This is a genomic window from Ascidiimonas meishanensis, from assembly GCF_037782385.1.
In the GTDB taxonomy this organism is placed as follows: domain Bacteria; phylum Bacteroidota; class Bacteroidia; order Flavobacteriales; family Flavobacteriaceae; genus Ascidiimonas; species Ascidiimonas meishanensis.
In genome coordinates, this window is the sequence record NZ_JBBEXD010000017.1 from 1 (window position 1) to 57,671 (window position 57,671).

42 protein-coding genes, 1 tRNA gene and 3 pseudogenes (1 of these 46 running past the window's edge) are annotated in these 57,671 nt (G+C 32.8%); 32 read left to right on the plus strand and 14 right to left on the minus strand.

The features are described from left to right. Positions 1 to 69: 69 nt before the first annotated feature. A complete protein-coding gene (locus tag WBG07_RS18555) occupies positions 70 to 1,206 on the minus strand; it encodes a PQQ-dependent sugar dehydrogenase (RefSeq protein WP_340203526.1) in 1,137 nt (378 codons plus the stop codon). 255 nt (positions 1,207 to 1,461) lie between these two features. On the opposite strand from WBG07_RS18555, the gene WBG07_RS18560 reads away from it, so the two are divergent. Beyond that, positions 1,462 to 1,536, plus strand: a tRNA-Pro gene (locus WBG07_RS18560). Positions 1,537 to 1,764: 228 nt separating this feature from the next. Further along, positions 1,765 to 3,006 carry a site-specific integrase gene (locus WBG07_RS18565; RefSeq protein WP_340203527.1) on the plus strand — a complete coding sequence of 414 codons (1,242 nt, stop codon included), beginning with the start codon at positions 1,765 to 1,767 and terminating at the stop codon, positions 3,004 to 3,006. Between the two features lie 391 nt (positions 3,007 to 3,397). On the opposite strand, the gene WBG07_RS18570 is transcribed toward WBG07_RS18565, so the two are convergent. Further along, on the minus strand, positions 3,398 to 4,816 hold the full coding sequence (locus WBG07_RS18570; RefSeq protein WP_340203529.1) for a hypothetical protein: 1,419 nt from the start codon (positions 4,814 to 4,816) through the stop codon (positions 3,398 to 3,400). A 5-nt stretch (positions 4,817 to 4,821) separates the two neighbouring features. After that, positions 4,822 to 5,172 (minus strand): hypothetical protein, encoded by a 351-nt coding sequence (locus tag WBG07_RS18575; protein ID WP_340203531.1) that lies wholly within the window; start codon positions 5,170 to 5,172, stop codon positions 4,822 to 4,824. A gap of 126 nt (positions 5,173 to 5,298) precedes the next feature. Between WBG07_RS18575 and WBG07_RS19530 the strand changes: the two are divergent. Beyond that, positions 5,299 to 5,782 (plus strand): annotated as a pseudogene (locus tag WBG07_RS19530) (transposase); the annotation flags it as partial. Positions 5,783 to 5,966: 184 nt separating this feature from the next. On the opposite strand, the gene WBG07_RS18585 reads toward WBG07_RS19530, so the two are convergent. The 4 genes from WBG07_RS18585 to WBG07_RS18600 all read right to left on the minus strand — a co-directional run bounded on the left by WBG07_RS18585 (position 5,967) and on the right by WBG07_RS18600 (position 10,813). Then, positions 5,967 to 7,589, minus strand: a complete 1,623-nt coding sequence (locus tag WBG07_RS18585) for a glycosyltransferase family A protein (protein WP_340203534.1) — start codon at positions 7,587 to 7,589, stop codon at positions 5,967 to 5,969. Positions 7,590 to 8,241: 652 nt separating this feature from the next. Next, entirely contained in the window at positions 8,242 to 9,264 is a 1,023-nt protein-coding gene (locus WBG07_RS18590) for a hypothetical protein (protein ID WP_340203535.1), read from the minus strand. Positions 9,265 to 9,330: 66 nt separating this feature from the next. Beyond that, positions 9,331 to 9,714, minus strand: a complete 384-nt coding sequence (locus tag WBG07_RS18595; protein WP_340203536.1) for a tyrosine-type recombinase/integrase — start codon at positions 9,712 to 9,714, stop codon at positions 9,331 to 9,333. Positions 9,715 to 10,093: 379 nt separating this feature from the next. Next, positions 10,094 to 10,813 (minus strand): hypothetical protein, encoded by a 720-nt coding sequence (locus WBG07_RS18600; protein WP_340203538.1) that lies wholly within the window; start codon positions 10,811 to 10,813, stop codon positions 10,094 to 10,096. Positions 10,814 to 12,004: 1,191 nt separating this feature from the next. On the opposite strand from WBG07_RS18600, the gene WBG07_RS18605 reads away from it, so the two are divergent. The 3 genes from WBG07_RS18605 to WBG07_RS18615 are packed head-to-tail and all read left to right on the plus strand — an operon-like array spanning position 12,005 to position 14,864. Further along, positions 12,005 to 12,382 (plus strand): BfmA/BtgA family mobilization protein, encoded by a 378-nt coding sequence (locus tag WBG07_RS18605; protein WP_340203540.1) that lies wholly within the window; start codon positions 12,005 to 12,007, stop codon positions 12,380 to 12,382. A 5-nt stretch (positions 12,383 to 12,387) separates the two neighbouring features. Then, on the plus strand, positions 12,388 to 13,425 hold the full coding sequence (mobB, locus tag WBG07_RS18610; RefSeq protein ID WP_340203542.1) for a MobB family relaxase: 1,038 nt from the start codon (positions 12,388 to 12,390) through the stop codon (positions 13,423 to 13,425). Further along, the gene (locus WBG07_RS18615; RefSeq protein ID WP_340203544.1) at positions 13,422 to 14,864 is read left to right on the plus strand and encodes a type IV secretory system conjugative DNA transfer family protein; all 1,443 of its coding nucleotides are present in this window, start codon (positions 13,422 to 13,424) and stop codon (positions 14,862 to 14,864) included. The genes mobB and WBG07_RS18615 overlap by 4 nt, the downstream gene beginning before the upstream one ends. On the opposite strand, the gene WBG07_RS18620 is transcribed toward WBG07_RS18615, so the two are convergent. From WBG07_RS18620 to WBG07_RS18630, 3 genes are all read right to left on the minus strand, one after another. Then, positions 14,785 to 14,985 (minus strand): cysteine peptidase family C39 domain-containing protein, encoded by a 201-nt coding sequence (locus WBG07_RS18620; protein ID WP_340203598.1) that lies wholly within the window; start codon positions 14,983 to 14,985, stop codon positions 14,785 to 14,787. The genes WBG07_RS18615 and WBG07_RS18620 overlap by 80 nt on opposite strands. A gap of 121 nt (positions 14,986 to 15,106) precedes the next feature. Then, positions 15,107 to 16,627 (minus strand): thioredoxin-like domain-containing protein, encoded by a 1,521-nt coding sequence (locus WBG07_RS18625; protein WP_340203545.1) that lies wholly within the window; start codon positions 16,625 to 16,627, stop codon positions 15,107 to 15,109. A gap of 61 nt (positions 16,628 to 16,688) precedes the next feature. Beyond that, positions 16,689 to 16,922 (minus strand): hypothetical protein, encoded by a 234-nt coding sequence (locus tag WBG07_RS18630; protein WP_340203547.1) that lies wholly within the window; start codon positions 16,920 to 16,922, stop codon positions 16,689 to 16,691. Between the two features lie 595 nt (positions 16,923 to 17,517). Here WBG07_RS18630 and WBG07_RS18635 point away from each other — a divergent pair. The 13 genes from WBG07_RS18635 to WBG07_RS18695 all read left to right on the plus strand — a co-directional run bounded on the left by WBG07_RS18635 (position 17,518) and on the right by WBG07_RS18695 (position 34,494). Beyond that, positions 17,518 to 19,260, plus strand: coding sequence for a helix-turn-helix domain-containing protein (locus WBG07_RS18635; protein ID WP_340203549.1), 1,743 nt, complete (start codon positions 17,518 to 17,520; stop codon positions 19,258 to 19,260). A 117-nt stretch (positions 19,261 to 19,377) separates the two neighbouring features. After that, positions 19,378 to 19,548 carry a hypothetical protein gene (locus tag WBG07_RS18640; protein ID WP_340203550.1) on the plus strand — a complete coding sequence of 57 codons (171 nt, stop codon included), beginning with the start codon at positions 19,378 to 19,380 and terminating at the stop codon, positions 19,546 to 19,548. An 80-nt stretch (positions 19,549 to 19,628) separates the two neighbouring features. Continuing rightward, on the plus strand, positions 19,629 to 21,224 hold the full coding sequence (locus WBG07_RS18645) for a S8 family serine peptidase (RefSeq protein WP_340203551.1): 1,596 nt from the start codon (positions 19,629 to 19,631) through the stop codon (positions 21,222 to 21,224). Between the two features lie 229 nt (positions 21,225 to 21,453). After that, positions 21,454 to 22,278: an RteC domain-containing protein gene (locus tag WBG07_RS18650; RefSeq protein ID WP_340203553.1), complete on the plus strand. Its 825-nt coding sequence runs from the start codon at positions 21,454 to 21,456 to the stop codon at positions 22,276 to 22,278. Positions 22,279 to 22,604: 326 nt separating this feature from the next. After that, positions 22,605 to 22,883, plus strand: a complete 279-nt coding sequence (locus tag WBG07_RS18655) for a helix-turn-helix domain-containing protein (RefSeq protein ID WP_340203600.1) — start codon at positions 22,605 to 22,607, stop codon at positions 22,881 to 22,883. 108 nt (positions 22,884 to 22,991) lie between these two features. Continuing rightward, on the plus strand, positions 22,992 to 23,564 hold the full coding sequence (locus tag WBG07_RS18660) for a hypothetical protein (RefSeq protein WP_340203554.1): 573 nt from the start codon (positions 22,992 to 22,994) through the stop codon (positions 23,562 to 23,564). Then, positions 23,561 to 24,223 (plus strand): P-loop NTPase family protein, encoded by a 663-nt coding sequence (locus WBG07_RS18665; protein WP_340203556.1) that lies wholly within the window; start codon positions 23,561 to 23,563, stop codon positions 24,221 to 24,223. Before WBG07_RS18660 ends, WBG07_RS18665 begins: the two co-directional genes overlap by 4 nt. Positions 24,224 to 24,385: 162 nt before the next feature. Then, positions 24,386 to 26,476: an ATP-dependent nuclease gene (locus WBG07_RS18670; protein ID WP_340203557.1), complete on the plus strand. Its 2,091-nt coding sequence runs from the start codon at positions 24,386 to 24,388 to the stop codon at positions 26,474 to 26,476. After that, the gene (locus WBG07_RS18675; RefSeq protein WP_340203558.1) at positions 26,477 to 28,273 is read left to right on the plus strand and encodes a UvrD-helicase domain-containing protein; all 1,797 of its coding nucleotides are present in this window, start codon (positions 26,477 to 26,479) and stop codon (positions 28,271 to 28,273) included. A gap of 31 nt (positions 28,274 to 28,304) precedes the next feature. Next, positions 28,305 to 29,624, plus strand: a complete 1,320-nt coding sequence (locus WBG07_RS18680; RefSeq protein WP_340203560.1) for a hypothetical protein — start codon at positions 28,305 to 28,307, stop codon at positions 29,622 to 29,624. Further along, a complete protein-coding gene (locus tag WBG07_RS18685) occupies positions 29,597 to 30,277 on the plus strand; it encodes a condensin complex protein MksE (protein ID WP_340203562.1) in 681 nt (226 codons plus the stop codon). The genes WBG07_RS18680 and WBG07_RS18685 overlap by 28 nt, the downstream gene beginning before the upstream one ends. Further along, positions 30,267 to 33,563, plus strand: coding sequence for a hypothetical protein (locus WBG07_RS18690; protein WP_340203564.1), 3,297 nt, complete (start codon positions 30,267 to 30,269; stop codon positions 33,561 to 33,563). The genes WBG07_RS18685 and WBG07_RS18690 overlap by 11 nt, the downstream gene beginning before the upstream one ends. After that, positions 33,553 to 34,494 carry a hypothetical protein gene (locus WBG07_RS18695; protein ID WP_340203565.1) on the plus strand — a complete coding sequence of 314 codons (942 nt, stop codon included), beginning with the start codon at positions 33,553 to 33,555 and terminating at the stop codon, positions 34,492 to 34,494. Before WBG07_RS18690 ends, WBG07_RS18695 begins: the two co-directional genes overlap by 11 nt. Before the next feature lie 22 nt (positions 34,495 to 34,516). Here WBG07_RS18695 and WBG07_RS18700 read toward each other — a convergent pair whose 3' ends face one another. Beyond that, positions 34,517 to 35,185 (minus strand): N-acetylmuramoyl-L-alanine amidase family protein, encoded by a 669-nt coding sequence (locus tag WBG07_RS18700; RefSeq protein WP_340203566.1) that lies wholly within the window; start codon positions 35,183 to 35,185, stop codon positions 34,517 to 34,519. Positions 35,186 to 35,350: 165 nt separating this feature from the next. Between WBG07_RS18700 and WBG07_RS18705 the strand changes: the two genes are divergently transcribed. From WBG07_RS18705 to WBG07_RS18735, 7 genes and pseudogenes are all read left to right on the plus strand, one after another. Then, positions 35,351 to 35,638 carry a hypothetical protein gene (locus WBG07_RS18705; RefSeq protein WP_097047315.1) on the plus strand — a complete coding sequence of 96 codons (288 nt, stop codon included), beginning with the start codon at positions 35,351 to 35,353 and terminating at the stop codon, positions 35,636 to 35,638. 302 nt (positions 35,639 to 35,940) lie between these two features. Further along, the gene (locus tag WBG07_RS18710) at positions 35,941 to 38,343 is read left to right on the plus strand and encodes a TraG family conjugative transposon ATPase (protein WP_340203567.1); all 2,403 of its coding nucleotides are present in this window, start codon (positions 35,941 to 35,943) and stop codon (positions 38,341 to 38,343) included. A gap of 36 nt (positions 38,344 to 38,379) precedes the next feature. Beyond that, positions 38,380 to 38,960 (plus strand): annotated as a pseudogene (locus WBG07_RS18715) (conjugal transfer protein). 3 nt (positions 38,961 to 38,963) lie between these two features. Next, positions 38,964 to 39,803, plus strand: coding sequence for a hypothetical protein (locus WBG07_RS18720; RefSeq protein ID WP_340203568.1), 840 nt, complete (start codon positions 38,964 to 38,966; stop codon positions 39,801 to 39,803). Between the two features lie 4 nt (positions 39,804 to 39,807). After that, complete coding sequence (locus tag WBG07_RS18725) at positions 39,808 to 40,437, plus strand: conjugal transfer protein TraK (protein ID WP_340203570.1); 630 nt, start codon at positions 39,808 to 39,810, stop codon at positions 40,435 to 40,437. A gap of 37 nt (positions 40,438 to 40,474) precedes the next feature. Beyond that, positions 40,475 to 41,383, plus strand: coding sequence for a conjugative transposon protein TraM (traM, locus tag WBG07_RS18730; protein ID WP_340203572.1), 909 nt, complete (start codon positions 40,475 to 40,477; stop codon positions 41,381 to 41,383). A 13-nt stretch (positions 41,384 to 41,396) separates the two neighbouring features. Then, a pseudogene (locus WBG07_RS18735) lies at positions 41,397 to 42,187 on the plus strand (DUF4138 domain-containing protein). 1,337 nt (positions 42,188 to 43,524) lie between these two features. On the opposite strand, the gene WBG07_RS18740 reads toward WBG07_RS18735, so the two are convergent. Together WBG07_RS18740 and WBG07_RS18745 are read right to left on the minus strand one after the other, a co-directional pair. Next, positions 43,525 to 44,241, minus strand: coding sequence for a glycine-rich domain-containing protein (locus tag WBG07_RS18740; RefSeq protein WP_340203576.1), 717 nt, complete (start codon positions 44,239 to 44,241; stop codon positions 43,525 to 43,527). 447 nt (positions 44,242 to 44,688) lie between these two features. Then, positions 44,689 to 44,865 carry a hypothetical protein gene (locus WBG07_RS18745; protein ID WP_340203578.1) on the minus strand — a complete coding sequence of 59 codons (177 nt, stop codon included), beginning with the start codon at positions 44,863 to 44,865 and terminating at the stop codon, positions 44,689 to 44,691. A 434-nt stretch (positions 44,866 to 45,299) separates the two neighbouring features. Between WBG07_RS18745 and WBG07_RS18750 the strand changes: the two genes are divergently transcribed. Next, positions 45,300 to 47,030, plus strand: coding sequence for a hypothetical protein (locus WBG07_RS18750; RefSeq protein WP_340203580.1), 1,731 nt, complete (start codon positions 45,300 to 45,302; stop codon positions 47,028 to 47,030). A gap of 170 nt (positions 47,031 to 47,200) precedes the next feature. On the opposite strand, the gene WBG07_RS18755 is transcribed toward WBG07_RS18750, so the two are convergent. Beyond that, on the minus strand, positions 47,201 to 48,220 hold the full coding sequence (locus WBG07_RS18755) for a LacI family DNA-binding transcriptional regulator (protein ID WP_340203582.1): 1,020 nt from the start codon (positions 48,218 to 48,220) through the stop codon (positions 47,201 to 47,203). 237 nt (positions 48,221 to 48,457) lie between these two features. Here WBG07_RS18755 and WBG07_RS18760 point away from each other — a divergent pair, with 237 nt between their 5' ends. The 5 genes from WBG07_RS18760 to WBG07_RS18780 all read left to right on the plus strand — a co-directional run. Further along, a complete protein-coding gene (locus WBG07_RS18760) occupies positions 48,458 to 49,726 on the plus strand; it encodes a Gfo/Idh/MocA family protein (RefSeq protein ID WP_340203584.1) in 1,269 nt (422 codons plus the stop codon). Positions 49,727 to 49,826: 100 nt separating this feature from the next. Further along, positions 49,827 to 51,056 carry an MFS transporter gene (locus WBG07_RS18765; RefSeq protein WP_340203586.1) on the plus strand — a complete coding sequence of 410 codons (1,230 nt, stop codon included), beginning with the start codon at positions 49,827 to 49,829 and terminating at the stop codon, positions 51,054 to 51,056. Between the two features lie 561 nt (positions 51,057 to 51,617). Next, on the plus strand, positions 51,618 to 53,507 hold the full coding sequence (locus WBG07_RS18770) for a trehalose-6-phosphate synthase (RefSeq protein WP_340203588.1): 1,890 nt from the start codon (positions 51,618 to 51,620) through the stop codon (positions 53,505 to 53,507). A 536-nt stretch (positions 53,508 to 54,043) separates the two neighbouring features. After that, a complete protein-coding gene (locus WBG07_RS18775; protein WP_340203590.1) occupies positions 54,044 to 55,915 on the plus strand; it encodes a trehalose-6-phosphate synthase in 1,872 nt (623 codons plus the stop codon). A 335-nt stretch (positions 55,916 to 56,250) separates the two neighbouring features. After that, positions 56,251 to 57,671, plus strand: partial view of a hypothetical protein gene (locus tag WBG07_RS18780; protein WP_340203591.1) — the 5' portion only. 1,108 nt of this gene lie beyond the right edge of the window; only the first 1,421 of its 2,529 coding nucleotides appear in the window; its start codon is at positions 56,251 to 56,253; the stop codon falls past the right edge of the window.

The window sequence follows — 57,671 nt, forward strand, 5'->3', positions numbered from 1 at the left end:
CATATGCTCACCATTGGCATTGATCTTTTTCAAGGACTCAGCAATTGTAGGTGTACGTATTAATATATTTTATTTAGCATTAGGAACTAATTTAAAAATTCCTTTTCCTTCAATGGAAATATAAATGATGCCATCTGGTCCTGATTTTACATTTCTTACTCTACCAATTCCATCAAAAATTCGCTCTCGGAGCATTACCTTATTGTTTTTAATTTTAAGATGTTCTAGGTATTGAAATGATAATGAGCCTACTAATAAATCCCCTTTCCATTCTGGATAGTATTTTCCATTTACAAAAGCCATTCCAGAGGGAGCTATAGAAGGTGTCCAGTGATGAAGGGGATCTTCCATTCCGGGAAGCGAGGTATTATCTGTAATAGACGTGCCAATATAATTAATCCCATAAGTGACCAATGGCCATCCATAGTTCTTTCCTTTTTTAATGATATTAATTTCGTCACCACCCCTGGGACCATGTTCATGAGTCCATAGTTCTCCGGTTTCCGGGTGTAATGTCATTCCTTGAGGGTTTCTATGCCCGTAACTAAATACGGCTTTTTTTGCTCCTGCTTCATTCACAAAAGGATTGTCGTTAGGAATACTTCCGTCATCATTTAATCTATAAACTTTGCCTCCATCCCTTTTGATATCTTGAGGGTTCACATCTCTGTTTCCCCTATCTCCTATAGTAAAATAAAGATATCCATCATTATCAAATTCAATGCGAGATCCAAAATGTTGTCCTGCGTCAGAGTTTGGTACTGCTTTATACAAAAGTTCTTTGTCTACAAAACGCTCATTATTAATCTTACCACGCATCAAAGCTGTATTACCACCCTCACCGCCCCCTTCAGAGGAGGCAAAAGTGATATAGATCCACCCGTTGTTTTCATAATTGGGGTGCACTCTTACGTCTAATAAGCCACCTTGTCCCATTTGGTAAATAGGAGGTAGGTTTTTTATAACTGTTTGCTTCCCATTTTTAAAATGAATTAAACTGCCCGCTTTATCTGTAACCAATAAGCTTTTATCTGGCAGGAAGTCCATGCCCCATAAAACACCCTTGTTTTCCATAACAGCTTCTAACTTGCGGGTTATCTCTGGATCTTTAATTTCTGAATCTTTAGGCGTAAGACTTAAGTACTTCCAAAGAAAAAGAGAAAGAAATAATACATAAAGTATGCGTTTGGTAGTAAATATTTTCATAGTTAAAAGTTACAAAGAATTATAGAAATTTAATGATAAGAAAGTTTAGATTAACTTTTCTGAAAGAAATTAGTAGTCCTAAATAGTCATTACTAATTTGTTTAAAAATCATGAAAGATCATGATTAATTCTAGGAGTTTTTATATTTTTGGCATCCGTTAATGGAATCTAGCATTTAGAGCAATTCTTAAACTAGTACCATTAAAGCAGATGTTTACTCTAATTGAAATAGTGAAAGCATTTTAGAGTGATTTTCGGGGTGTAGCTTAGTCCGGTTAAAGTGCACGGCTGGGGGCCGTGAGATCGGAGGTTCGAATCCTCTCACCCCGACAAATTGGGTTTCAATAGAAACCATAAAAATGCTAACTAAATGATTTTCAGTGAAATTCATTTTTTCTGATTTCATTTAGTTAGCTTTAATATCAAAACAAAAGTTACCTATTCGGTTACCTGTTTTTAACCGAATTTTTTCACTACTTTGGTAACACCATAGCGTTTGACTTTCGCTTCGATTTGACTTTCGAATTCAAATCGAGTATTAACTTAAAGCGAGAGTATATGGGCTCCTCAAGAACATTTAGTATCCATTTTTGGCTGAATACTGCCAAAAGTAAAGATGATTTTGCACCGATTTATGCACGTGTAACAGTTGATGGAAAGCGGGCAGAAATCAGTTTAAAACGCCAAACAAAAGTTACCTATTGGGACACCAAATCCAAGAAAACCACCTCTAGGACACCAGAAGGCAATGAATTGAACGCCTATTTGGACCAGGTTAAGGCCAAGCTTTTACTGTGTTATAAGCAGTTAACTTCTGATTTTGAATTAGTTACGGCTAATTCTATAAAAGCCAGGTTCGTCGGGCAAGACGAAAAACATAAAACCTTGATGGATTTGGTGACGTACCACAATGAAAATATGTTGGGTGTGCTTAGACAAGGTACTTTAAAAAACTACTATACCACCGAGAACTATCTAAAACGTTTCCTGGTCAATAAAAAAAAGACCACGGACATATATTTGAAACATCTTAAGTATAGTTTCATTATTGATTTTGAACAGTATTTGCGAAAAGGGCCATCACTTCAAAATGCTAATCCTTTAAACAATAATGGCATCATGAAACATCTGGAAAGACTTCGTAAGTTGATGAATTTCGCGATGGATTTGGAATGGTTGGATAAGAACCCATTTGCACGATATAAGCTGAAATTCAATAAGCACAAAAAGGAGTTTCTTTCAAAGGAGGAGTTACAGGTATTTAGAGAAGCTATAATCTATGATAAAGGGCATCAAAACGTCCTTGATGCCTTTTTGTTTGCTTGCTACACAGGGTTGTCATACACTGATCTTAAAAACCTAACAGAAGATAATATAGTAAAGGGGATTGATGGGAACTACTGGATATTTACCCAACGCGAAAAGAATGAGCAGCCTGTAAAGATTCCGATCTTAGATGAAGCTTGGGTTATCTTAAAAAAATATGGCTCTTATTCTGAGAAGAATAATGGAATATTACCCGTATATTCCAATCAAAAAGTAAATGTCTATTTGAAGGAAATTGCCAGTGATTTGGATATTCATAAGAATTTGACCTTTCACTCTGCAAGACATACATTTGCTACTACAGTGATGCTTTCAAATGGTGTTCCCATTGAAACAGTTTCAAAATTGTTAGGGCACACTAAAATTTCGACTACTCAGGTATATGCCAGGGTACTGGAAGAAAAAATTAGCTCCGATATTAATAATTTGAAAAAGGTATTGACTGGCTCTAAAACAAAAAAGTTTGTAGTTTGAATATTTCAGCAGGATTCAAACTATTATTTAATACCTTTTGACTTTCATAAGATTATGCAAATTCTATAATGGGTGTTGTCGATTTGTTGACTCATAATTGAGATTAAATATATTTATTTTAACTTTTAGTATTTAAAGAATAAGAAAATACTATTATCTAGCATATTACTGTAATTAACTACTAAACCCCTTGGCTTTATAAAGATTGTAGCCTTGTCTAAAATTTCTTACTGTTATATTAATCATTTTTGTAATTCTAAACAGTTCGGATTTAAGGGAAGCTTACACAAACAGACGGCATAACAAGAGCCGTATGAGCCGAGAGGTTCACGTACGGTTCTGTGAGAGGTTTAGGGGTGAGATTCCCCTTTACCTACTCGACTACCAATATTTATTTCTCTTGAAAAAGACATTTGTCCACCAGAGAGATAGCCTCCGATAATAATTTATCCTTCGTAATTACTCCTGTTAACAATTCATGATGATTTTTTATCATCAATTTATAGAATTTGCATACAATAATTCTTATTGGATCTTGAAACATGCTCTCGAAAGTAACAGCTTCATTAACATCCCAATATGATCCTCTTTTTGACTTTCCCTCTTGGATTATTGATTGCCATTCCTCAAAAGGTTTTTCATACTTCTTATTTGAACTATGGACAAATGTCTGATTATACCAAAGCCAAAAATTGATTATAATGGAACGAGATCGCTTCTTAACTTCTATAAAATCAACTGATTCATTCATTTCGTAATGAATAAACCTTCTGCCACTCGGATCTATAACAAAGGACATTTTAAATCTGTTATTAAGAATAGGTAGACGTTTAGCCGAGACCATAGTTTTATCGCTATGGATGATAGCCAAGAATAATAACGTAGTTAATTCGTATTCATTAATTCTCAAGCATATTTCTTTTTTACTTATATCATTCAAAGAGTTACATGCAAATCTAACTGAATGAAAGGTTGTTATCATGTTTAAAATTCGACTTTCAGTTGAGGGATATGCTTCATTTTCTATTTGTGAATTTGAATCTGATTGAGTAAGGCCAGCTATGATGCTAAGAGCCGAGAATGCAGAAGAGGATAAAACATTATGCAATAAATATTTAGTCTGAATATTTTTTGGATGGTGAAATTTTCGTATTAAATCTAAATGGAAGTCCTCTCTAAAATATTCCTGAAATAGTCGAATAAGAGCGTATGAATCAGCTTCATATTCAAATATCTTTAATGGTTTGGTTGACTCATCAACTACCTTAAAATGTCCTAAATTTTGATGCCCTAGCTCATGAAAAATAAAATAGGAAAATATTAGACTGCCTGTTAAGCTCCAATACTCAATAAATTCTTCACTCTTGGGCAGACACGGAGTTAAGGCAAAAAGGAGGTTTACATTTATTTTTTCTATGAAGTTAATGAAATTGTAATCTGAAAAAACCGGGAATCTTTCACCAAAATATTCGAAAGATTTGTTGTTGACATACGTTGAATCATCTAGATAAGAGCTCGATTGAAGGTTTGAAAATCCATCTATTGCTAAGATCAGCCCTAAAGATATTTTTAAACATCCATTTCTCGCTATATTACAAGTCAAACCAAGGTCATATTCGTCAATTAGTATATTGGTAATTGAGCTTATTGATTCCTTTAATAACAGGTCTTGGCCAGAAGTAGCCAATAGAAATTTATGTAATAATTGTATATCTTTTGAAGCTTCTTGAAAATACTCTGACAGAATGACTTCAATGGGTTCATTATGCTCTGTACTTAGCAGGCAAGAATATCTTTTTCTAAAAAACATGATAACTATCCCTTTTTAGAACAAATAGTATCCAGTCCATAGGAAATCAAAATAAGGGAAAAAGTAAATACAGAAAGAGTGGCCATGCCAGTAATCGATATTATTATGTCAGATACGACTGCGGCTGCTTCTAATTTTTTATACTTTTTCTGGTTTCTAAGTAGCTCTTGAAATTGATTGGATTTACAGAGGTCTTCCCTAGTTTGTTTAAGAATTCTGATAAATCTATAGTATCCTTTTTCTGACTTTTCCTTATCGTTTTGAGGTATTGCCCCGAGTCCGCCATCCTCAAATGAAGCTTCGAGGATTTCATATAATTGGCTTTGCGAGTATTTTTGTAGTATTTCTAATTCCATCAATTCAATTATTGGTAACGGTATCGGCTAAACGGCGTAGCCATTTTTTGCTGGCTATAAACGTTTTAGCCATTGTGCCTGTTGCACATCTATTGTGCAAAGATAGGAAAAATCGTAGCTTTAGTTGTGCAAGGCAAGAAGAAATGCCAAGAAAAGCTGTTCATTAATTTTAAGTTAAGCGAGCACATCCCTCCAAATAATTTTTACCTTAGACTGAAAGAAACTATTTATTTTTATTTACTCTACCCACGCACTAAAGGTTTTTATGGGGGCAGCGGACAATAGAGTATAGATCCAGTAGTTTTTATTTAAGCTATGTTTAGTGGGTTACTTAGAAAACATTACCAGTGACAGAAAGCTCATAGATCATTGTTCTTTACGTTTGGATATCCTATATTTTTTAGGATATGATATTGATGAACAGCTTCCCTGGCTTTCTACCATAAGCCGGACCCGGCAGTTGTTTCCTGAAAGTATTTTTGAAGAAGTGTTTACCAACATTTTTAACCTATGTGTTGAAGTGGGAATGGTCGGCGGTCATACCCAGGCGATTGATTCGGCTCCGGTAAAAGCCAATGCCAGCATGGATAGCTTGGAGCTCAAAGTCCCATTCTAAAAACAACTATAACTGTGAAGCGTTTAACGCGAAGAGGGTATGAGTCTATGTTGGAATACTACCAGAGAGTGAAGTTCTAATAATACGAACCGCCGTATACGAGATTCGTACTTACGGTGGTGTGAGAGGCGCACTCCGTCAATCATTGGCGGAGCCGTCTACTCGATTAGGCAAAGTATTAACTTTCAATATCAACTTGATCTAAAAATCGCTTTATTTTTTCAATATTCTTTCTTGACTCCAATGCTTTTTTCTCCTCGCTACCAGATCTAGGTTCGTGATCCATATGATAAACAGAGGAACTTAGGACTGGGATAATATAACTTCCTCCAATAACAACTTTTATTCCAAAAAAATGATCTTCCATTCCCCATCCTTTGAAATCTTTACTAAATGGATTTGTTTTGGTTAATATAGATTTCTTAACCGAAAAATTATGTCCAATAACCATTGCACTCAAGTCAAAAATTGCCATTACACGAGAGCCATGAAAATTTTTAAAATAGTGAGTTTCTTCTAAAATATTAATTTGTTGTTCAATAGCTGAATCACTAAACCCTATAGTGTCTTGGGATATAAAACGACTGGTTCTTATTTCTTTTGAATAGTCAGATAAAGGCAAGCCATTAACTATATTTTCTTCATTAATCTTTGAATCTGATCTTTCAACATTCTCTTTGAAAGAAACAAAAACAGCATTATCAATAATTGTGTTTCTTATAATATGATCTGCTAAATAATATTTTGATAAAATAATATCAGAATCAATAAAAATTAAAATTTCCCCACTACTATGAAGTGTTCCAAGTTGTCTTGCATGCGATGCTCCTGAATTTTCGCTTAATCTGATAATCTTTATTTTAAATGGATATGCTTTTGATTCTATTACGTTTTCAACGGGCTTTATTGAATTATCATCGATAATTATTACTTCAAGGCTATTTAAGATGTTTGGATTTATTTTTTGATGTTGTATGCCCAGTAGAACCTGTTTAATTGATTCCTCAGAATTATAGTATGGAATTATTATAGAAACATCATGTTTTTTGACAATTTCTGTAAAATTGTGATTTCTTGATAAAAGAGGTGTATTCGTGATTTTTTCAAAGAGTTTTTCATATAATGAGTAGTTGTTGTCTTTAGCTTCCAGTAACTCTCTAAAAGTATTTTTTTCCTTAAAAACACTAAGAATTCCGTTTTTCTGGCAAAACTCAAGAATAATTGAATCTAATTGCCAAGAATCTCCGAATCTGTGAATGAACTCTTTATACTCATCTAATTTTGAAATTTTTTTCTTTAGTGCATCATGCGTTTCTACGTGTTTAGATAGTTCTTTCAAATAGCTTTCCAATTTTTGATACAAGGTTTGAGTAGGGTCAATTGATTCCGGTGCGATTACAGTCACTAACTCTCCAACTAAAGTTGTGGGTCTGAGTTCAATCTTGAAATCAGATTCATTGTCCTTAAAAGTAAACACACTAGAAGTAGATATTTGCCCCTTATTACCATAATTAATAGCAAGGAAAACAAGTTTACTTTTTAGATGACGAAGACTTGTCACAATGTTATTATATCTCCGCTTAATAATGTCATTATTTATTACAATTGGATCATGTGTCCTTTTATCAAACCAACTCCATTTCAATTTACTTGGGGTAATAACTGTTTTAAGATATTCACTTTCTTTGTTGTCAATATAAATTACAATTTCTTCATGACATGATGGAGCTCCATAGTTCTCTTGCAAATATTGAATGAGTTCCCAAAAGTTTCCTTTTTTTATTAATAATGCTTTTTTCATGGGATTCCTTTAAATTTTGCCTAACGGTAACGTATAAGAGTAGTAGCGGATTTTATGCACTTACCTTTCGGTTTTACCGTTGTTTGATTTAGATTCTATTTTCGTTAAAGCGAATAGACCGCTATTATTTTTATACAATGTGCTTGTTGCACAACTATTGTCTAAAAATAAGAAATATCGTATTTTTAGTTATGTAATATTAAAAAATAATTGTGAAAATATGTTTACTAATATTAAGTTAAGTGAGCGCATCCCTCCAAACAATTTTTACTGTAGTCTGAAAGAAACTATCGATCTTGATTTTCTCTACCCACTTACCAAAGGTTTTTATGGGGGCAGTAGGCTATTTGGAATTAGGCAGACTAATAAATACATATATCTACATGCAATTGTTTATAATCCTTCGACATACTAATGGAAGGTTTAAATAATACCTGAAATTCACTCAAAATAAGGTGAAAAGTGGGCTGGGAAGCAATGCACTAATTTACAATCTGAAAAGTATCTTTATTACTGTATTTAAAGGCCTTGTAATGAACTTAAATTTTGAGGTTTCCAGACCGTTTTAAAATGATAAAACCGCTTTAAATAGACCTGTTTTTTTCAAATTATTGGCTTGTGCAACGGCTACCTTTTTTGTATGCAGTCTTTTTTATTCAGTAAAATACTGTTCAATCGTTTCTTTTTCTTTTTCATTCAGTTCGGCAATTGCTTCATCTATGCTCTTTAAAGCTTCGATTTCCTTATCTGCTAATTGCTTTTTTAAGTCTATTAGGTTGACTGTTTGTCCGTCTGATGATTTCAAATTTGAAGGGTCAAAACCACTTGCTTTCAGCTGTTCTATATTCGAATCAATTTCTTTGATTGAATTTGAAAAGCTGTTAGTAAGTTCATCTCTTTTTAAAAGAAGATTTTCTCTTTGACATTGAAAATTGCCTGAAATTGCTTTTGCAAATTCTTTCTTTTGTTCGCCTACCAAGTCTTGGCTATAGTTTTGTAATTCTTGTGTTTCTTCTTCCATCCTTTTCGTTTCGGCTTTCACATCCTTTACGGTAATACTTGGTAAGTTCATCACTATATCCTGTCTTTCCATTTTAAATTCTGGGATAGCTGTAATAAATTCGGTTGTAGCCATTTTGAATTGAGGTATGTCTGTTTTTATCTCAACTGTTCTTGTATGGACTTCGGGTACGTCTGTTAGAATGTCTTTCCAAACAGTTTTACATTTGGGAACCCCCTTTGTTTTAGATCCAAACGGTCCGTATATCCAAGTATCTTTACAATGAATTTCTGGATACTGTCCAGTCTTCTTAAGAACCATTTTAGTATAAACTTCATCAAATTTTATGGACTTGGTTTCCATAGTAATTTGAGGTAAGTCGAATGCTATTTTTCTATCCTTCATTATAACTGAAACTAAATCTAGTGCAAAATGCTGTTCTTGTATTGTAATATCAAAGTCAACTTGAACAGTCGTTTCAACTGCATTGTCCGGGTCTGGAGCATCATCTTCAATTTCTTTCGCTCTTTTCTCAACGTCCTTAAACCTTGATTCATATTTGAGTTTGATTGCATCTAACTCCTGCTGATTTCCTTCACATTGGCTCCAGGCACTTTGAACATTTAAAACCAACGCCAAGGTTAGTGCGATTGCTGAAATAGTTTTTGTTTTCATTTTATTGAGTATTTGTTGGTTACTTTAGATTGCATACAACTTGTTAATAAACGTACTTTATTTTGTTTATTTCTCTTTCAAATATACCTTTTTGAATACTAAATCAAAAGGACTTCTAAAATTTGTTAAATGTGTAGTACTCACATGTGTATAAATTTCGGTGGTTTTACGGGAACTATGCCCTAAAAGCTGCAGTATGTACCGCAAATTAACACCATTCTCTAAAAGGTGCGTAGCAAAACTGTGCCTAGGAGTATGCACAGTTGCCGAAGAATTACCTAAGGCTTTGCGCTTAGAACGATTAAATACCTGCCGTATGCTGGAAGCACTGTACTGAAGATCATTATGCCCTTCAAATAACCATTGCTTAGGGCGGTAAATTTTGTAGTAGTTTCTTAATAAATCCAGCAAATCATGAGAATTACTGGAAATTCTTTCTGCAGAAGCCATTGCATTCAATGAAAAGAAGAATCTATAGTTGGGATATAATGCCTTTAATTAGGTACTTCATGACTCCTTAAAGAAGGGTTTTACCCAACAGGAAAAACTGGACAAGCTGCTTTTTGAAACTATTTATGAAATGGTATAACTTCAAGGTTTCTCGGTTTTCCTTAAAACCGGGTTTTAAATAATTTTTGAACTAATTAAATAAAAAACTCGCTTATAAATGTAGAAAGTTAAGCAAGAAAAAGGCTTCCGAAACCTCGCCTACAAAATCCGTTCGCTAAGTGGTACTTTGGTAAACTTAGTAGAACTTTGAGTCACTAATATTAATTATTAATAAGTCATGTGGCCGGGAAGTTTACACTATCCAATTACTCTTAAACTTCTATTCATCTACCTCATTCCAGAATATTCCGAAATCATCCTTTTTTTCCCTTTTACCAGTTTTAGGATTTATTCGCTCATCTGTCTTATTCCAAAAAATTCCTAAATCATCCTTTTTTTCAATTCTTCCGGTGACCTGATTTACTCGTGTTTTGGTTTTTTCATACCCCAAATCTTGTTTCTTATATATTATACCACTTTCAATATCAATCTTTTTACCAGTATCAATTTTAAAACCAAAAAAATCTTTCGTTTGATATTTTCCAGTTTCTAAGTCAATACTATCCTTTGTTTTATTATTCAACAAACTAAAAAAATAATCTCTCTTGAATTCACCTGTTTTTTTATCAATATATTGACCTCTTTTTCCTGGCGCCAGAATGCCTTTAGAGATGGCTTCTTTTTCCATTCTTTTTAATTCTTCTTGAGTAGTATCATTCAAATTATCATTTGAATAAGAATTACTAGGATATGAGGAATTATATTTACTTATTGATTTTAAATTATGACTACTATTAGATTTATGAGTAAATCCGACAATAAAACAGAGAATTGAAGGGAAGAAACCTATTATTAAGTAACAGAATAGATTGAAATAATTATCGTAACCACCATTTCTAGAAACGTTAATTAAATATCTCCAAAAAATAAAAAAACCTATCCCTGCTAATATGTAGATTATTTTTTTTGAAGAAATCCCAACATTATTCTCGTTATTCATTTGAATTTTGTATTAAATTTTTTTTAGAGAGAACTAACTAATATCAATTCTTTTGATCATACTTTATTTTCAAATATAACCATTTTGTAAGTAAATCAAAAGGGATAATTTAGACATTTCTTACAAAGTTAAACTTGCAAAAGTTTCAGTGGAAAAGGAAATCCATAAAACTTTTGTTATCCGCCTTTACAAATGAATTTATTAGATTATAATTTTTATTAAATCAAATTCAAATCTACAATCTTACCAAAACTTTCTGCGCCGGAACCTGTCCGGTTTTTGTAGTGTTCCGGGAGATAAACGTATAGCAAAAATCGGATGGGTCGCAGACCTGCTTCATGACTTATATTCTAAATTGTCTTAGCTGGCAGATATATTCCATTTTAAAAATTCTCAGCTCCTTCCCCTTCAAAGAACCCTATTATTCTTCCTTTTAGGTATTACACCCACTTCACGCACCCCCACTGATTCCCTTTTGTTGTAAGCAAAAAAACAACATCCGTTGGCAGCCTACGGCATAAAGCCAGGCTTATACCTCGCTCTTTTTTATACGCTTTACCAAACCTGAATATTGAAGCACAATGAGCATCAAAAAGAGGTAACAGCGATGGCGCTATGGGAAGTAAATCGAAACTTGGATTTATGAACTTTAACAAAACCATCAAAAAGGAAGCAAAACAAAAGAAGAATCAAAAAAGGAAAACGCTCCAGATATAATAAGTAAATCACTTTTAATACTAGTCCACCTTACACGTTTGAATTATCAAGGATCTATTTTAATTAAAGATGTAGGTAGTTATTTTGAAAGTTGACGTTCAAATCTATATTTCTACTAAAAACCATATGTAATAGCTCAAAAACGAAGTATTTGGTAGCATATGCCATTTTAATTTTGAACATCAATTAGATATATTTATAAGGGTCGCACTGGGAAAGAAGCAACTGACCTTTCGCCAAGCTCAAGACAGGCTTTTTTGGTCAGGTTGTTTGAGTTTTTGTTCGCTTTTGGCGAACGAAAATGATAAGCAAGAGGGTAACACGCTACGCGATGTTTCAGCAAGCCTCTTGTTTTTAAATAACTGTATTACAGTGGTTTAAAAAATAATTTTAACTAAAATAATATGTAAAGCATTCGTTTTTAGAGTAAAAAGGTGTTCAGCCCAATAAAACCAATAAATTTTTAGAGTAAAAATGGATAACGGATACGAAAAAGAGGAATTTACGACTATTAGTTTTAAAAGCTCGATAGCCAAAAAGTTTCGAGCTTTTAGCAAGAAAATGGGTGCATCAAATTCGATGACCTTATTGATGATGTTGGACTTTTTTGAGGGTAATAATCTATCCCCAAAAGATTCTATTGGACCAACTGTTCATACCCTTGAAAATTTGATTAAAAAGCGAGTGAATGCAGTCATTGCCATTTTGAGGGATATGGAAAAAAGCCAAACCCGACCCACAGTAGCCATGATGCAATCCCTTTTTGAAGAAGTAGAACCCAAAAGCAAACCGCCATTGGTCGAAAAAAAAGTGAAGTTTCAGGAAAAGAAAGGCAACAATAATCAATTATAGTGCAAATGTATGTCACCATCACACCCCAGAAATTAGGAGGCTCTTATTCGCAGAGTGTGGCGGATTATGTGGAGTATCTGGAGAAAGAAAATCAAGGATTGGAACAGCAAGATATGGAACACTTTTTCAATCAATATGGTGATGAGATATCTGCCAAAGAAGTGGTCAAGAGGATTGATGGTAATACCTCAAAACTGAAAAAGACTGAACCAAAATTTTATTCCATCACCATAAGTCCAAGCAAATATGAACTTAAGCAATTGCAAAACAGTAGTACCGATTTAAAAGCCTATACCCGTGAAGTGATGAAAGATTATGTGAAATCGTTCAATAGGGAAATCAATGGGAAGCAAATAACCATTGATGATATTAAATATTATGCAAAGATTGAACACCAACGGAAGTTCAAGGGGACGGATTTTCAAGTGAAAGAAAACCAACCCTTTGCCAGTAAAATTCTTCAATTGAAACAGGATATTCGAAAAATTGAAAATGGCAAACTAAAAGGCAACATTTCAAAATTGAAACAGAAAATCAGCCAATTGGAAAAAGAGGCTCCACACCAATCCCGAGGCATCGGGAGAAGGCGAATTGTTCAGGGAATGCAAAAAGAAGGTAACCAAAGCCACATTCATATTATAGTAAGTAGAAAAGATACTTCTAATTCGGTAAGTCTATCCCCGGGAAGTAAATACAAAGCTTCAGAAGTTGTGATGAACGGTAAGAAAGTAAAACGAGGGTTTGATAGGGATTCATTTTTCTCCAATGCTGAAAAGAAATTCGACAAGCAATTTGGATACAAAAGAAACTATGCAGAAACCTACCAGGCCAAAAAAAATTTTATCAAAAACCCAAAGCTTTACTTTTCGGTACTGATGGGATTGCCAACAAATGAAAAAGCTACTGCATTTAAAATCTTGGGCAAATCTGGAGTTCCCATGATGAATATTCCCACCAATAAAGTTCAGTTGGCTATTAAAGTAATCAAGAGACTTAAAAAAGGGGTAGAGGTAGCATTAAAATCTGGTTCTATTGGAATATGAGTTGGTCTCTTGCACATATTGTTGTCTATGTTATTGTTCCATTACTGTTGGTAAGTATTATGCTATATGTGTTTCTACATAATGACAGAAGTACAAAAGTGGATAAGAAATATCAAGTTCAGTTCAAAGTCAAATCAGGGAAATTTAAGATTGAAAATATTAAGCGGGGCGCATCGGTAATAGGTTCTGCGGGAAGTGGAAAAACAGAAAGTGTCGTCTATAATTTTTTGAAGCATTTTAGTAAGTATTCCTTTTCCGGAGTCATTCATGATTACAAACATTTTGAACTTACCGAGATTGCTTACCCTCTATTTGAAGCTAATAAAATTCCATTCTATATTGTTTCGTTTGATAAAATATTCCATCGGGTGAACCCCATTGCACCTCGTTATATGGAAAATGAAGAAAGTGTCAATGAAGTTACCAAAGTACTGATGGAAAACTTATTGGAGCAAAAAGAATCTGGTAGTTTGGGAACTTCAAAATTTTTTATCGATGCTGCAGAAGGTTTAGTCAGTGGATTAATATGGAAATTAAAAACGTCTTATCCTAAATACTGTACGCTGCCTCACCTTATAGCCATCTATCAACTTTTAGATACGGATAGTCTTGTTGCTTTTCTGGAAAGTAACGTAACCGCTAGAGCTATGGCAGATGCTTTTATCAGTGGCAAAGATTCAGATAGGCAAACTGCAGGAGTAAAAAGTACCCTTGCCAATGCTTTTAAAAAGATCAGTACACAAAGTATTTTCATGGTACTATCAGCTGATGATGTTCCCCTAGATATCAATAGTCAGGAGAAATTAGGGGTTATTTCTGTTGTAAACAACCCAAAATATGAATCAGCCTACTCACCAATCATAGCTACTATTGTACATACGATTACTAAGCAAATGAGTGTGCGAAATGCGAAACCATCATTTTTAATGATGGAAGAAGCACCTACTATTCGCTTATTGAATATGCACCGAATCCCTGCCACTTTACGGAGTTATAATATTGCCACTGTTTATGTAATGCAAGATAAAATTCAGAATGATATGATGTATGGCGATAAGGCAAGTAAGGCGATATTGAGTAATCTATCGTATCAGTTTTTTGGAAAAGTTAACGACCCGGATACTGCTAAATACTATGAGCGTTTTTTTGAAATTATAAAACAATCCACTAAAAGTATTAGTAAAAGTAGTGGCTTGAGTTTAGAGAGCCGTATTACGAAAGGCGAAAAAGAGGTTTCCAAGCGTAGAGCCGATATTTTCTTTAGGTTAAAGCAAGGGGAGTTTATTGCGTTTGCAGATGGTAATGATAGAAAAGTACGGTTTAAATTACAAGAAATTAAAAAGGAATTGCCCGAAAAAATCACTCAATTTTCACAAAAGGAATTAAAATTAAATTTTGAAAAAATATACCATGAAGTGAGGTTTCTATTCGAAAATTAGGAATAAACTTTATTTTATAAACTACCGCAAAATGATTCTTGTTCCAGTATGCTATACGAGGTAAAGGGGCATCTTTAAGCTTATCAAGGGTTAATTTTACACCTATAGTTTTATAATCGATAGCTTCAGCAGCATCGCTAAGTTTTAAAAGGTTACTAACCTTCTCTAGTTGTCTCTAGAGAACTCACTTATTTCGTTAGTACCGGGTTTTTTGTAAAATGAAAAGGTTTTTTCAAAAAAAACTATTTATCTAAACTTAAATTTTTTATGATTTTTTCAAAAACCAAACTATCTGATAATCTTGGTGCATTACTCATTATAACATTTCCTTTTTTATCTATAATACCATAGTTAGGAATGTCTCTAACATCAAAGAACTTTGCTAAATCTGATTTTTTACCACCAGCTATTAAAAATTGATTTTCTTTAAGCCCATAAGCTGCTAAATTATGAGACATATGAATCCATTTATCTATATCTTTATCTCGATCTATAGATAGATAGATGAACTCTACATTATAGTGCTCTTTTAATTTTTCTTTAAACGATTTTGTGTCTTTAATTTCTTGAATACAAGGTTTACACCAACTCGCCCAAAAATCTACTATTTTTATGGTATTTGGATTATTTTTAAAAGCAGTATTTAAATTAGTGCTAACACTGTCTAAATTAATTAGGTTTTCTTCTAAGATATGATCTGGTATTTTAACATTAAAATTCTCCAGATTAATGGCAATACGTTCCATTTCTTCTTTATAAGAGGGCTCTGAAAATAATGGCATATAGCTAGTAAGCGTTTCTTTTAGAACTGGGATAACATTCATATTAGCTGGAAAAACTTTTGCATAATAATCGTAAATTAATCTACCTATAGCATAAATCTTAATAGTTCCTGTGAAGTTTTTCTCAATAAAGGCTTTTTCTTTTAAAAAATTAGATTTTGTTAATTCCCTATAATAATTCTCTGTAAAATAATAGCGTATAAAATCAACAACATTTCTTTTGTAGTAATAATTAGTCATAAAATGTTGACTATTAAAATCTTGTAAAGAAATACTATCGAAATATTTATAATCATTGATTCTTTCATTAGCATCTTTTATAAGTTCATAAACTCTTGGCCAGGCGTTTAAGCCGCTACGGCTAGGTTGATTTGATTTTGGTGACATCAAATAGTAGAGGTATTCGTGTCTTATTTCAGAACTTACATGATTTTTAAAGTCTTTAGATACTTCTGGGTGCTCTTTTATATAATCAGCAAAAAAACGTTGTTTTTTCTTATAAATTTTTTCACACTTTTCTTTGTAAGCTATAATATTGTTAGCATATAATGGCCATTGTAAGCCTAAAGAATCCATCTTAATAGCGTAGTTGTAATGAGCTATATTATTACCTGTTATTCTGGGAATCCCATTTATAAACTTCAGTAATATGGTATCTCCTGGTGTAACAAAGAAATTATATTTAGCATATAAACGTTTCTTGTCAGATTGCTCAATCATACTAAAAAAACCTAAAAACTGTGCTTTTTTAATTTCAAAAGAAAGACTGGTTATGTCATTGCCAGGGTTTCCATGAGCAAAAGTTTTTCCAAAAAAATAAGCGTTATTATTTACTGTGAATGACTTAAATTGAGAATCCTCTGTAATTCCTTCAAAGTAAACTTTTTTATGCGGTACATCTTTTTTTAATATTTCTTTCGAATCTGTTTTACAGCTTATAAGTAAACTTAATAGTACAAGAAGAATTATTGTTTTAGGCATAGCTAAATAATTATGTTATAAAAAATCAGTACACTTTTAAAAATGTACTGATCTTAATAAATTAGCAAACACAACCATTAGCGGTATCTGTTCCACCACATACTGCTTCTGCCGTTGCTCTACTACAATCTGGCTGATTTTCATGTCGTCTACCATCCTTACAACGTACGGTGCAATTACCAGAACCGCCTTGTGTTCCGTCTAAAGACATTTGCATTTCTCCACCACCACCAAATATACTTTTTAATTGACTACGACTTAATAACTCATATTGATTAAATTTTAATTTTTTCATTATAAACGTATTTGATTATATAAAATACTTAGACATTTTACGACACCTAAGTTTTGTGTCTACTCTTCGCGAAAGAATATTATGTATGTTTTTATATTGTATTCAACTTTTCAGTAGAAATCTTTACGGCCATGTTTTCAATTGCATATGTACTTAGAGTATCTGATACCTATAGCAAACTTGGAAAATTAGGATGTGCGTATAAGCTATCTTTTAAAAAAGAGTTGGTATATCTTATATGCAATAAACCTAATATCTTTTTTAGAACATTTAATTCATTATTCATATTGAGATTAGTTTAGTCTGTTAAGAATTTATCGGTTTCCATAATGTCATTTTTACTAATTATGACAGACCAAAATTGATATTATTTGATATGAATTGCAACTAATTGGTCTCTGATTTCTAAAAAAACGAGCTGTATTTTAAAAATAAAAGTCTTACTCATGAAGTAAGAATAAAATTCTTAAGACTTACATTATTTCTTGTTATTTAATAGATTTTACATAGAATTTTAAAGTAAATAAGGCTATTTTGTATGTAAAATAGAGAATTGTAGATCTATTTCTATATTTGTTTTGCCTTATTACATAAGATGTTTAGACCAAAATATTTTTTTATTACTGCACTGTTATTGACCTTTACAAGTAATCTTAATGCACAGTTTAAGGGTTTTCAAGAAATTCCAGATAGTCTTATCATTAAGTCATATCAATCACTATACAGCGATTATTATAAATTGATTGAAAACTCAGAATACAATCGTTTATATGCAACAGCTTACTTAAAAAAGGCCTATTTAGATAAAGACACACTAAATATTGCATACGGTTACTATATGATTACCTATTATACGGATGATACTAACTATATATTTAATGATAGCCTTTTAAAATACGCAAAATTATTACCGAAAAAAGAATTTAATTATTTTGCCTGGCATGCCTACCAGAGTAAGGGAGGCTATTTTTATGATAAAAGGAATTTTAAAAAATCATTCGATAATCATATTAAAGCTTTTAATATTGCAAAGGAGTTTAAAAACCTTGAGTTCCAAAATATTTCGACAACAAATCTTGGTTTGTTAAAAGAACGGACAGGAAAATTTGAAGAGGCTTTATTAGATTTTAAGAAAAGTTACCAATACGATCTAAAAAAAATTGAAAAACTAGATACTATTGACGCATATACCTTAGATTCTTTTTTAAATTCTATAATTAATCTAGCGAATTCATATCGATTAAATAAGAAATATGATTCTGCCCAGTATTTCAATCAAAGTGTATTTAAGTATAAAAATATAAAAGGTACTGAAAGGTTTATAGGGCAATCTATTGTGAATTCTACAGAGGTTCATTTTGAATTAGAAAATTATGAGGCTACCATTGATACCGTAAATACTTCACTTTCTTTTTTAATAGCCAATAATGATGCACCAAATATTGCTATAGCCTATTATCTAAGAGCCATGTCTACTATTAAATTAGATTTAAGTCCTGATTTAAAAGATTTTGAAAGAATGGATAGTATTTTTAACCTGAATAATGATTTGCATCCTTCATTAAGATCTGGGTATACGTATTTGATTGATCATTATAAAAAAAATGGCGATCTATCTAAGCAATTATATTATATAGAACAACTCTTAAAGTTTGATAGTTTAGTATACGACTACGAAAGACACATCACTGACGGTATTTATTTTGATAAAAACAGTAAACTACTTCACACACAGCAAAAATTAAAGTCAAAAATCAAAAAAGATTACCTAAAAAATAGAGCCATTTTATTCGCTATTTGTTTTTTAGTTTTACTATTGGTATTTGAACTTTTTAGGAGAAGGAAAAGGAACAAAAAAATAATAAAAGAATATCAATTTAAATTTGACACGTTAATTAATAGTAAAACACTACCAGAAAATATAATAGAAAACAAAAACTTAAAAAGTAAACAAAAAGAATTTAATCTACCAGCTCCTTTAGTAGAAGAAATTTTATCAGGACTAGAAACTTTTGAACTCAGAAAAGGTTTTTTAGATAAAAATATTTCTGCAAATAGATTAGCTAAGGATTTAAATACGAATCCAAATTATTTAGGACAAATTATAAAATATCAATTTAATAAAAACTTTAGGCAATATATTAATGACTTAAGAATAGATTTTGTTTTGAAAGCAATAAGGTTAGATCGTAAAATGTTAAATTATTCAATTCAAGCTATTGCAAATGAAACAGGGTATAATAATGCAGAGCCTTTTTCAAAGGCTTTTAAAGCAAAGACAGGGTACTATCCATCAGATTTTATTTTAAAAATAAAAAATGAAAAAGACCATAAGTAGTTTGCCTAAAAACCTCTAAATACAAGTCGTAATTTTAAAATCACGACTTGTATTTAGCTGTTTTTGTAGCATTGTACATCAAAAAATACTAATTTCCGGTCATCAAATTTATGATATATGAAAAAAAATAGTAAAACTATTGCTGACTTTGAAAGCAATAAATTAAGATCAATCAACAGTATCATTGGAGGTGGTGGAGATGATCCAAATGATGGAAAAGGTAAAACGAAACCACCACCACCGCCACCAGGTCCATTTGGTCCTACACCTGTATCTACTGGAGATTAGATCAATTAAGATTTGTTAATTTTCAGCTTAAATTTTTTATGATAAAAAATACGTTAAGATTTGTTTTGTGGTGTTTACCAATGTTTCTTTATTCGCAGACATTAACATTTCATCAGTTTAAGTCTGATAATGATAATTGGTGGAAATTAAATCATGGTCAGGATAGTTTAGCTGGTACTGATTGGAATAAAGCGATTACCTATTTACATCAAAATCTGAATCCAAAACAGCAAATAATTATAGCCGTTTTGGATTCTGATTTTGACTTAAATCATAAAATGTTAAAGCCGGTAATGTGGTCTAACAAAAATGAAATAAAGGGCAATAATATTGATGACGATAAAAATGGCTATATAGATGACTATGCTGGTTGGAACTTTTTAGGTATAAAAAATAAAGATAGTTCGTTAGCATATGTTTTAACTGAAGAAACCAGGATTCTTAGAAAAATTGATCGTAATTCATTCAATACCTTAAGAAAGAAAAATAAAATTCCATTCCAATATAATGATGTTAGAGCTTCCTATGATTCTACCGTACTGAGTTTAGAAAGAAAAATTAAATATAATAAAGATATTGAAGCTAGTTATACTTTTGTAATGGACACTTTACGAAAGTTAATAAAGGGAAAGATATCACTTAAAAGTTTGTCTAATTTTATTGCTCCCAATGATACCATAAGAAGTTATGTTGATTTTGCAAAGTATTATTATGAAGCCGATTATCCGTACGATGAATTTATAAAGTATTTAAAGTTTAAAGAATTGAGTTTAGATATTTGTATGAATCTAAATTATGATAATCGTTCTCTTCTTCCCAAAGCATCTCATATTAAAAGGAATAAAAAGTACGGTAATAATACTTTTGGAAAAAATACAGCTATTCTTGAACATGGTACGCTGGTATCAGGGGTCATAGCTTATTCAATGTTAGATTCGGTAAGTCTAATACATAAAAACCCGATTAAAAAATATCCTATTAATATCATGCCTATAACCTTTACCGGAATAGGAGATTTTACGGATAAAGATTTTTATGTAAGCTTAAAGTATGCTGTTGATAATGGCGCACATATTATAAATATTAGTCAAGGAAAGGCTTTTTCAATTCAACCAAAAATTTTAAAAAAAGCGCTCTCTTATGCAGAGAAAAAAAATATTTTGGTTGTGATATCAGCAGGAAATGAATCTCAAAATCTAGATAAAGATTGGCAATTTCCTCAATCTATAGCTAGATTGTATAAAAAAGAATTTTCTAATGTTTTAATTGTTGGTGCTACTACAAAAAAATATGGTGAAGACCTGGTGGATCAGGATTCAAATTATGGTTTAAATTCGATAGATATTTTTGCACCAGGTGTTGATATACTTACCTGCAGTCCAAATAATCAGTTTACCAATAGAGAAGGCACTTCTTTTGCTGCTCCAATTGTTGCCAATATTGCAGCCTTATTATGGTCTCATTACCCAAATTTAAAAGCTTCTCAAATACGAAAAATTATAATGGATAGTGGTACTCCTTTTAATGGATTAGTAAATGTACCTTATGATGATGAAAAGGAAATAAATGATGAAAATTTCAAATCAAAGCAGCGATTTCAAAACCTTTCAAAATCTGGAAAAATTATTAATGCCTACAATGCATTAATTATGGCAGAGCAGTTACAAATAAACTAGAATGTAATTTTAGAATTAAGACTATATTGTTAGTTCTTTAAGACTAGATGTTTATTTATAAATAATTGATAATTAGTTGTTTGCGATTGGCTGAAAAGCTTTTTATATATACCTACTTGTTGTTTTTAGAATTACGACATACTTCCTTTTTAAAATACAAAGATTAAAAATATATTTAGACAAGTTAATGGGCTAAATATTTAATTACCTGTATTTTACATTATTAGAAATGAAAGATTTCGAAGAAAATTTTAATTTTAAACAACTAATAGAAAGGCTAGATAATTATACAACAGATAAAGAAACTCCTTTTGATGATATAATTAAGATGTGTCAAGACTATTTATGTGATCTGCGTAACCATATATTCAAAGAAGGTTTTGATTCTATTAATTCTGAAATAACCTTTTTCAAAGAAATTAAACAACATCCTCTACAAACATTAATCTATAGTTCCAGACTTAAAAGTTTTGAAGTTAGATTTCCTAAGGGAAATCAAATTCAACAACAAAAATATATTCTAAATTGTATTAAAAGCGTTAACAGATTCTTTCGGCTAAATATAGAGTTCTCTCAGTATGTCCAAAAGGGTTCGGTTTACTTAGATGAATATTACTATACACGAAAGTACTTTTCAGAATCCACATCTTTATTTTCAGCTCCATTTTTTCGAGACCCAGACTTCAGTACTTCACATGACTTATTGCTAGCAAATTATATTGTTAACTGTAAACTGTTAAGGTATTTGGAAAATAGACTTTACAAATTAAAAGATTCTTCTTTTAAAGAAACAAATAGTTATAAACTAAACTGGACATCAACAAAGACGGCTCTAACTGAACTTGTTTATGCTTTGTATGCCAGTGGATCTTTGAATAATGGGAATACAGATATAAAAGAAATTGCAATGGCCTTACAATGGGTTTTTCAATTTGATCTAGGTGACATTTACAAGACGTATTCAGAAATAAAGGCTAGAAAAATAAGTAGAACCAAGTTTCTGAATGACCTTTCTTCAGGCCTCATTACTCAAATGGATAACTCCGAAATTTAAACGTATAAGAGACCCTACTACGGTTAACCTCCTGTTTTTAATATATACAACAAAATTTCACCAAAATATTGTTGTAAAAGTTCATTTTGGTCATTAAATACCATCAAAACCATTCAAATTTCAATATGTTAAATTTTCACCGTAGTAAGGTTGTACTGGTGAATAAAGTCCAACAAATCATTTCAATTTTGTAGAACGAAAGTCAAATCGAAGATTCACGAACAAATATTTATTAAAATATTAAAGTTCGTGAGCTAATTCAAAACAAAGCCGTCATGAAAAAAAATTAACTAATGGCGGTTTTGTTTAAAAACAGTTTTACAAGTATGGGAGCAACAATTATTACAACAGAAGATCTTCGGGAATTTAAAATGGAATTACTCGATGACATCAAGCAACTTTTACAAAACCAAAGCGGACAACCTGCCAAAAAATGGCTTAAATCTCCAGAAGTTCGCGAGCTTTTGGGCATCTCTCCCGGAACATTACAAAACCTACGTATCAATGGGACATTACCATATACAAAAGTAGGTGGCGTTTTGTATTATGACTACCAGGAAATCATGCAGGTATTAGAGCAAAACAGAATCCATAACAAATTCTAGAATCTGGTTTGCAAGACATCAATTATAGGGCCGAGTATAAAGAAACAGTCCAGTGGACTTTTTTAACGAAGGAGCCAGCAGGCGCGTTGGCTTTGTATTTCTGAGATTATGGATATCAATTACATTAAACATTTGAATAATGTCTTCATACAATTTTCCAAGGATAGTCGTTTGAATCCAACTCACATCAGCTTGTATGTGGCATTATTTCAGATTTGGAACAATAACTTTTTTAAAGATGAATTCTATATCAATATAGAAGAAGTGATGGACTTCTCAAAAATAGGTTCTAAATCTACCTATCACCGATGCATCAAAGAACTGAGTCATTGGAATTATTTGCGCTACATACCATCGCATAACCCGTTTAAAGGAAGCCGAATCAAGATGTTCAACTTTAGTCCTGAGCCCAGTCGAAGGGTTGGGACAAGTACCGAACAAGTGCTGTACCCAAGCAGTACCAAAATCGAGACAAGTACTGGACAAGCATTGGTACCTATAAACAAACAAATACAAACTATAGAAAACCCTAAAAACATATACAAACGGCAAATTTTAGAAAATTCAAATTCTGAAAACGATGAAAAACAAGAAATTGCCTGTACCGAGCCCGGTCGAAGTATCCCATATCAGGACAACCTAAAGACCAGTTCTGATAAAAACTACGATGAACCTTTATGAGCAATCCAAAACCACATATCATCGTTGAAGGAGCTGTACAATATTCTTTGGGTACCATGCGAGGCAATCAAATTCTGTATGATTTTGATAAAATGTTGGTCTATTTGGAAGCTAAAGGAAAGTTGCTTTTCGGGCAGAAATTTAAAATCTACAAAGAAGACCGTGATATTCTATACAAACTATGCCTGTACTTTATCCAGGATAGAATTGCCTGTAAAGAGTTCGGAATTGATATTGATAAAGGCATTTTGCTTTCTGGACCTGTAGGATGTGGTAAAACCTCCTTGATTCGCTTGCTGAAGCATCTTGTGCCACACCAAAAGCCCTACGAGGTTGTACCTACCCGAAACATCGTTTTTGGATTTAATCATATTGGTTACAAGACTATTGAAGATTATGGGAACACCCAATTTTTCTGCTTTGATGATTTGGGAGTTGAGCCTATGGGTAGACACTACGGTAAAGACTGTAATGTAATAGGGGAAATCCTGCTATCTCGCCATGACTTATTTCTGGACAAGAAAATTAAGACCCATGCTACTACTAACTTAAATGCTGCAGAACTTGAAGAGCTTTATGGCATTCGTGTTCGTAGTCGAATGCGACAGCTTTTTAATTTGGTGGCTTTTGATAAAGGAAGTAAGGATAAGAGAGTATAATCTTATAAAGCAGAGAATTAAATGTGGGAATCCGTAAGAAATTATGTTAAAAAATTAATATATTTATGAGCGATTACACATAGAAAAATGTTTGAGAGAGCTGATGAGTATTCATTGGCTTTTTTGTTTCGGTAGTATCAAAAATAAAACCTAAGAAATACTATGAGAATTAGAAATATAAAAGTTAGATGTTTTAGACTCTTGGCGGATGTTTCTATTGACCTTGAAGATGATATCACTTTAATTGTGGGAAGAAATAATACTGGAAAAACTTCTTTACTTGAGGTGATTAAGATGTTTACCTCAGGTGAAGATTCTTTATCATTTGAAGATTTTTCACAATCTACCTATACCTTGTTTAAAGAGCTTTTAATTCAATTTGAAAAAACATTAGTTGCTGGAATTTCTGAAGAGGAAAAAGAGAAATTAGAATTAGATATCGTAACACGTTTTCCGAAAATCCAATTGCAGATTGAGTTTGTTTATGATAAAGCTAAAGATTCACTAATAGAATTGAGTGAGTTTATTACAGATTTAGATGATAAAAGAAATGATGGATGTGCACTCCTATCTTATGAGCCTCATAACACCCTAGGGTTACTAAAAGCCTTCATTAATAGAGAAGTAAAAGAGACGACCCTCATTGAATATTTTAAAGAAAATCTAAATACTTTTTACAAATTAAGATGCTACGCTAAAGATGTGAAATCTGATTACTTGAGTGAAATAGAAATTGGATATAAAGATAAATTAAAGAAGGTAGTTTCTTTTGAGGACATCAAGGCCTTAAGAATACTAGATGATAAGAAAAGTGATAGTAATAAAACACTAGCATTAGGTTTTTCAAGATATTATAATGAAAGGGATAAAACGGATAACAATGTAAAGGCAATAGAAGATTCCTTAAAAGATATTTCTAAAGACTTAAAAGAGAAATATAATATAGTCTTACAAAAGATAATTGAAGACCTTAAAAAGTTTGGTGCTTCTACTCCTATTGCAATTCCCCCTATATCTATTGCATCTGAATTTGATTCAGAATCTGTAATAAAAAACAACATTAAGTACTATTACAAACAGGAAGAAATTGATTTACCTGAAAGTTATAACGGATTAGGTTATAGCAACCTCATTTACATGGTTTTGGAACTAGCTAGTTTTATCGAACGGTTTAGAAATGCAAAAGAAGAAAAAGTTTCTGAGTTCTTAACCGTATTAGTAGAAGAACCCGAAGCACATATGCATCCTCAAATGCAGCAGGTATTTATTAGTCAAATAAAAGGAATATTAAAAGATGCTGAAAAAGATAATATTTATGTTCAACTAATAATTACCTCGCATTCGTCTCATATTTTATCTGAAGCTGGTATTGATTCAGAAAAAGGATTTAAAAGAATAAGATACTTCAATCGAGTTAAAAAGAATGTAGAGGTCCAAGATTTTAACACGTTAAATATTTCAAATGAAAAACAGACTGCTCGATTTTTAAAACAATATCTGACGCTGCATAAATCCGATTTATTTTTCTCTGATAAGGTAATTATTGTTGAAGGTACAACCGAAAGAATGTTAATGCCACAGATGATTAAAAAGTCAGGACCAGGTTTAGCAACTCAATATGTTTCTATATTGGAGGTAGGAGGTGCTTATAGTCATAAGTTTAAAGAAATTCTTGAGTTTTTAAAATTAAAAACTTTAGTAGTAACAGATATTGATTCCGTTGATTCAGCTAGTGGAGAGAGGTGTGAGGTAAACAATGGTATTAATGGTGAATTAACATCTAACTATACATTAAAAGATTGGATACCAAAAAAGACTACTATAGCCGAATTAATAGCCGCAACTGAAGAAGAAAAAACAGATTCCAATATTATTAGGGTTGCATATCAAACCCAAGAGAATGGAATCACCGCAAGAAGTTTTGAAGAGGCATTTATTAATTCAAATATTGAGCTATTAAAATCCACCTTTACCGATGAGAAAGGCAACTCCACAATTATTAAAAATCAGTTTAGTTTTTCTAGAGTAAAAAGCGCGGAAGATTTAATTAATAATACCCCTTATCAGTTGGCGCCTATAAGCTCTAGTTCCAAAACTAATTTTGCCTTTGATGTTATGTCATTTCCGGAAGAATTTGGCCAATGGAATGTACCAGAATATATTGATAATGGTCTAAAATGGCTGGAAAAGCCGCTTGATTTAAAAAGCGATGGAAATGGTGATATTGTAGCTACAGAAACGACAAAGATATAGATGGAGGTAATAAATGAAATTAAAGGAAAAATAGAGGCTCAAAGGAGTTACGTGTTGGAAGCTGGAGCAGGGTCTGGTAAAACTTATGCCCTCATACAAACTATAAATTATCTCTTGGAATCAAAGGGTAAGTCGCTTCAATTAAAAAATCAAAAAATAGTTTGTATTACATATACAAATGTTGCTAAGAATGAAATTATAGAGCGTCTAGAAAATAATCCGTTAGTATTGGTTTCTACTATCCATGAATTTCTTTGGGATTGTATTAAATCATACAATAAGCAACTATTAATTGAATTTGATGCAATTAATACGATTTACCATGAAACCAAACCTGACAAATATGTTTTGAAACTTATAGAAAGGATTACCACAGTAGATTACAACGACCGTGCTTATAGTGATTTCGAAGATGGAAAAGTAGGACATGACGATTTAATTACATTAGCTAATAGGATGTTTTCCAATCATAGTTTATTAACTACAATACTAGCATCTAAACATCCTTATATCTTGGTTGATGAATATCAGGATACGGCCCCAGAAACTATATCGTCATTACTAGATTTTTTGCTTCCTAGAAATAAAACAAAAATAGTAATCGGTTTTTATGGAGACTCACATCAAAAAATTTATAATACAGGAATAGGCACACTTAAATCATATGTAGATGCAAAAGCAATCGACCTTATAACCAAGTTGGAAAATTACAGAAGCTCGCAAAACGTAGTAGAGCTGTTAAATAATGTAAGAAAGAATATTAAACAAGTAATTCCTGATGATATAAAAAAAATAGAAGGAAGTGTTCAATTTATGAATTGTACTAATTACCCCAATAAAACTACAGGTCAAAAAGTAAAAGAATATGAAGACTCGTTAATACCAATCAAGAATGCTAACTATGACACTATAATAAATGAACTAGAAAAAAAAGGATGGGATTTTGGACCAGGAAGTGAAGACAAAATACTAATTATTGCAAACAGTAGGGTGGCCAGAAGGGGTGGTTTTGGAAATCTTTACAACATTTATAGTAGACGTTATGGTTTAGGCGGTAATGACGCCTTATTAAAAAGGGAAAATCCAATTACAGCTTTTTTTGTTGGCTCTATGGACAAGAAAACATCTACTGAAAGGCAAACTGGAATAGAACACTTGGTCTCTTTCTTTGAAGAAGATAGTTATAGTGATATTGTGAATTTTTTTAAAAAAAATGGAGTTCAGTCGATAACCTTAAAAAGACATTCTGACAAGAAAATAATTACAAATAAGATTGAAGAGCTTATCACAATTCGTAAATCGAAAACTGTAAAAGACGTTTTTGATTTTGTTGTCGATAATAAACTGGCTACACTTTCTACCGGAGTAATTAAGTTTTTTGACCGCATCAATGCTCCACTAGAAGGTTTAGATGATGAACTTAAAACACGTATTGAAAAAGATATTGCCTTTCATACTGCGCTTATGGCACTGCCCTATCTTGAATTTATAAATCTATTTAAACATACTCAAAATCAAAATGTGTTCTCAACAAAACATGGTACAAAGGGGGAAGAGTATCGTAATGTTTTAGTTGTTATTGATGATACCAGTTGGAAAACACAATATAATTTTGAAAAATATTTTGATGATAGTGACGAGAAGGGAGATAGAAAAGAAAGGACAAAAAACCTCTTTTATGTTTCTTGTTCTAGAGCAAAAGAGAATTTAGTGGTTCTTGGATTATCAAAAATGGGAAATGAAGCTATGTTCACAGTTCAAAAGTGGTTTGGGAAAGATAATACAAAATGGATATAGCCAGACTAGAACTATATGATACAATATAAACATGGATAGTTTTAACTTATATAGAGAGGCAAAAGACCAATATGAAAAATTAATCCCAGAGAAAAATGATGGATTGATTCTTCTGTCTCTATATGCAAAATATAAGGATAAAGACTTTACAGAAGAGAATATTATTTCAACTATTACAAAGGTTTTCAAAGACCAAGGCAATGAAAGTTCTAGGACAGAATACAATAGGAATAATTCAATAATACTTAGGTTTCAAGAGTCTTTCTTATGGCGTAATGCCTCAAAAAAAAACTACCAATTCAAAAAATATGGATTAGAACTTTGTCAGAATATTGAAAAACGATTAATCGAAAAGTATAATCCAGCAAAGATTAAACGGTTCTTTGCAGAATTACATAAAAGTCTCACTGAAAACATTGAAGAAAATAGGGATTTTAATGAATGGATTGAAGACCATTTTGAGATTAGACTTCCTGAACTCACTTCACAAATCGAGATATTGGACCAACAGGTTAATGAGTCTGTAAAAGATTTTAAAACTGGGATAAATTCTGAAGACCAAGATATTTTAGGGGTTCTTAAAGGTATTGAAATACGTCTGGAAGTAATCAAGGAACAAGCATCAGAGCTCAGAAACGCATTCCAAATTTCTTATGACATAGATGACCTCTTGATTGGTCTTCTTGAAGAGAATAAAGGGGAAAACAATATATCAAATATTCACAGAGTTCAGAATTTCCACGATAATTCTAGAAGTCAATTAGAGCAAGTAAGTAAAAGAATAGAAAAAATAAAGCCAAGAATTAGAGAGTTTATTTACGATTTCAACAAAAAGAATTTTGATAGAAAAACAAATAAGTTCATTGATTATTTACTTCAACATTCAGTTGTAGTTAAAGAAGCAGGAACAAAACGAATACAGTTTCCGAATAGTCTTTCAGGAGTAATCGTAAAGTCTACTATCGACAATTTAAGATTCAATATTGTGCCTTTAAGAGAAATAAGCCCAAAGCTGCCTATTGAAGTAACTCAAAGAACAGTTGATATCCAGAAGAGGAAAGAATTATTGGAAAAAACGCTAAAATGGAAACGGGATAAAGAAAGAATACGCTACTGGACCAATTCTATATTTAAAGAAGTAGAGGCAAAAAATTCTCTGGATTTCACTCCCTTTTTCTTCAAAATTTTAAAAGAAGATCAACTTACAATTGCTGTTAAGACAGCCCACAATATTATTAGAAAAAATGCTGCGTATAGGAACAAATACATATTAGAGATTAAAAAAGAACCTGTGCATGGTGTTATAAAAAAAGGAATATCCATATGGCAAATGACAATACAGAAAAAATAATACCGTATGGCTTTTTGAGTAACAAAAAGGCAAAAAGTGTATTCGCAAAACTTGATTATACGCTCAGAAGTGGTATTCATATTCAAAGGCAATACCCATTAAACGTGAATCTATATCGGTTTTTGAACGAGTCTGAGAATTATGAATCCTTAAAGGAGTATTATAAAGATTTTTTCAACTTAAATCTGATAAAAGAAGGTACCGATTTTAACAATTACTACTATTTAAACTTCAATGAGAATGGAAGAGGAAATGTACCATCTGACAATAGAGATTATTTAAGGAGTGAATATATCATTATAGGAATGTTGTTCCTGAAAATGTACAAGCTAGATGGAAATATAGAGTTAGATAGTGTTTCTGAATTTACAACCCTATTGCACGAAGAATATGAGGAACAGAAAAATGCATTGAGAAAGCTCATTAATGATAATTCATCTGATAAGAGTACAGATTTGAGTGACCAAAGATTTGAAGTAGTAATATCTAAGTCCTTTGAAAAATTTGGAGACCTAGGGTGGTTAATGTGGGAAAGTGAAAATGAAAAAGATAAATTTAAAGTAATGCCATCCTTTGAGCGTCTGCGAATTATCTACCAACCTCAAATTGAAACTATTGATGACTTAATAAAAGATGTGAAAGATGCAGAATAAATACCCTCGCATATATAGTCTTTCCACTATTGGTATTAAGCAGCATTTTAATGCCGATTACCTTTTCCATGCATACCGGACAGATTTCAGTGGTGAGAGTGGTAGTGGAAAGAGTATGATAGCAGATATGATTCAATTGGTTTTAGTTGGCTCAAGCGAATTTAAATCTGCAACTGAAGGGAATAAGCAGAGAGATGTCAAAGGAATGCTAATTACAAAAAAGGGGTATTCATCATCTAGGGGTTATGTTTTTTTAAATATTGAGTATAGTCCAAAAAAATATCTAGTCATTGGGGTCTATATTGAAGGGACAAGTAATGCAGCTGAAATGTTCATTATTCAAAATGGCTATGATTGGGACAATCTGACCTTTTTAGATAAGCCTATTTTTAATAAGGAATTACTAATAGATAATAAGATTGATACCCTAAAGAATCTCTGCGAAAAAGTTGAGTTTGCCAGAATGAAATCTCTCAGAAGGAAAAACTATCATCAAATCTTATATGACAATAATATCCTTTCGTTAGACCTAACTAAAAATGAAACTCTCAAAACATATGCAAGTATTCTAAGGTCTTTCTCAAGAGGAAAAGGTTTCAAAACTGAATCAGAGGACTTAAAGAGATTTCTATTTGGTGATGACGAAAAAAACGCAATAATAGAAAAGTACAATGAGGAAGTTGAAAATATAAGCAATGACTTCCACGAGCATAAGAGATATTCTGAAGAAATCAAACTAATAAACGACAAGCAAGTACTGCTGAAAACTGTACTGGAAAAACAAAAAAGCTATAAAACCATCTATACAGAATATCTAATAAAAAAGTTCAGCTACTGGAACAGCTTCAAGAAGAAAAACGCCAAGGTAAAGCTTAAAATAGCTGATGAACTAAGTTTTAAAAAGAATGAACTACAATTTGTTGAAAATGAAATTTTAAAGTTAAAAATAAAAGACTTCAAAGAGTTACTTGATATTAAAACAAAAGTTAAACAACTAACCGAGAAGGATGAAAGTGGAAATGATATTGCAAAACAATTTTTTGATATTGGCCAATCTAAACTACAAATTGAAGTTGTCGAAAAATGGCTTTCTTCCCACGATAAGGACATACAAAAAGTGACTCAATGGTTTACGTCTCAGCAAGTAAAAAATAATGATAAAACTGAATTACAAGAATTTATAAAATACCTTTCTGATAACAATATTCTGGTTTTCTTTCAAGAATCTAATTGGTTGGCTGATTACAAAAAAGAAAAAAATGAACACCCCAAAAAAATTAAAGAACTTGAAAAGGAAATAGAAGAACTCCAATCGCTATTAAGATTTTCGGATTTGAACAATCCTGAATCCTTAGTTAATTGGGCTATTGATAATTTAAAATTTCCTCTATCACATATACTTGAAAGTATTTTAATTTACTTTCAAAAATATGGTAAAATCAAGCCTGCAGAGGAAAATTCCAATAGGTATGTCCCACATCCGGAGCATCTATTTCAGAATGTTGATTCAAACATCAAAGATAAAACTAAGAATGGATTTTGGTTCAATTTAGATGGTGTCTATGAGTTCATTACGTTTTCAGAGCATCGAATTTTAAATATTGAAGACCCAAATGAGATTGTAAGATCCGTATCCAAATTAAAGGAAGGTGTTGAAAAGAGGTTGTCAGAGCTAATAACTAAAAAGAAAAATAAAGAACACCTTAAAAACAAACTGTTTGAATACGGTAATCTTGAAAAGTATATAGACCTTTTTAATAGAAAAGACGAATTGCTCAAATTCAAAATTGAGGAAGGCTTGAAAGGTTTCACTGAAGATTCTTTTAAAAGTCACTTGTTGGCATATAAGAATAGAATTAAAATTCTCCAACAATATGATTCTATAGAAAAACAGTATGGAGGGTTTACAAGCAGAAATAGCCGAAAGGAAAGCTACCAAAAGAGAGTTAAACAATTAGAGACAGTCCTTTTTGAAGATAATATTTCTATTGATGAACAATTAATAGAAGAACAAATTGCGTCACAAGAAAAATGTTTGGCTGAGAAAGAAGAATACTTAAAAGAACAGAGTTTTGATGAACAGTCATTTTTTAATACGCACTCAAAAAACATAATTAATCAACAAAAACTATCAGATTTAAAATATCAACTTTTAAGCACTATCAAGGATTTGGAGGTTGAAATTGAGCAGAAGGAAAAGCAGCTTACCTTGGCAGACGATGAAATCGGTGAAGCCAAAAGGTTAAATGAACAACTGCTTAAATCGTCAATCAAGTTTGATGAGAAAATTGAAGAAAACGAAAATCCCGATGATGGCGGAAATAATTCTTTTCAATCTAAAGCGAACAAGGTTCAATTGGCTTATATCGAATATTTAAAAATAATAACTAAAGACCTTCCATATGACGAAACGGCTTCAATAGGGCAATTGGCAAATCATCTTTTACCAACAGTATTTCCTAGTACAAAAGTTAATGAAGATTTAATTGAAAACGATATTGTAGAAAGGCTGAATAAACTAACCCAGGATATTCAGGAAATTGGCTCAAGGAAAATAGAAATTTTAGGAAGTATATTCAATGATGTTTATAAAGTTTATACTGGCTACCTAACAAAGATTAATGAAATTGACAGATATCTTAAAAAGGGAAAGAGAGGTATAACGGGTGGTAATAAAGCATCATTAACATCTAAGAAATCAATTCACTACCCAGAAAATTGGCTGACAACTTTCAGGAAACAATTGCATAATCAATTAAGTTATACAGGTTTATTTAGTGAGCTCCAAGAGGAAATTGACATTAATGAAATGATGATAAAAGCGTTTCAAAAACTTGGGGGTAGTACTAAAGTAGAACCAGAAGATTTAATGAACCCAAAATCCTATTTCGATTTGGTTTTTGAACTTAAACTCGAAAATGAAGAAGTAAATTCTGGTAGTAATGGTCAAACCTATGCGGCTAACGCACTATTATGTCTGGCAAGACTTTCACTAATTGAAGAAGAAAATAGAGATGGATTAAAAATTATGCCAATAGATGAAGCAGAGGGTTTAGGAAGCAATTATGATATGTTACATGACTTAGCAAAAGAAGAAAATTATCAAATTGTTACTATGGCAATTGAAACTGCTGGAGAAATTACCGATAATGGTCAATATATCTATATCATGAACGAGAATAATTTGGCGAATGTAGAGAGTTTTGTACCACCACTTGGGATATTTTCAGAAGAAGTGACTGAAGATATTGATCTGTATATAAAATCCTTATCAGATGATGAATAAGAATATTACATGGAAAGAATTGAAAGCTCTTGACGATTTGTATCGTCTTAAAAGAACAAGAGCAATTATTCAAAATCATCCATACATTAATTACTTAATCAATGATAAGGGTATCTTAGATTTAAAACCGGATAATATAAAAGTTATAATATCAACGGAAAAATATGAAGAGTTTTATGAGAAAGAGTTTAAAAAGACTTTTGAAGAAGCCAAAAGGTTTCTCATAGAAAATGATATAAAGCCAACAGCAAATAAAGGGTTCACAATTGACAATATTAAAACCTTGATGCTTATTGCTGAAAATAAAGAAGAACTAAAAAATAACCCCACTACAATAGAAGATTTCTCAAACGAATTCTTTGATATTTCTAAATACCTAAAAAACAGAAAAAGTGTAAGAGAAGCAGTATTTAAGATATTAAATATTGAAAGGTTTTCTTTAGATAAGAAAGAGAATCAATGGCGAATTGTTGTTGATAATAAAAACCCTAAAGCTGTCGTGATGTGTGAAAACAAATCCTTTCTAAAACAACCCTGGATTGCTAAGGAAACTCAAGTGAAAATGTGGTATGTAGGAGGAAATAATATCGCCATTATCGACGATATCGACGAAAACGAGTTAGTGAAACCCATGTATTATTCTTGTGATTGGGACAAAGCTGGGTTAGAGATTTTTTTAAGAATTAATGAGAAACTAAAGGAACGGAATAAGAATATTCAACTTCTATATCCAAATGAACCTCATAAAAGGAGAAGCACATATATTGATTATCACTATAGTCATTGGGATTTGACAAAGACCTTTTCTGGACTTACAATTGAAAATTTTACTAAAAAGGAGATACAACTTATTAAAACTCTAATTGATGAAGAGGAGTGGATTGAGGAAGAGTCATTTGACTTGATTAGAATGATTAAGGATATTCTATAATCCGTTCTTTTATTATTTATACTCAATTCTTCAGTTCCTTTATAACTCCCATCAAAATAGCCAACGCCAAAGCCTTAATATTTTTACCTTCCAAAAAATAATCCGCTTCATCAGGGTTGGTTATAAACCCCATCTCAACAAGTATGGAGGAACTATACGGAATATTTTCTCGTAAAACCTGAAAGTTGGCAAACTTCACACCTCGTTTTTCAAGACTTAGCTTTTGTGCGCTTTCATTCAGAATAGAAACACCAAGTGCAATAGACTTTTTATTTTTTGGATTATGCACATAAACCTCCATACCTCTGGAATTATTCTTAGAAGCATTACAATGTAACGATACAAATACATCCGCTTTTAAACTTTCAGTCAATCGACTTCTATCCGATAAGGAAATGAGGGTATCATTATATCGGGTCAGATAGATATCCAATTCGTTATTAAAAAGGGATTTGTTCAGCTTTAAAATCTCCAGGGCAATATTCAAAACCACATCTTTTTCGTAAGTACCATTTACACTTATAGCACCTGAATCAATTCCGCCATGCCCGGGGTCGATAACAATGACTTTTTTCTGACCAAAAACAAAGCAGATTTTTAAGAGCAAAATCACAAAAATCTGAGCTGAGCAAAGTGGAAGTTTGACGTTTTTGAGCGTTGAACGATTCAAAAGTTTTGGAGTTATCAACATAGGAATTTCAATTTTTCATACGATTTGATGTCAATTCACAGCATTGAAAATCAATTGGATATAAATAATATTTTATTCACAAAATACTGATAATCAATATTTTAAAGTTAAATATAGTGTATTTTTCAAACAACGAAATCCAACAAATTTTAAATCAATTTCGAAATGAAAAAATCACTATTCCTGACCGCTTTTTTATTGCTCATTTCCAATACCATTTTTGCACAGATTGGAGGCATCGAAGATTCTGTTAACGATGTTTCCGATACCATAAGAGCCATATTCCCAATTATTCTGGGAGTTATCTTTTTAATAGGCTTTCTGTTCAATGCAGGACACTTTTTTGGTGAGAATGCAGATCTCAAAAAAGGAATTACCCGTGTATTGGTCTTTGTACTTATTGCGGGTGCAGTAGTGGGCATATTTACCTATCTCATAGGCATCGTAGTGTAAGTCGCTAAGCGACATTTGGCATTAATGGCTTATGAAAAAATATGAAATCTATAAGGATATCCGAAAGCGAGCAGTGATAATGGGGTTGCCTATTTCATTGTTTGCTTTGATGATGACATCCGTCATCGGGTCATTACTGTTCATCATCTTTTCCTTCAGCTTTTTGGTAACCATATCGGTATTCCTTTTCAACGGAATCCTTTATGTGGTATTGACCCAATTGACCAGGCACCCTGCTTTACTGCATTTCAAAAAAGTATTTCCAACCACCATCAGCAACAAGAAACTAAGCCCATTGCGTTATGAAGAAAATTAACCTATCCGCATACTATCCCATTTTAAGCATAGAAAAGCACATCGTTTTTGCGAATAATGGCAATGTGGTATTGTGTTATAAGGCCGATCTGCCAGAAATATATTCCCTATCCTCAACTGATTTTGAGGATCTTCATGGCTCATGGTTTCAGGCATTTAAGTCCCTGCCAATAAGTACGGTTATCCATAAGCAGGATATCTATAAAAAAAGCCTCTATGAGGCAGATAATCTACCAAACAAAAGCTTTTTGGAAAAGGCAACCTATCGACATTTTAAAGGAAGGGAATGCCTAACCCATCAATCCTATTTGTACTTCACACTGCCTTTGGATAAAGCATTGAATGCTTCCAGGTTTAACAATCCTTTCCGAAAAGTGGAAAAGGGCATTCACAAACAACTGGACCATAATGTCCAAGATTTTATTACTTCGGTAAATGATGCCGTTTCCTTTATCAATAACAGCCGCAGGGTGTCCCTGAGACAATTAAAAAAGAACGAAATTTTAGAGCTTACAAATGCTTACTTCAATGGTTTTAATGAAGGTTTTGACACCGATATTCAGTTGAAAAAATCAGCAATTGAAATTGGGGAAAACCATTTTGATGTACTGGCCGTAAATAGCGAACTCTGTTTTGGTGATGTAGTACAGAGTAGTAAGACCAATGACAAATTCACTTCGGATGATTTTGTATTCCATCAGGGCTTTATTGATGGATTGGGATTGAATCTGAATGAAAACCATATCATCAACCAAATCATTTACCTGGATGACAAACACAAATGGAGAAAATTACTGGACAAAAAAATTGAAGAGCTTAGTAAAAGTTCCAACTTCGGAACACAAAACAAAGTCATTCAGAAGAAAATTGAAGCCATTGTTGCTAAAATTAATGAAGACGACAGTTCTAGAATTATACGTGGGCATCTCAACATTATTTTCTGGTGTCCGGAAGCCGGACGACTAAAAAATATTGCTTCAAAGATTAAGACCGAATTCAAGGAGCTGGACATCGTACCGTATTATCCAAAAGGAGAAGAACGAAAGCACTACTTTTCGAATTCCTATTGTTGTTTCAGTTCCAATTTTTCCAATGAGGATTTATATGTAACGGATTTAAAACACGCCTTATGCTTATACATCAATAACAGTAATTACAAGTCAGACGAACAGGGCATCATTTTTAATGACAGGCAATATAATATTCCAGTCTTAAAAGATGTTTGGGACGAGCAAAAGAAGCGTATCAAGGCGAGGAACTTTGCCATTTTTGCTCCAACCGGAGAAGGAAAGTCTTTTCTAGCGAATAATATCCTTAGACAATACTTCGAGGCCGACGTTCGGCTGGTCATTATCGATTTGGGAGGTTCGTATTCCAAATTTGCCAAACTCTATCCCAATGACCATATTATTTTAAGATATGAGCAGGGAAAGAATCTGGGCATCAATCCATTTTACATTTCCAACGAAGCAGATTTGACCCCTGAACGACTGGAAGACCTTGCCATTTTCTTATTGGAACTATTGGCTGAAGGTAACCAGGTTTCAAAAGCCAAAGAAGTCGCCATTAAAAAGGTGCTGCTACATTACTACAAACACGTTCGATTAAATCACTCACTGGCTTCTTTATATCAATTTATAGACGATAAAAAGGATTCGCTCCTTGAAGAACTCAAAATATTGGAAGAGCATTTCAGCGTTTACAGCTTCCTGCATATCCTTTCGGAATATGTGGATGGTGGTATCTACAGATTCCTTTTCAATATTAATGAAGACCAGACCTATAAAATTGAGGACAAGCGTATGATTGTCTTTGAACTGGATGAAGTGAAGGACAACAAGGAAATCCTTTCCGTAATGCTGAAGCTTATCAAGTCTGCTATCCAAAGAACCATTTGGCGTAACCGTTCTGAACGAGGTATTATACTGTTTGATGAGTTTGCCAAACAGCTCAAATTCGATAATGTTCTGGAAAGCGTGGAATTCTATTATCAGGCTATCCGAAAGCAAAATGGGGCTATTGGAATCATTCTACAATCCATCAATCAATTACCGAATAATTCCACATCGGCCAGTATTCTAGAGAATACGCAAGTCATCTACAGTTTACGAAACGAAAAAGGATACGACGAGCTTCAAAAGCGATTGAATCTGTCCAGCCACGATTTGAACCAATTAAAGTCCATTCGTAATAACCTTACAGGAGATAGAAAGTACACGGAAATGTTCATCAAGATTGGAAAAGAGAGCAATATTTTTCGCCTTGAAGTACCCAAAGAAGTGTATGCAGCTTACCTCACAGATGGCAAAGAAAGTGAGGCCATAATGAAACTCTACGAACAATATCAATCGATGGAAAAAGCTATCAACATATTTATTAAGCAGTCATAGACTGCATTTAGTATTAACAATCAAAACGTTTAAAAAATGAAAAACAAAATCAAACTCTTAGGAATAGCTCTAACCCTCGCTCTTCTAATGCCAGCAGGCGCTGCCTGCCAGGGGATGCCAGTGTATGACAATACCAATTTTATCAGCTTTACCAAATCCCTTTTAGAATCGGCAAAACAGACCTCGCAATTGCTGAAAACCGTACAGTTTCTAAAAACCCAAAAAGAGAACATCGAGAAGGTCAATAATGTCATTAGACAGCTAAAGGCAGTTCGGGAAATGGCAAGGAACAACCAACGCCTATTCAATATTGTAAAAGGCGATTTACGGGAGATTCTCAATTCACCCTATATCAAACCTGATGAAGTGAATCGGGTTTCAGAATCCTTCAATTCCATTATTGAAAACTCTTTAGATGGATTGGAATACATAGACCAGATATTATCCAGTAATACACTTAAAATGACCGATGCAGAACGTGCCGAAGTTCTTAAGGATATGGAATAAAATCCAAAGAAATGGTGGCTGAGATTGAAGCCAAGACCAAAAGGTATCGTGAAATTATCGTATTTCGGGAAATGCAGGCCGTTATCAACGGCAGGAAAGCAAAAATTTAATTGATGTCAGGGATAACTTTAAGCATAGGATTGGAATATGTTGATGCGGTTTTCACCACCATCAAAAACAGTGACTTTTCCCAGTACACCATTACCGGAATGAAGACACTGGCCATTTTGTTCTTTCTCATCAATATCCTTAAAAAGTACAATGAAGGTGTTGCTAACAATGAGGGTTATACCTGGGGACTTACTCCCTCAGAACTAGCAAAGAATTTTGCGGTGGTTATCCTGGTCATTTTTTCAACACAGGTATTAGATGTTTTTGATACCATTCTGGTGGCTATTGAAACGCAATACCTAGACACGGCTCCTGCGCTCCTCCCGTTACAGATGCAAGACATCGATTTGGAACAGGATGTGGGTGCATTGGAAGCCGCCAAAAAGGCAATGGCCCTGCTGTACGAAGCTTTGGTAACTCCTCTATATGGGTTGAAAATGCTGGCTTTTATCATTAGTATATTTCTATGGTTGTTGGATTTGTTCATTTACCCCTTATTCCTTGCAGAACGTTTCTTCCTGTTAGGTGTCATGCAGGCATTTTTCCCTTTAGTGATTAGTCTTGCTGTATTTGAAAAGTTCCGTTCATTGGCTTACAACTTCTTTAAACTCTATGCAGGAGTATATATGTTGGTTCCTGCTTTTTTTCTGGTCAATGTGTTTGTAAACAACCTGTATACAGAGATCAATACCAACTTTTGGAATACCCTCTTCGGAACGAATTGGGGCAGTACTTTTTTCGCACCCTTGCTTCAATTTGGCTCTATCGGATTTATTGTTTTACTCAAGTTCAAACTCTATCGCAAGGCAACATCATTTGTCTTTAAACTTTTTACAGCCTGATCACATGAAAACACCTTATCAAAATATTTACAACGTACTCCGCTTGAACCGATTCATTGTTTTGGCAGTCGTTATTGGAGCCGTACTAACCTGTGTTGTTTCCGTGCTTATGGTTATAAAGCTTCACAAAGAATCCGTCAATAATGCCTTTGTGGTCAATTCGGATGGAAGTGTCATTCCTCTTAAAATGGTACAGCAAAATGAAAATTTAGAAGTAGAAGTATTATCACATTTAGAACAGTTCCATACCTATTTCTACCATATCGATGCGAGTAATTATGAAAAGAATCTGGAGAAAGCTTTATGGTTAGGAAATAGTTCCGTGGATGCCTTATACAGACAGAAAAAAGCTGATGGCGTTTATAACCGATTATTGCAATATTCCTTAGTGCAAAAGGTATTGAAGATTGAATCGAAAATCGATATTCAGAAAGAACCTTATCGATTTGAGACCACTGTCATTTTTGAAATCAATCGAGGGTCGATAATAGACACTTATGAACTGACAACATCAGGAAACATAATCCATGTGGACAGGAATTTCCCTAACAATACCCATGGACTTTTAATAACCAACTTTTTTGAAAACAAACTTAAAAAACTAGAGAATTATGAAGCCCATAATGGGCATTAAAAACACAATGATTATGAAGATAGAAAAGAATAAAATCGTGTTCGCTGCCGTCATTTTATGCGTAATGCTGTTCATTGGCTTTTATGCAGTTATAGTACTAGGAGAAGAAGAAGAACCAACGATTGAAAATAACCAAATCCCAATTCCAAAGTTAGGCGATAAGCAAAAGGAATATAACTCCAAATTAGAGGCTCTGGATGACTTAAAAGAGGTGAAGCAGACCAATGCACCCAGTATTTATGATGAACGCCTCCTGGATTCCACAGGGGTTTATGATCCCGATTTATTGGATAAGGAAAAGATGCGGATTGTTGATAGTATTTACAGTCAAGGGCGTATCAGTTATTCGGATAGAAGTTTTAGAAAACCCAAGGTCAAGACTGCACCAAAGCCACTTCAGAAAGATTCCATTTCTAAGGTAGATATGAAGGAAGAAAGCATTGCCTCTAAAGAATTAGGCCTTGAACATCAACTGTTTTTTGCATCTAATCCCCTGGCAAATGAAACCTTGATTTCACAAAATACCGATGCTTTCATTTACGTTCGGGTAGATGGTACACAAACAGTTCGGAACAATTACCGTTTGCAAATGCATTTGACGAAAGATGCACTCATCAATGGTAATCCCGTCCGAAGAAATACACCTATTTATGGTTTCGTAAGTTTTAAACCCAACCGGACCTTATTAGAAATTGAAAGTATAAATCACAAACCTGTAAAGCTAAATGCTTTTGACCTTCAGGATGGAAGCGAGGGTATCTATATTGAAAACAGTTTTAGGGCTGAAGCCAGACAAGAAGCAGTCGGGGATATTGTGGACGATATAAATATCGTTGGTGTACCACAAGTAAGTGGCATCAAAAGAATATTCCAAAGGAACAACCGTACCGTAAAAGTTACCGTAACCGACAATTACCAACTCATTTTAGCCTCTAAGAGGCACTAATTCATTCACTCTTATGAAAAATTATATCATTTATATTATCGCTCTGGTATTTTCAAATACAGTCATAGCACAACAAAAACCAGACACTATTTACGCCAATGATAAAAAGAATGTAGCCCTGTTTTTTCCAGAACCGATTCGCCAGGGAATTACAGGAACATCCAATTTTATATTCACGTTAATCGAGAAAAAGAACAACATTTCGGATTGTTACAAGCCACTCCAGGAACAGAAAGTAATTTGCTGACTGTTACTAAAAACGGTCATGTTTATTCCTATATCTTGAAGTACAAAGAGCAGCTGTCACAGCTAAATTATTTTATTACCGAAAATGAGCGTATCGGAAACGAACAACCAATAGTTATTAAGCAAAGACCAATTGCTAAACCAATAAATCGAACTGCTTATTTTCAGAAATTCAGTGAATATCTATTGAAGTCAAAGTATAAATCTGTAGCAAGCAAACGAAAAAAAGGTATAAAACTGCAATTACAAAAGGTGGTTTATAATGCTTCTGAGGTTTACCTGATTTTAGAAATCAAGAACAAATCTGAAATTGATTTTGAGATAGATTACCTAAATATCTACAGCGTAAACGGCAATAAGAAACGTAAAGCATCCTATCAAAAGCTTTTAATGGAAGCTGATTACAAACATGATATGCCCAATACGATCAAAGCGGAGCAATCACATAGGTTAGTATATGTAATGCCCAAGTTTGTGTTGGGGGATAATGAAAAATTGATGATTGCGTTGCAAGAGGAGAAGGGTAGTAGGAAGTTAATTCTTATAAAAGATTTATAATAAATTATTTATTTAGTAGAGTTATCGGCGTTTTGTAAAGGGACGCCTTTTTTATTAAAATATAATAATAATTAGAGCTTTTTGCCTTTTATTAAATTCGTATCTTAGCTTATATAAATTGAAATAAAATCAAAGCAAAAGTTACCTATTCGGTTACCTGTTTTGAAAAAATCAAAGTAACTTTTTGATTTACAATGATATATGGGATGATTGTTAGTTCTCTCACCCCGACAAAATGTTTATCAAAGCGAACAAAAACCCTGCTGATCTTAAGATCAGCAGGGTTTTTGGTTTTGGGATGACCTCTTATGCTTTTCAAAGAAACCAACGTCTCTTTAAAATATTCTACCAAAACAAGGTATAAAGTAGATAGCGTAAAATTATGAAATTACGATATCAAACAAAGGCAAACGAGATAGTAAACTAAAGGAGTTCGATATAACTTCCATAAAATAGAATTTAAATTTTTTCACACTATTTTAATTTAACAATCTTATTTTTAGATTATTAAGTTCATTTTCTTTGCTTGTCTAGGAGCGAACGTAAAGAAAAACAGCTAGTAGCTGTTTTTAGTGAAGTAGCCAGGCGGCGAGGGGAAACCCAAATAAAAGACACTTTTTAGTTCATGTCATGTCTGTTTTACATGAAGGTATTCATGCATCTTCGATTTCCAAGGTATTTTTGTCCAGAAAGTGGACAAAACCACAAGGCTTTCCTAAATTTTAGTTCACTAAATTCTATTTTCTTCAAAGGAGTTCATGAATTTACATTTCTTCCCCGAACGATCGGGGCTTCGAAAATTCTTAATGGAAAACCTTGTTATACTGAGGAAAAAGACAATTTCGAAATCGATTTTAATTCTTGTTTACGTCGAACTGACGGCAAATATGATGTAGTAAATCTACAATCATTCAAAGCATAAATAGGATAAGTAAAGGTCTTAAGAAACAAAACTACCTTGCTAATAATCTTTGCAAAATATCTTAGGTTAATCCCCAGATTATATGAGAATAAAAGAACTCGTTCTAAACAGACGCTCTAGGCTAGGTTGTACTAACTAACTATAAATGAAATCTTGCAGATAAATAGTAGTGATCTTCTTCATCTCTTGATACTAAAAGTATTTTAATATACAGTATTTTTAATGTTCTGCGTTATATAACTTTGCTTAGATAAAAAGCTTTTACAATCAATATCCTTTTTGATTTTTTTCTTGCCAAAAATTCCTAAAAAAAGTATTTGAAATAGTTATATTTCAAATACTTTTCCCATTCTTCTTAAGAAGTTTATTATCATAAAAATGTAACGCATCAATAAAAAGAAACGAAAACTCTATTTTAATTAATTTGATAAGATTTTTTAATGGAAGAAAAACCATCTAAAACAAAATTAGTTGACTTCTTCAATTCTTCATTCAAAATTTGATCAGTATAAATATTGCATGCTGGTTCCATTGCTATCAAAGCAGGCTTCCAAAAAATAAAACCCTCTGGGCTGATTGCATTGTAACTGCAACATATTACTATATCCTTACCCCAAAACTCCTTATCAACTTTATAGACTTTATCCATTATAGTTTGCGAATAAACGTAACGACGCTCCATAGATTCTTGAATTACCCTATTTCGTTTATCTGTAGGCGTATGATGAAGAAATTGATTAGGTCCGAATACCTTATTGCAAAAGTTCATATACTCAAAGCTAAAATTTTGATGTGCATGCCAAAAAACATCTAAGGTTTTAGACAAAGAATGTAAATTTCTTCCATCTATTACCTCTAAAGAATAAAACATCTTTAGGTTTGTTATGCCACGTATCAAATAATCGGTATCAAAGAAACGTTCATCATTAGGGTTTTCTTGTTGTACACGCCAAATAATCTTAGCAAAATCATACGATTCATTAATATGTTTCAAGGCTTTTAAGATATGTTTATCAACAATTTTATAATCTTCTCTTTTACTATTAATGAATAGGTTTTTAGACTGCTTTAGTATTGGCTTAATTTCTTCGTCCTTCAAGTAATCTTGTAATGGTTTTGTTGTATCGATCATCTTTGTTTTTTTAAATTAGTACTCTTTTATCATTCAAGAATTAAAATTAATTAAATATTAATCAGCATTTTACAGGATAAAACCTGTTTATAAAGGGTGTTTTTACTGTTTTTTTAATTGAAGTTCAGTATAATAATTATGAAATAGAATCGCTTTAAGAAGAACTAAACATTATAGGATATTAAACAATGTAACTTTGCTTTGGTAAAAGCGAAGCTATTATCTCAAATTTAGTTTACAATTAGTAACAAAAGCCAATGGGAGGTATGATAGGAACTAAAAACTTAGCTTTATAACAATGTGTAAAATAGAATGTACGTTTTTACCCAGATGAATCTTTGGTAAAAAAGACATAAGGAAACTTTCGTCAAAACAATAGGTGAAAGAGGGTCATATTTTAGACAGCTACAACATATTACTTAGATTCCTTAGGCTAGTATCTTTTGTTTACAGTTTAGGAGGCTTAGGCTTATTACTTTTTGCAGGAAGTTCTTTTTGTATAATTGGGATCAGTTTTTCTAGGTCTTGCATTGTTAAACCTAATGAGCTTAAATCTAAACTTCTACCTAAGTAGTTTTCTTGAGCACCTTCAATTCTTTCATTAATACGTTCCATAGCTACCATAATCAAATAGGGTTTTATACTTATTAAAGAAGTTCTAAAAAAGAACTATTCAAATAGTAATTTAGAATGAATAAAGGTAAAAAAACCCCGCAGAAAATTACTACGTCTTGTTTAAAAAGAATGTATTCTATTAATTCTTAAAATTATTATTTCTTTCTAAAATTAACCAAAGAAAGCAGTTTTTTAACTAACTAAACTAGCACATACTTGTTGTATAGGTTGATATTAAAAACAACACATAGGCAGTTTCCCTTCATTTATATAAATATTAAAACAGCCTATTTAAAATTGATTTTTTGATAGCTTCTTTAAAAAATTAAAATGAATACCCATTGGGGGGATTTAACGCTTATTTCTACTTATAAACGAGAACGAGTTTACTTTTTTAAATAGAAAGTAAGAAGTATAAGAAATAATTTATAAAAGAGATAAAGATGAAATCAGAAACAGCTTCAGCTAAAGAATTTAGAGAGACCCCAATTAAAAAATGGGTGATTACTGATAGTGATGGAACTATATTTCCACATGTTAATTTAAAGAATAAAGACAAGGCCACTCCTCCTAAAGAGTTTTTAGAACAAATGAAACAATACAGTATTGACAATCCAGATACTGGTATTATGGTACTCTCTGGCCGTATGAGTGGCGAGTTAAATAATTTTTATAGAGGAGCTATGGGGCCTGATGAGGAAGGCAGAACTCCAAAAATTGTACTTGCTTCTGAGAATGGAGCATTTATGCAATTTAAACCTATAAGTGAAAATGCAGAAAATTTAAGTCATCACGAAGATGTTATAGCAGTAGCACAACCTATTTCTGATGAATTAAAGAATGCGATGGAACAAATAATGGTAGCGGCCGCCGGAGACCATTATACGAGCAATACGAGTGACAGTTCTGAAAATATATGGGTGAAATCAGAATTAAAGACCTATGGAGTTACGGCACATCTTCAAATGCCTGCTAACGAAGCCGATATGCCAGAATTTGAAGCTATAAAAGAACAAATAGCAGAAGGCTTTCAAGCACTAGGAGAAGAGCAGGGATTGTTAGTACATCTAGATGCAGCCGCCGCCTTAACTATAGAATTGGTGTCAAAAGGATTAACCATGCAGAACATTGCTAATGAGAGTCCTGGACTTAAACAAATTTTTGAAGATAATGGACTCACTACTGAAAAGCCAACCCAAATGAGTTATTCAGGAGACGATGTAGGAGATATGACTGCAATGAATGTGTTAAATGAAAAATTTAACAGTGGAGAGTTACAAGGGTATACTTCCAGACCTAGTAATTATACCCCTTATGACCCAGAAGACAGAAACCCTAACAATCCTTTAGATGCACGTGTACAGGATTCATTTTTCATTGTAGGGAGTGAAGAAGTGCTACCTCAAGATCAACATCGCTCTTATTTCTTGGATACAACCGCTTTTGAAAAACTTAATGAAATAAGACAGGCTTTATCAGATAGGCAATTACTCCCTTCACAAAGTGGCGATACGGAAACACCCCCTATAGTGCTTTTAACTAGTGGAGATATTTTAATACAACAACCAGAAAGGTATCCAGAAGGGGCATTAGATAATTTAAAAGATTGGGATCAAGGTAAAGTAATTCTAATGGCGGAGGATACAGGTATGGAGGCCATGAAAATTAAAGAATTGCCCAAAAAAAATGCTAACATAGTGGTTGCAACGCCTCAGGGAGCGTTTTATGCGCAGGCACAACCAACACAGACCGCTGGGGAGGAGCAATTGACAACAGGCAGCAGACAATATCTGGATTTATCAAGCAATCTTAGAAGTGCGAAAGTAGCAAATGAAATTATCACTGCAAATCCAGAACGGAATGAACAATTTGAATTACTTAGAAATATTCAAACGGTACTTGTAGATCAAGGGTTTGTACAAGACATAGAAAAAGAGGCAAAAAAAGAGGCTTCTAGATCGTTAATGGAAACAGTAGCAGCAGTTGATATCTTTGGAATTATGCCTGTTGTTCCCACTCAGGAAGCAACGCAAACACCAGCAATAATTGGGTTACAGGCATTAGCAGCCAGACCTATTGCGGCTATTACGGCAGCAGAATCAAAAAGGTTAACAGATAGGAGAGCTAGAACAGAAAAGAAAGGAAAGGAAAAATCTGGTCCTAAAATAGGCTAAAAACTAAAGTAGTTGATATGTTTTAAAATGCACTTAGGTTTAGACCTAAGTGCATTTTGTTTTTAAGTTGTGAAACAAGTAAAGTCTTTAAAATCAATATTGATAAAATTACTAGACAATAGACAAAAAGTGTTTGATGACTAAGAATAAAAAAAATTAGTATTATTGATTTAGGAAGAATCTCTTAAGATCAGTTTGGTTGGTAAAATCACGTCCTTAAAAATAACAGAATTACCGCTTTTGATACATTTTATCTCATTTAATAAAATTTCCATGGCAGTGATACCCATTTCATAGGCAGGTTGATTTACTGTAGATAAAGCCGGAGTTATTGCAGACGACATAAACCAATTGCTAAAACCAAAAACGGCTATGTCATCTGGTATTTTAATTTGTAGCTCATTAAAACATTTAATGATGCCAATGGCTGCTAGATCTGTGGAGGAAAAAATTGCATCGAGATTTGGATGCTCCAAAATTGCTTTTTTTGCATTAGTGTATCCTCCTTTATAGCTTCTATTACTATCACAATGATATACTAAAGAGGTATCAAATTCTATATGGTTATCTATAAGAGCTTGTTTATAACCTTCAAATCTATAGGTTGAATTTTTAGGACTAAACTCACCTCTAAAATGAGCTATTCTTTGGTGTCCTTTACTTATAAGGTAGGAGACTGCTTTATAGGCTGCTTCAAAATCATCAATTCTAACCTTAGAACATTCAATGGATTGCTCCACTTTATCAAACAGCACCAAAGGAATGCCTGCACTTAGTATTTTTTGAAGATGTACAAATTGATTTGTGAGGTTGGAAAGAGATATTAAAATTCCATCTACTCTTTGCTCAATTAATAAATTTACTTGCTGTTTTTCCAGCGATAATTTTTCATTTGATTGCAGTATGATAACCAAATAGCCTTCTTGCTCTGCTCTTTCAATAAAACCTTCAATAACCTGAGAAAAAAAATAATGAGCTGTGGTAGGAATAATAACTCCTAGCTTTTTTGTTTGTTGCTTTTTTAAATTAAGGGCAATTTGGTTTGGCGTATAATTGAGTAATCGAGCGGTGTGTAAAACTTTTCGCTTTGTAGCTTCACTTATTTCGTCTGAGCCATTTAAAACTTTGGAAACGGTAGCTATTGAAACCCCAATTTTATCTGCAATATCTTTTAATTTGGTTCGTGACATTAGTGCAATTTAGTATATTTTTAGAATTAAGATCACGAAAACGTTTACTTAAATCACGAAAACGATTTCGTAAAAAAATAAAATAAAGCATTGCGATAATCTTAATTTTTAGAACATATTTTTATAAGCATTGAAAGAATACTTCATGTATTATTAGAAATTAGTAAATTTTTTTAGTTCAAATAGTATTTATAAGGTACGCAAAGATTGATTATTGTGTATAAAAAAATGAAAAACATGAAAAGAACCAGCTTACAAAAAACCATAACAGCCATAGCTATAGGAGCAGGAGATAGGGCAAATGTATATGGTGATTATGCCATAGCACATCCTAAAGAATTACGTATTATTGGAGTTGCAGAACCCAATGCAATTAGAAATGAACGCTTTGCTACAAAACATAAAATAGAAGAAAAAAACAGATTTTCTTCATGGGAAGAAGTATTTAAAAGATCAAAATTTGCAGATGCTGTAATCATAGCTACATCTGATACATTACATTATGAACCCTGTATGGCTGCAATGACGTTAGGGTATGATGTTCTTATTGAAAAACCTATTTCTCCATCAGAAGAAGAATGTCGAGAAATTTTAGCGCTTGCCGAGAAAAAACAATGTATAGTAGGGGTATGTCATGTATTAAGATATGCGCCATATTTTCAAAAATTAAAGGAAATAGTAGATAGTAAACTAATAGGGGATCTTGTTAGTATTCAACATATGGAGTCTATAGAACATGCCCACATGGCACATTCCTATGTGAGAGGTAACTGGCATAATTCAAAAGAGTCTAGCCCTATTATTTTAGGTAAATCTTGTCATGATTTGGATATTATGAGATGGTTGGTTGGAAGCCCTTGTTCTGAAGTGGCTGCTTTTGGGAATAGAAAATGGTTTAGAAAAGAAAACGCTCCAGAAGGCAGCACGAATAGATGTACCGATGGCTGCCCAGTAGAATCTGAATGTCCGTATTCTGCACTAAAAATATACCAAAGGGATAAGAAGCATAATTATGTGTTTGATTTCCCTGATGATGAATCTAAAAGAGATGAATATTTAATAGAGCAGTTACAAACAACAGATTACGGGCGTTGCGTCTATAGAATGGATAATGACCAACCAGATCATTATGTCGCTTCTTTAAAATTTGAAAATGATGTGACCGCTGCTTTCTCTATGGAAGCATTTACTTCATATCACGGGAGACGTACTCGCCTAATGGGTACTATGGGAGATATTGTTGGAGATATGGAAACTTTTGAGCATACAGATTTTCGTACTGGTAAGACTACGAAGTGGGAACAAGGTGAAAGTGAATTTGATTACCACGATCATGGACATGGAGGAGGAGACTGGCGATTGGTTCAAAATTGGGTGCAGGCGGTTTCAAATCATGACGCATCGCTTTTAACATCAACTATTAAAGCTTCCATTGAAAGCCATATCATAGGATTCAAAGCAGAAAAGAGTAGATTAGGAGGGAAAATTGAAAAGATTGATTTGTAACCATACGTAATTCAGTAAATAAATGTCATATTGATAATTACTTAGTATATTTTCCCATATTTGCATCAATTAAATAGCACGTAATTTTAGATACATCCAAATGAAAAAATTAGGACTAAAAGCAGTATTATATATTAATTATTTTGTTTTTGCTATTTTATTAAATAGTGTGGGTATTGTAATTAAACAAGCAATTGAAAATTATAATGTTCTGGAAACAGAAGCAAGTATTTTAGAGGCTTTTAAGGATCTTCCTATAGCAATAGTCTCATTCTTTGTAGCTTCATTTCTACCCAGAATGGGCTATAAAAGAACCATGCTTTACGCCTTGATCTTATCACTTTTTGGATGTGTTTATATGTACTTTGGAAATTCCTTTTTAAGTACAAAAATTCTCTTTGCGTGTATTGGTGTATCTTTTGCATTTATCAAAATCTCTGTTTTTTCAATTATTGGGCTACTTACCACAACAAAAGAAGAACATAGTAGTTTGATGAGTTCAATTGAAGGTGTTTTTATGATAGGCGTAGCTGCTACCTATTTTATATTTCCTGTCTTTTTCAATGAAAGCAATCCAGATTCATGGTTAAATGTTTACTTGTTTTTGGCAGTTTTAATTGCTATCGCCTTTGTATTGTTACTTTTCGCTAAAATGGATACCCCCGTTACTGTTGAAACATCTAAAGCTTCTTTAACAGATTTTTTAGATATGATGAAGCTTATTGCACTACCATTAGTTATGTTTTTTATTTTAAGTGCCTTTTTGTTTGCTATGGTAGAGCAAGGCATCATGACTTGGCTTCCTACTTTTAATAAAAAAATACTTTCATTAAATGATGTACTTAGTGTTCAAATGGCTAGTATTTTGGCAATTTCGCTATCGGTTGGAAGATTACTTGCAGGAAGATTAGTGAAAAGAATACACTGGGTAAAGTTACTTACTTATTGCATTATTATAGCAATGGTATTGGTGACTTTGGTTCTACCTGGTGCATTAAATAGAGAATTAACTACCATTGAGTCCATATGGGACATCCCACCAGTTGGTTTTATTTTTCCAATTATAGGTCTTTTTATAGCACCAATTTATCCCTTAATTAATTCGGCCTTATTATCAGTTTTACCCACAAAAAAACATAGTTCAGCTACAGGACTTATTGTTATTTTTTCAGCATTAGGAGGTACATTTGGTTCCAGAGCTATTGGATATCTATTTGAACATATAGATGGAGCCAGAGCTTTTTATTTTTTACTGATACCGATGTCGTTTCTAATAATTACTTTATTTTTATTTAATAGAGCAGTTATTAAATATGAGGCTAGCCATTAGCATAGATGCGTTTGCACGATTAATAATAATTCTTCTGGTCTTTTTTAATGTTTTGGTTGATAATGTAACTAATTGCAATGCGTTTTAATAACATCTCAAAATAAAAAATACCCTAAAAAAAGGGACTCGTAAAGTTTTATCCCTCGGGTTCTAAGTTTTCAAAACTAGGTTTACTAGTTTCAAATAGATACTGTTAACTGATCGATATAATTGTTAATAATATAGTTCCTCTACTTCTTCAATAAAATTCATGCTTTTCTTTTAAGCTTAAATTTTACTTACAGGTATTTCCAATTTCTTCAAGCGCATTTCATTTTCCTATCACACTTTATTCAAAGTAGGTTAATTGATTTAATAATGTAAATCTAGTTGCTAAATAAGTACTATTTAAAAACTACATAAGATGTACTATAAACAATAAAATTTATGTAAGATATATCTTTAAATAGTTGATTTACAAACTGTTAAGTCAAAAAGGTATTGGGGGGAATTACTTCGTTTCTGTACTTAGTAATGAGAACATGAAATAACAATAAGAAATTTAACTAAATACTAAGTACGATGAAAACACGAGGAGATTCCAATGCAGAAAATCAAGATACAGAACCCAAAAAACCTGTTTATATTGTTTCTTTTTCCCTACCTGTGGGTGTGAAAATAGAAGAAGATCAAGTAAAATTAGAATCCAGAGCAGGAGGTTTAGGCGTTGCAGTGAATGCAGGTTTAACAGAGGATAGTCCTTATGAATTAAAAAGTTGGATAGGATTACGCGAAAATTACCTTACCGAAGATGGACAGGTAGATACAGCTACCCAAGAAAAGGTAAATAATGCATTTACAGAAGGAGAAACCCATAATTTTAAATACGCCTATGTATCTCAAGAAGTAAGAGACGCTTTGTATGCAAATGCAGCAAATCAATTAATTTACCCAACTCTTTTACAATTAGATGATAAGATAGATCCTCAGGCCACTTTAGATGGTTACGAGGCGGGTAATAAAGCTTTGGCTAACGAAGTTATTAATACCATTAAACAAGAAAATGACGGGGAAGTTCCTAAAGATACAATGATTTGGGTGCATGATTATCAAATTTTATCGGTTCCCAAGTATTTAAAGGAGGAGGCACCAGAAGCAAAAGTTGGCTTTTTTATGCATACGCCTTTTCCTGAGATAAAACCTGAGAATTTGTTATTGACGGAGCAAGATAATTTTAAGATTGCATTAGAAAATGTTATAGCCGCAGATAGTATTCAGTTTCATACAGAAGAGTTTAAAGCAGATTTTTTAAAGACATTACAAAATTTTGAAATCGTAGAAACTCCAGAACAGTTGGCAGAAATTGAAGCAAAGATTGAAGTGAACCCTATTGGGATCCCTACGGAGATGATTGAAGAGATGTCAAATACCAGATTCGATGAAATATTAGCGGGGATTCCTGAAAATGAGGATAAAGAAAATGTATTATTTGAAGCATTAGAACAAAAAATGCAGGAATGGACTACAGATGAAAAAGGAAATCAAAAGGAGGGAGTTAAAGGAAGCTTGAAGATAGACCCTAAAATGGTAAACATGGGTTCTGTGGGCAGATATGATTATACAAAGGCACAGTTAGATCAATTAAAAGCATTTCAAATGCTTTTGAACATGGCAAAAAGTTCAGGAATTGAAAAGCCAGAAGAACTTTATAGAATGCATGTAGTAGCTGCTCCGGCAAGAAATATTAAAGAAGATTTGCAGTATGCAGCTAAGGTTGTGGATGTTATAGAAGATATTTTGAAAGAGTTCCCAGATGCTGTAAACTTGATTCCCGGCGTGCAAAATGCGCAATTACCTATCTTTAATGCCGCAATGGATATACATGTGGCGCCATCAAAAGCAGATGGTTATCTTATATCTGCTGGAGAAGCCTTTGTTTCCAGAAATGTAGCGGAAAAAAGAGGGTTATTAAATACGAACACCAATAAGTCTGCATTAGTTTTAACTACCAATGCAGGAATGGCGAGAACATTAGAAAAATATAATATACCTTCTGTTAGCATCGTTAAACCAGAAGCTGTCAATATAGCAAATGCCCTTGCAGAACAATCTATAGCCATCTTAAATGAAAGAGGTACTGCGCAAGCAACATTAGATCGTCGTTTTCCTTTAGTTACTAAAAAGGAGGAGGAGAAAGACAAGAAAATAAAACCTTCAAGAGAAAGCCTCCCAAGAAATGCAAAAAAGAAAGCACGACCTAAAAACTCTCAACCTAAAGATACGCAAAGAGGATTTACTGCATTACCATCTTTAGTCAATACAAATAAAGAATTTACCTTAAAAGCTTTAGCAGCTCTTTCACCAGAAAATGCTGAAAGAGCAAGAAGCATTTCTAGAGTGGCTAAAAGACCAGCTAAAAGATCTCAAAGTGAGGATAAAAGTAATAAAAAAGCAAGACCCTCATTCTCGTAGATTGATATAAATAATGAGTCCTAAAAAGGTCGTCTAGTACAATTAGACGGCCATTTTTTAGTGAAGTACTTTCTGCATAGATTTCTACGGAAATAAAAGTAATTAGCTAATTGCCAGTATGTGTTCAAAACGAGATTTTTTGGTATCAAATAAATGCATTTTTTAAGAATTGTCAATGTTAATTTGAACGATCTAGTTTTTCTATTTCTTCAATAATTGTTACCCCTTTCTTTTTAAGTTTAATTTTTACTTACGAGCAAGTACCAATTTCTTTAGGTACATTTTACATTCCTACCATACTTCATCAAATGCAGGTTACTTGATTTAATAACGTAAACCTGGTCATTAAATATATTATAGTCATAAAGTCACAAAACTTGTAATTCAATTAATAATATTAGTGTAAGATTTGCCTTTAACTTGTTGATTAACAGATTTTTAAGTCAAAATAGAATTGGGGGGATTCACCTCATTTTTATACATATTAATAAGAACAAGAAATAAGAATAAGAAGTTTAATCAAAAATTTAATTAAGATGAAAAAAGATAGTAGTTCAAGTTCAAGTTCAAGTCAAGGAAGCGAAGATACTCAAGAAAAAACTCCAGTATATGTAGCTTCATTTTCTTTACCCGTGGCTGTAAAAGAAGATCCAAAAACAAAAAAGATAGAGGCATCTGCCAGACCGGGAGGTTTGGGTATTGCTGTAAATGCAGCACTACCAAAAGATGGTCCTTATGAACTCAAAAGATGGGTAGGAATCAATCCAAATTACAAGAAGGAAGATGGAGGGGTAGATACAGAGAAACAAGAGAGGGTAAACCAAGCATTTTTAGATGGGGATACGCATAACTTTAAATTTGCTTATGTATCTGAAGAAGTTAGAGATGCCTTATATACCAAAGCGGCAAACCAATTAATTTATCCTATGGTATTGCAATTGGATGATAAGATAGATCCAGCAGCTACTTTAGCGGGATATGAAGCAGGAAATAAAGCTTTAGCCGATGAATTAATTAGCACCATTAAAGAAGATAATAATGGTGAGGTACCTAAAGATACTATGATCTGGGTGCATGATTACCAGATTTTATCGGTGCCAAAATATATAAAAGAAGAAGCTCCAGAGGCAAAAGTAGGCTTTTTTATGCATACCCCTTTTCCTGAAATAGAACCTGAAAATCTTATAACTACCGAGCAGGAATATTTTAAAACGGCATTAGAGAATGTTATACAGGCAGATAACCTTCAATTTCATACAGAGCAATTTAAACAAGACTTTTTAAAAACACTTAAGAACTTTGAGATAGTCAAAACACCAGAAGAATTGCAAGCGGTGGCGGCTAAAGTTGAGGTAAATCCTATTGGAATTCCAAAGGAAGCATTGCAAAAGATGACCAATGAGCGATTTAATGAAGTGATGACTGATAAAGTAAGACAACAAGATATTGTTGTAAGTGAAAGTCCTTCTCGTAAGAAAGATAAATTTGTTAAAACCGGAACAAAAGGAGAAGACCCCATGGATGATTATGTTTTGGTGACGAAAAATTTTGATCAGTCTCCATTGCATGAAGCCGTAGAAGATAAAATGAAAGAATGGGTAAAGCTTAAAGGTCCTGATGATAATAAGGGCACTTTAAAGGTAGATCCAAAAATGATCAATATTGGTTCTGTAGGACGATTTGATTATACCAAAGGTTTACAAGAACAATTGAAGGGGTTCCAGATGTTGTTGAATATGGCCAAGCAAAAAGGGATAAGACATCCAGAAGAGCATTATAGAATGCATGTGGTTGCGAGTCCGCCAAGACCTATTAAGGAAGATCAGAAATATGCAGCTGAAGCCAAGGAGATCATGGACGAGATTATGCAGCAATATCCAGATTCTATTAATCTAATCCCATTTGTTCCAAATGAAGAATTACCCATTTTTAATGCGGCGATGGATATACATATCGCTCCTTCCAAATCAGACGGATTTCTTATTTCTGCGGGAGAAGCATTTGTTTCCAGAAACATGGCTATAGAGCAAGGTTTACTAGGGAAGTCATTAGAACCTTCGGCATTGGTTTTAAGTACAGGGGCAGGAATGGCCAGAAGTTTAGAAAAAGAACAGGTGCCAGCGGTAAGTATTATTAAGCCCAGAGCTACTAGTGTAGCCAATGCACTTTTGAAACAGTCTACAGAAATACAGGCACAACGCGGACAGTTAGGACCGCTTCAGGACACAAGAGGATTTGATAAAATTCCAAGTCAGGTTAATTCAACCCAAGAATATGGATTAAAAGCACTTACAGCAATTACGCCAGGAGCTGCAAGAAAAGCTGCTTCAATCACTAAAAGGCCTAGAAGAGAATCTCAAAAACAAGACAGAAAAGAGAGTAGTAAAAGACAAAAGGTACATGCTTAAAAGAATTTATAAATAAGGGTATTTATCTTTTGTAAAATTGCCAATACGAACTTCTATTTAAAAATAGGAGTTCGTATTTTTTGTTCATTTTGGAACTTACGTTCTTTTATTTTTTTGGTTACCCAATATCGTAACCCTACATGTAAAAGTAAGATATTTCTTTTTTAAATAGTTTAAAATCAGTTAGTTGTTGATTGTAGATTTAAAAAAGCATTGGGGGTATTACCTTCTATTCAATACTTATATATAAATCAGACATTTTATTGAATCAAAAAAAAGTTCAAGTGAACATTATCTTGGCTTAAGACATAAATAATATCCAAAAATATTTAAAAATGAAAAAATCAGAAGAAAATACATCGGAAGAACTAAGAGCTCAAGCTGAAGCGACAGCATTAGAGAGCACTGGGCAGGAAGAAACTAAAGTAGAAGGAGTAAATGAAGAGGAAACACAAATAGTGGAACAGACTTCGTTATTAGATCTGGAAAGAGGATCAGCACAAGAAACTCAAGTAGAAGAGCTACCAGATCTTGAACAAGGATTGGCACAAGAAGTGGTAACAGCAGAAGATTTTGATGCTGCACTAGATGTAGAGGAGCAGTTTGTAATACAAGATATTGAACCAGATAATCCACCTGTACAAGAAACTCAATTGGAAGCAACAACAATAGAGAGAGGTGGGGTAGAAGAAACAAAAGAAGAAGAAGTAGGAAGCGCTGAAATTTCCTTGGGAGCTCCATCAGATGAAGAAAGTGAAGATGATAAAAAGGTAGCAGCAGTAGAAGATATTGAAGCACAATTAGAAGCAACAGATGTAGTAATTGATATTCCTACTGAAGCAAGTCCCGCAGTGGCAGCTGAAGCACCTGCAGAGGAACCTTTACCAAATATGGTTTGGCAAGCTGTGAAAGCAGCTTTTAGATTTAAAAGCGACGAGAGTTTAGCGAGGGAAATTTTACAAGCAAAATATCCAAATGATGCAGCTAAAGTAGAACAAAGAGTAGCTCGTCTTGGTGCTAAGAAAGATGAAATAGAACGTGTTGTTCGTGAAGATATTTATGGTAAAAGAGCTTTTAATATTGATTTAGAAATTCCAGATAATATAAATGAAGTACAATTAAAAGCATATTTTAAAAAGGTACTAAATCAATACTCAAGTTTCTCTTCACAGAGTTTGCATGATGAATATCAAAAAAAACCTAAATCTTGGTTTGAATCTAATACAACAAGAGCTCGAATGGTTCTTATAGAGGCAACAGATAAAAACATTACCGATATAGGAAAAGCAATTTTAGATTCTAGTCCGTTAGAAAGAGTGGTAGCTGTTGGTTTAGATGATGAGAAACAAACAGAATTAAAGTTCAAACTTTTAGGATTATGGGAAGCCAAAATTACTCAAGTAGAGGCTAGTGAAACCTTGGCAGAGGGAGAAGCAAAATATGGAACCAGACTATTAGAAACGCTGAAAGAATTAAATCAAAAACCAGAAGCAACCAGATTAGATGATTTTGATTTAAATGAGTTGGTGGGACCGCATGGTTTTACCGAAACAAAAGATATATCTTATAAAAGTTTACAGCAGGAGCTGGAAACCACTTTTGGTTCAAAACTAGATGAGATTGTTCTTTTTGGTACAGATAATGATATGGCTCAAGAATTACCTATTTTGAGTAAGCTTGCAGATGCACACCAATACCTTGCCATAAGGTCTGAAAATTTTGCAGGTGAAGAAGTTTCAAAATTCTGGACGGTAGC

What these genes read in the sequence shown, in the direction of transcription:
- WBG07_RS18555 (WP_340203526.1), bottom strand. Translation starts at nt 1,206, where the DNA reads ATGAAAATATTTACTACCAAACGCATACTTTATGTATTATTTCTTTCT.
- WBG07_RS18565 (WP_340203527.1), top strand. Translation starts at nt 1,765, where the DNA reads ATGGGCTCCTCAAGAACATTTAGTATCCATTTTTGGCTGAATACTGCC.
- WBG07_RS18570 (WP_340203529.1), bottom strand. Translation starts at nt 4,816, where the DNA reads ATGTTTTTTAGAAAAAGATATTCTTGCCTGCTAAGTACAGAGCATAAT.
- WBG07_RS18575 (WP_340203531.1), bottom strand. Translation starts at nt 5,172, where the DNA reads ATGGAATTAGAAATACTACAAAAATACTCGCAAAGCCAATTATATGAA.
- WBG07_RS18585 (WP_340203534.1), bottom strand. Translation starts at nt 7,589, where the DNA reads ATGAAAAAAGCATTATTAATAAAAAAAGGAAACTTTTGGGAACTCATT.
- WBG07_RS18590 (WP_340203535.1), bottom strand. Translation starts at nt 9,264, where the DNA reads ATGAAAACAAAAACTATTTCAGCAATCGCACTAACCTTGGCGTTGGTT.
- WBG07_RS18595 (WP_340203536.1), bottom strand. Translation starts at nt 9,714, where the DNA reads ATGGCTTCTGCAGAAAGAATTTCCAGTAATTCTCATGATTTGCTGGAT.
- WBG07_RS18600 (WP_340203538.1), bottom strand. Translation starts at nt 10,813, where the DNA reads ATGAATAACGAGAATAATGTTGGGATTTCTTCAAAAAAAATAATCTAC.
- WBG07_RS18605 (WP_340203540.1), top strand. Translation starts at nt 12,005, where the DNA reads ATGGATAACGGATACGAAAAAGAGGAATTTACGACTATTAGTTTTAAA.
- mobB (WP_340203542.1), top strand. Translation starts at nt 12,388, where the DNA reads ATGTATGTCACCATCACACCCCAGAAATTAGGAGGCTCTTATTCGCAG.
- WBG07_RS18615 (WP_340203544.1), top strand. Translation starts at nt 13,422, where the DNA reads ATGAGTTGGTCTCTTGCACATATTGTTGTCTATGTTATTGTTCCATTA.
- WBG07_RS18625 (WP_340203545.1), bottom strand. Translation starts at nt 16,627, where the DNA reads ATGCCTAAAACAATAATTCTTCTTGTACTATTAAGTTTACTTATAAGC.
- WBG07_RS18630 (WP_340203547.1), bottom strand. Translation starts at nt 16,922, where the DNA reads ATGAAAAAATTAAAATTTAATCAATATGAGTTATTAAGTCGTAGTCAA.
- WBG07_RS18635 (WP_340203549.1), top strand. Translation starts at nt 17,518, where the DNA reads ATGTTTAGACCAAAATATTTTTTTATTACTGCACTGTTATTGACCTTT.
- WBG07_RS18640 (WP_340203550.1), top strand. Translation starts at nt 19,378, where the DNA reads ATGAAAAAAAATAGTAAAACTATTGCTGACTTTGAAAGCAATAAATTA.
- WBG07_RS18645 (WP_340203551.1), top strand. Translation starts at nt 19,629, where the DNA reads ATGTTTCTTTATTCGCAGACATTAACATTTCATCAGTTTAAGTCTGAT.
- WBG07_RS18650 (WP_340203553.1), top strand. Translation starts at nt 21,454, where the DNA reads ATGAAAGATTTCGAAGAAAATTTTAATTTTAAACAACTAATAGAAAGG.
- WBG07_RS18655 (WP_340203600.1), top strand. Translation starts at nt 22,605, where the DNA reads ATGGGAGCAACAATTATTACAACAGAAGATCTTCGGGAATTTAAAATG.
- WBG07_RS18660 (WP_340203554.1), top strand. Translation starts at nt 22,992, where the DNA reads ATGGATATCAATTACATTAAACATTTGAATAATGTCTTCATACAATTT.
- WBG07_RS18665 (WP_340203556.1), top strand. Translation starts at nt 23,561, where the DNA reads ATGAGCAATCCAAAACCACATATCATCGTTGAAGGAGCTGTACAATAT.
- WBG07_RS18670 (WP_340203557.1), top strand. Translation starts at nt 24,386, where the DNA reads ATGAGAATTAGAAATATAAAAGTTAGATGTTTTAGACTCTTGGCGGAT.
- WBG07_RS18675 (WP_340203558.1), top strand. Translation starts at nt 26,477, where the DNA reads ATGGAGGTAATAAATGAAATTAAAGGAAAAATAGAGGCTCAAAGGAGT.
- WBG07_RS18680 (WP_340203560.1), top strand. Translation starts at nt 28,305, where the DNA reads ATGGATAGTTTTAACTTATATAGAGAGGCAAAAGACCAATATGAAAAA.
- WBG07_RS18685 (WP_340203562.1), top strand. Translation starts at nt 29,597, where the DNA reads ATGGCAAATGACAATACAGAAAAAATAATACCGTATGGCTTTTTGAGT.
- WBG07_RS18690 (WP_340203564.1), top strand. Translation starts at nt 30,267, where the DNA reads ATGCAGAATAAATACCCTCGCATATATAGTCTTTCCACTATTGGTATT.
- WBG07_RS18695 (WP_340203565.1), top strand. Translation starts at nt 33,553, where the DNA reads ATGATGAATAAGAATATTACATGGAAAGAATTGAAAGCTCTTGACGAT.
- WBG07_RS18700 (WP_340203566.1), bottom strand. Translation starts at nt 35,185, where the DNA reads ATGTTGATAACTCCAAAACTTTTGAATCGTTCAACGCTCAAAAACGTC.
- WBG07_RS18705 (WP_097047315.1), top strand. Translation starts at nt 35,351, where the DNA reads ATGAAAAAATCACTATTCCTGACCGCTTTTTTATTGCTCATTTCCAAT.
- WBG07_RS18710 (WP_340203567.1), top strand. Translation starts at nt 35,941, where the DNA reads ATGAAGAAAATTAACCTATCCGCATACTATCCCATTTTAAGCATAGAA.
- WBG07_RS18720 (WP_340203568.1), top strand. Translation starts at nt 38,964, where the DNA reads ATGTCAGGGATAACTTTAAGCATAGGATTGGAATATGTTGATGCGGTT.
- WBG07_RS18725 (WP_340203570.1), top strand. Translation starts at nt 39,808, where the DNA reads ATGAAAACACCTTATCAAAATATTTACAACGTACTCCGCTTGAACCGA.
- WBG07_RS18740 (WP_340203576.1), bottom strand. Translation starts at nt 44,241, where the DNA reads ATGATCGATACAACAAAACCATTACAAGATTACTTGAAGGACGAAGAA.
- WBG07_RS18745 (WP_340203578.1), bottom strand. Translation starts at nt 44,865, where the DNA reads ATGGTAGCTATGGAACGTATTAATGAAAGAATTGAAGGTGCTCAAGAA.
- WBG07_RS18750 (WP_340203580.1), top strand. Translation starts at nt 45,300, where the DNA reads ATGAAATCAGAAACAGCTTCAGCTAAAGAATTTAGAGAGACCCCAATT.
- WBG07_RS18755 (WP_340203582.1), bottom strand. Translation starts at nt 48,220, where the DNA reads ATGTCACGAACCAAATTAAAAGATATTGCAGATAAAATTGGGGTTTCA.
- WBG07_RS18760 (WP_340203584.1), top strand. Translation starts at nt 48,458, where the DNA reads ATGAAAAGAACCAGCTTACAAAAAACCATAACAGCCATAGCTATAGGA.
- WBG07_RS18765 (WP_340203586.1), top strand. Translation starts at nt 49,827, where the DNA reads ATGAAAAAATTAGGACTAAAAGCAGTATTATATATTAATTATTTTGTT.
- WBG07_RS18770 (WP_340203588.1), top strand. Translation starts at nt 51,618, where the DNA reads ATGAAAACACGAGGAGATTCCAATGCAGAAAATCAAGATACAGAACCC.
- WBG07_RS18775 (WP_340203590.1), top strand. Translation starts at nt 54,044, where the DNA reads ATGAAAAAAGATAGTAGTTCAAGTTCAAGTTCAAGTCAAGGAAGCGAA.